Origin of the sequence: Streptomyces sp. NPDC058773 (assembly GCF_042746015.1) — a bacterium.
Classification (GTDB): domain Bacteria; phylum Actinomycetota; class Actinomycetes; order Streptomycetales; family Streptomycetaceae; genus Streptomyces.
In genome coordinates this window covers 1-44,966 of record NZ_JBHYPE010000055.1, presented here as the reverse complement: position 1 = coordinate 44,966, position 44,966 = coordinate 1, and the positions used below count along the sequence as shown (strand labels likewise).

General features: G+C 68.6%; 38 protein-coding genes and 1 pseudogene. 19 read left to right on the top strand and 20 right to left on the bottom strand.

All coding sequences use genetic code 11. The features are described 5' to 3' along the window. Positions 1 to 503 precede the first annotated feature (503 nt). The 7 genes from ACFW5B_RS31225 to ACFW5B_RS31195 form a co-directional block, all read right to left on the bottom strand. On the bottom strand, positions 504 to 974 hold the full coding sequence (locus ACFW5B_RS31225; RefSeq protein WP_386447021.1) for an ATP-binding protein: 471 nt from the start codon (positions 972 to 974) through the stop codon (positions 504 to 506). A gap of 718 nt (positions 975 to 1,692) precedes the next feature. Then, entirely contained in the window at positions 1,693 to 3,528 is a 1,836-nt protein-coding gene (locus ACFW5B_RS31220; RefSeq protein ID WP_386447019.1) for a glycoside hydrolase family 15 protein, read from the bottom strand. A 432-nt stretch (positions 3,529 to 3,960) separates the two neighbouring features. Continuing rightward, positions 3,961 to 5,361: a cell filamentation protein Fic gene (locus ACFW5B_RS31215; RefSeq protein ID WP_386447016.1), complete on the bottom strand. Its 1,401-nt coding sequence runs from the start codon at positions 5,359 to 5,361 to the stop codon at positions 3,961 to 3,963. A gap of 181 nt (positions 5,362 to 5,542) precedes the next feature. Further along, positions 5,543 to 5,863, bottom strand: a complete 321-nt coding sequence (locus ACFW5B_RS31210) for a hypothetical protein (protein ID WP_386447013.1) — start codon at positions 5,861 to 5,863, stop codon at positions 5,543 to 5,545. 179 nt (positions 5,864 to 6,042) lie between these two features. Beyond that, positions 6,043 to 6,600, bottom strand: coding sequence for a telomere-protecting terminal protein Tpg (tpg, locus tag ACFW5B_RS31205; RefSeq protein WP_386447010.1), 558 nt, complete (start codon positions 6,598 to 6,600; stop codon positions 6,043 to 6,045). Positions 6,601 to 6,609: 9 nt separating this feature from the next. Further along, positions 6,610 to 8,931: a telomere-associated protein Tap gene (gene tap / locus ACFW5B_RS31200; protein ID WP_386447007.1), complete on the bottom strand. Its 2,322-nt coding sequence runs from the start codon at positions 8,929 to 8,931 to the stop codon at positions 6,610 to 6,612. Between the two features lie 183 nt (positions 8,932 to 9,114). Then, positions 9,115 to 10,101 carry an ArsR/SmtB family transcription factor gene (locus ACFW5B_RS31195; protein WP_386447005.1) on the bottom strand — a complete coding sequence of 329 codons (987 nt, stop codon included), beginning with the start codon at positions 10,099 to 10,101 and terminating at the stop codon, positions 9,115 to 9,117. Positions 10,102 to 10,261: 160 nt separating this feature from the next. Between ACFW5B_RS31195 and ACFW5B_RS31190 the strand changes: the two genes are divergently transcribed. From ACFW5B_RS31190 to ACFW5B_RS31175, 4 genes are all read left to right on the top strand, one after another. Then, a complete protein-coding gene (locus ACFW5B_RS31190; protein WP_386447002.1) occupies positions 10,262 to 11,581 on the top strand; it encodes an alpha/beta hydrolase in 1,320 nt (439 codons plus the stop codon). 323 nt (positions 11,582 to 11,904) lie between these two features. Beyond that, a complete protein-coding gene (locus ACFW5B_RS31185) occupies positions 11,905 to 12,933 on the top strand; it encodes a trypsin-like serine peptidase (protein ID WP_386446999.1) in 1,029 nt (342 codons plus the stop codon). Between the two features lie 175 nt (positions 12,934 to 13,108). Next, the gene (locus ACFW5B_RS31180; RefSeq protein ID WP_386446997.1) at positions 13,109 to 13,603 is read left to right on the top strand and encodes a potassium channel family protein; all 495 of its coding nucleotides are present in this window, start codon (positions 13,109 to 13,111) and stop codon (positions 13,601 to 13,603) included. 106 nt (positions 13,604 to 13,709) lie between these two features. Continuing rightward, positions 13,710 to 14,045, top strand: a complete 336-nt coding sequence (locus ACFW5B_RS31175; protein WP_386446994.1) for an MmcQ/YjbR family DNA-binding protein — start codon at positions 13,710 to 13,712, stop codon at positions 14,043 to 14,045. A gap of 56 nt (positions 14,046 to 14,101) precedes the next feature. Here ACFW5B_RS31175 and ACFW5B_RS31170 read toward each other — a convergent pair whose 3' ends face one another. Together ACFW5B_RS31170 and hemC are read right to left on the bottom strand one after the other, a co-directional pair. Beyond that, positions 14,102 to 14,260: a hypothetical protein gene (locus tag ACFW5B_RS31170; RefSeq protein ID WP_386446991.1), complete on the bottom strand. Its 159-nt coding sequence runs from the start codon at positions 14,258 to 14,260 to the stop codon at positions 14,102 to 14,104. 912 nt (positions 14,261 to 15,172) lie between these two features. After that, positions 15,173 to 16,108 carry a hydroxymethylbilane synthase gene (gene hemC, locus ACFW5B_RS31165; RefSeq protein WP_386446988.1) on the bottom strand — a complete coding sequence of 312 codons (936 nt, stop codon included), beginning with the start codon at positions 16,106 to 16,108 and terminating at the stop codon, positions 15,173 to 15,175. A gap of 115 nt (positions 16,109 to 16,223) precedes the next feature. Here hemC and ACFW5B_RS31160 point away from each other — a divergent pair, with 115 nt between their 5' ends. Continuing rightward, positions 16,224 to 16,880, top strand: coding sequence for a maleylpyruvate isomerase N-terminal domain-containing protein (locus ACFW5B_RS31160; protein ID WP_386446985.1), 657 nt, complete (start codon positions 16,224 to 16,226; stop codon positions 16,878 to 16,880). A gap of 148 nt (positions 16,881 to 17,028) precedes the next feature. On the opposite strand, the gene ACFW5B_RS31155 is transcribed toward ACFW5B_RS31160, so the two are convergent. Both ACFW5B_RS31155 and ACFW5B_RS31150 read right to left on the bottom strand, forming a co-directional pair. After that, positions 17,029 to 17,727, bottom strand: coding sequence for a class F sortase (locus tag ACFW5B_RS31155; protein ID WP_386446982.1), 699 nt, complete (start codon positions 17,725 to 17,727; stop codon positions 17,029 to 17,031). 123 nt (positions 17,728 to 17,850) lie between these two features. Then, positions 17,851 to 18,195: a hypothetical protein gene (locus ACFW5B_RS31150; protein ID WP_386446979.1), complete on the bottom strand. Its 345-nt coding sequence runs from the start codon at positions 18,193 to 18,195 to the stop codon at positions 17,851 to 17,853. A gap of 63 nt (positions 18,196 to 18,258) precedes the next feature. Between ACFW5B_RS31150 and ACFW5B_RS31145 the strand changes: the two genes are divergently transcribed. Continuing rightward, complete coding sequence (locus ACFW5B_RS31145) at positions 18,259 to 18,621, top strand: hypothetical protein (protein ID WP_386446976.1); 363 nt, start codon at positions 18,259 to 18,261, stop codon at positions 18,619 to 18,621. Positions 18,622 to 19,627: 1,006 nt separating this feature from the next. Here ACFW5B_RS31145 and ACFW5B_RS31140 read toward each other — a convergent pair. Further along, on the bottom strand, positions 19,628 to 20,353 hold the full coding sequence (locus ACFW5B_RS31140; RefSeq protein ID WP_386446973.1) for a Mut7-C RNAse domain-containing protein: 726 nt from the start codon (positions 20,351 to 20,353) through the stop codon (positions 19,628 to 19,630). A gap of 391 nt (positions 20,354 to 20,744) precedes the next feature. Between ACFW5B_RS31140 and ACFW5B_RS31135 the strand changes: the two genes are divergently transcribed. Further along, positions 20,745 to 21,941 (top strand): cytochrome P450, encoded by a 1,197-nt coding sequence (locus ACFW5B_RS31135; protein WP_386446970.1) that lies wholly within the window; start codon positions 20,745 to 20,747, stop codon positions 21,939 to 21,941. A gap of 101 nt (positions 21,942 to 22,042) precedes the next feature. Here ACFW5B_RS31135 and ACFW5B_RS31130 read toward each other — a convergent pair whose 3' ends face one another. After that, positions 22,043 to 22,807 (bottom strand): chitinase, encoded by a 765-nt coding sequence (locus ACFW5B_RS31130; protein ID WP_386446968.1) that lies wholly within the window; start codon positions 22,805 to 22,807, stop codon positions 22,043 to 22,045. Between the two features lie 433 nt (positions 22,808 to 23,240). Here ACFW5B_RS31130 and ACFW5B_RS31125 point away from each other — a divergent pair, with 433 nt between their 5' ends. Further along, the gene (locus tag ACFW5B_RS31125; RefSeq protein ID WP_386446966.1) at positions 23,241 to 23,528 is read left to right on the top strand and encodes a hypothetical protein; all 288 of its coding nucleotides are present in this window, start codon (positions 23,241 to 23,243) and stop codon (positions 23,526 to 23,528) included. A 260-nt stretch (positions 23,529 to 23,788) separates the two neighbouring features. Here the strand turns inward: ACFW5B_RS31125 and ACFW5B_RS31120 are convergent, their stop codons facing one another. Continuing rightward, positions 23,789 to 24,019 carry a DUF6296 family protein gene (locus tag ACFW5B_RS31120; RefSeq protein ID WP_386446963.1) on the bottom strand — a complete coding sequence of 77 codons (231 nt, stop codon included), beginning with the start codon at positions 24,017 to 24,019 and terminating at the stop codon, positions 23,789 to 23,791. A 309-nt stretch (positions 24,020 to 24,328) separates the two neighbouring features. On the opposite strand from ACFW5B_RS31120, the gene ACFW5B_RS31115 reads away from it, so the two are divergent. The 7 genes from ACFW5B_RS31115 (at position 24,329) to ACFW5B_RS31085 (ending at position 29,619) form a co-directional block, all read left to right on the top strand. After that, positions 24,329 to 25,639: a serine hydrolase domain-containing protein gene (locus ACFW5B_RS31115; protein ID WP_386446960.1), complete on the top strand. Its 1,311-nt coding sequence runs from the start codon at positions 24,329 to 24,331 to the stop codon at positions 25,637 to 25,639. Between the two features lie 378 nt (positions 25,640 to 26,017). After that, a complete protein-coding gene (locus ACFW5B_RS31110; RefSeq protein ID WP_386446957.1) occupies positions 26,018 to 26,455 on the top strand; it encodes a VOC family protein in 438 nt (145 codons plus the stop codon). A 282-nt stretch (positions 26,456 to 26,737) separates the two neighbouring features. Further along, the gene (locus ACFW5B_RS31105; RefSeq protein ID WP_386446954.1) at positions 26,738 to 26,902 is read left to right on the top strand and encodes a hypothetical protein; all 165 of its coding nucleotides are present in this window, start codon (positions 26,738 to 26,740) and stop codon (positions 26,900 to 26,902) included. Positions 26,903 to 27,287: 385 nt separating this feature from the next. Continuing rightward, positions 27,288 to 27,824 (top strand): methylated-DNA--[protein]-cysteine S-methyltransferase, encoded by a 537-nt coding sequence (locus tag ACFW5B_RS31100; RefSeq protein WP_386446951.1) that lies wholly within the window; start codon positions 27,288 to 27,290, stop codon positions 27,822 to 27,824. A gap of 24 nt (positions 27,825 to 27,848) precedes the next feature. After that, entirely contained in the window at positions 27,849 to 28,382 is a 534-nt protein-coding gene (locus ACFW5B_RS31095) for a hypothetical protein (protein WP_386446948.1), read from the top strand. A 282-nt stretch (positions 28,383 to 28,664) separates the two neighbouring features. Beyond that, on the top strand, positions 28,665 to 29,357 hold the full coding sequence (locus tag ACFW5B_RS31090) for an alpha-ketoglutarate-dependent dioxygenase AlkB family protein (protein WP_386446945.1): 693 nt from the start codon (positions 28,665 to 28,667) through the stop codon (positions 29,355 to 29,357). A gap of 28 nt (positions 29,358 to 29,385) precedes the next feature. Beyond that, positions 29,386 to 29,619 (top strand): DUF2277 domain-containing protein, encoded by a 234-nt coding sequence (locus ACFW5B_RS31085; protein WP_386446942.1) that lies wholly within the window; start codon positions 29,386 to 29,388, stop codon positions 29,617 to 29,619. A gap of 323 nt (positions 29,620 to 29,942) precedes the next feature. On the opposite strand, the gene ACFW5B_RS31080 is transcribed toward ACFW5B_RS31085, so the two are convergent. Both ACFW5B_RS31080 and ACFW5B_RS31075 read right to left on the bottom strand, forming a co-directional pair. Then, positions 29,943 to 30,560 (bottom strand): flavin reductase family protein, encoded by a 618-nt coding sequence (locus ACFW5B_RS31080; protein WP_386446939.1) that lies wholly within the window; start codon positions 30,558 to 30,560, stop codon positions 29,943 to 29,945. A 63-nt stretch (positions 30,561 to 30,623) separates the two neighbouring features. Continuing rightward, positions 30,624 to 31,049, bottom strand: a complete 426-nt coding sequence (locus tag ACFW5B_RS31075) for a transposase (protein WP_386447023.1) — start codon at positions 31,047 to 31,049, stop codon at positions 30,624 to 30,626. A 4-nt stretch (positions 31,050 to 31,053) separates the two neighbouring features. Between ACFW5B_RS31075 and ACFW5B_RS31070 the strand changes: the two genes are divergently transcribed. From ACFW5B_RS31070 to ACFW5B_RS31055, 4 genes are all read left to right on the top strand, one after another. After that, positions 31,054 to 33,957, top strand: coding sequence for an AAA family ATPase (locus ACFW5B_RS31070; protein WP_386446936.1), 2,904 nt, complete (start codon positions 31,054 to 31,056; stop codon positions 33,955 to 33,957). 3 nt (positions 33,958 to 33,960) lie between these two features. Further along, positions 33,961 to 37,893: a response regulator gene (locus ACFW5B_RS31065; protein ID WP_386446933.1), complete on the top strand. Its 3,933-nt coding sequence runs from the start codon at positions 33,961 to 33,963 to the stop codon at positions 37,891 to 37,893. Continuing rightward, entirely contained in the window at positions 37,883 to 38,458 is a 576-nt protein-coding gene (locus ACFW5B_RS31060; RefSeq protein ID WP_386446930.1) for a two-component system response regulator, read from the top strand. The genes ACFW5B_RS31065 and ACFW5B_RS31060 overlap by 11 nt, the downstream gene beginning before the upstream one ends. 568 nt (positions 38,459 to 39,026) lie before the next feature. Further along, positions 39,027 to 39,599 (top strand): ATP-binding protein, encoded by a 573-nt coding sequence (locus ACFW5B_RS31055; protein WP_386446928.1) that lies wholly within the window; start codon positions 39,027 to 39,029, stop codon positions 39,597 to 39,599. Between the two features lie 134 nt (positions 39,600 to 39,733). Here the strand turns inward: ACFW5B_RS31055 and ACFW5B_RS31050 are convergent, their stop codons facing one another. From ACFW5B_RS31050 to ACFW5B_RS31035, 4 genes and pseudogenes are all read right to left on the bottom strand, one after another. After that, positions 39,734 to 43,183, bottom strand: coding sequence for a response regulator (locus ACFW5B_RS31050; protein WP_386446925.1), 3,450 nt, complete (start codon positions 43,181 to 43,183; stop codon positions 39,734 to 39,736). Beyond that, complete coding sequence (locus ACFW5B_RS31045; RefSeq protein WP_386446922.1) at positions 43,180 to 43,527, bottom strand: hypothetical protein; 348 nt, start codon at positions 43,525 to 43,527, stop codon at positions 43,180 to 43,182. The genes ACFW5B_RS31050 and ACFW5B_RS31045 overlap by 4 nt, the downstream gene beginning before the upstream one ends. 164 nt (positions 43,528 to 43,691) lie before the next feature. Beyond that, positions 43,692 to 44,072: an Hpt domain-containing protein gene (locus ACFW5B_RS31040; RefSeq protein WP_386446919.1), complete on the bottom strand. Its 381-nt coding sequence runs from the start codon at positions 44,070 to 44,072 to the stop codon at positions 43,692 to 43,694. A 638-nt stretch (positions 44,073 to 44,710) separates the two neighbouring features. Further along, a pseudogene (locus tag ACFW5B_RS31035) lies at positions 44,711 to 44,918 on the bottom strand (VOC family protein); the annotation flags it as partial. Positions 44,919 to 44,966 lie beyond the last annotated feature (48 nt).

Genomic DNA, 44,966 nt, shown 5'->3' with positions numbered 1-44,966 from the left:
GGCGGGCCGGTTCTGTTGTTTATAACCCACCGCCCGCGTTTATTGCTGGGGCTGCGCGGCCCCTACAGGTTGGGGGCCCCACTTACCCCCCCGCGCGGTTTGGCCTATAACCCCGCAAACCCGGCCGGGCTGTTGACGGCGCGATGGATGCGGCCGACTACGCCCCCCGCAACAATCGGAACCGGATTCCACCACCAAGTAATTCGGACGGACTCCGGGCGTCGTCCTCACGCATTCCGGGTTTCCTGCCGCTCATGGCGCATCCGCCGACGATGACCGTCGCCCGTATCGATGACGGGAGTTGCGGCTGCCCAATGCGCTCGGCCACCACGTCCCTACGCAACGGGGATGCGGCGGCCGTTCCGGCTCACGGGAAGACTCATCGCGGGGCCGCTCTCCCCGGCGACACGCGTATTGCGTGTATACCCCCGTTGAATTCCATGGGGTCACCACGTAAGCGGCGGTGACAACGGTCACGGAGAAATGGGGCGGACGGTTCGCGCTCAGGCCGTGGCGGTTGCGTCACGGCCTGAGCGGCCGCCCTGCGAGGCGTCCTGGCGGGAGATGACCGCCGTCACGGTTTTGCCTGCCTGCTTGCTGTGGACCTCGACGGATTCCGCGAGGCGGCAGACCATCGACCAGCCGAAGCCGCCGCCCTCTCCGGTCACGTCGGGGGTGCGGGGACGCGGCAGTGCGGAGCTGGAGTCGCCCACGATGACCAGGACCGACTGCGGGTCGGCCGTCAGCTGCAAGGTGCAGACCTGGCCTCCGGCATGACGTACGGCGTTGGTGACCAGTTCGGAGACGACCAGGATCACCGCGTCCCTGGTGTCCTTTTCCAGAGCGGGCTCCAGGCGTTCCAGGAACGTGGCAGCCAGGTGCCGGGCGGGCCCGACCACTTCGGAATAGCAGTTCAGTTGAAGCTCCAGCACCGGCAACGCCGTGACCGTGCGCGGAGCCTCGGCGGTGCTCATGATAAAGCTCACCTCGTATCGCGTCGACTTGCCTTCAGGCCGGAAAGCGTGCCCCCTTCCCGAGGTATCAACCACACATTTCCGAGTTCGGACGAAAATATTTGCCGTTCCGCAACATCGGAATGATCGAACCCCGGCCTGCCCAATGCACCACGGGCAAGCCGACTGCCGCGGAACGGTTCGCCGGGACAGAAGCCGGACGGTGAGCCCGATGACCGGGTCGCCCATCGGGCTCACCGTCCGATTCCGGCACCGAAAACGATCAGTGCAGCAGCACCAGAAGAGGGGGAACCACAGTTGTCATCCTCCGGACATTCGCGTGCCCGTATCTGCCACGAGCAATCGGAAATAACCGCCGGTTTGCCGCACGATCCGATGGGTAAAAGGGGTTGCACCCCTTGCGCCGTACGGCAGGACGAAAGACCGGTCCGCCCTGCAACAGGCTGAAGGACGGCAGCCCCACCGGCCGCACCCCGAGCCCGGGGGTCTCCCCTTCCGCCCCCTGCGCAGCCGCGCCCCGCTCCGCCACCTCACTCCTGTCGGCGCACACCAAAGAGCCGCAAAGCTGCATAGACCGCCACAGACGCCAGGAATGCCACGTAGCACGCCAGGTCCGCGCCATACGGAGTCGCCGCGACCGGGCCGACGAAGAGTGCGGTGTCCGCGGTGTGCGTCCAGAGGACGAGCGGGAAGCCGAGCCCGCCCCGTGCCGGCGGCCTCAGCCCAAGGCCCGGTCGAGGTTGAACGCCGCGCTGATGAGCGCCAGGTGGGTGAAGGCCTGGGGGAAATTTCCGGTCTGTTCGCCGGTGCGGCCGATTTCCTCGGCGTACAGGCCGAGGTGATTTCCGTAGGTCAGCATCTTCTCGAAGGCGAGCCGGGCCTCGTCCACCCGGCCGGCCCGGGACAGCGCCTCGACATACCAGAACGAGCAGATCGAGAAGGTGCCTTCCTCACCGCGCAGGCCGTCCGGGCTGCTGCGGGGGTCATAGCGGTAGACCAGGGAGTCGGACACCAGCTCCTCACCCAGGGCGTCCAGGGTGGAAAGCCATTTCGGGTCCGTCGGGGAGATGAACTTGGCCAGCGGCATCATCAGAACCGAGGCATCGAGCACATCATCGCCCTCGTGCTGAACGAATGCCTGCCGCTTTCCGGACCAGCCACGCTCCATGATCCGCCGGTAGATGGCGTCCCGGGCCGTTCCCCAGCGGATCATGTCCGCCGGCAGCCCCCGGTGAACGGCGATCCGCATCGCCCGTTCCAGCGCCACCCAGCACATCAGTTGCGAGTACAGGAAGTTCTGAGTCTTTCCCCGGGTCTCCCAAATACCTTCGTCCGGCTGGTCCCAGTTGTCACAGACCCAGTCCACGAGCTTGCCGACGGTGTCCCAATGATCGCTGGACAGCGGCTCACCCCATTTGTCGTACAGGTAGAGGGAATCGATGAGCGCCCCGTAGATGTCCAGTTGGAGCTGGTTGACGGCGCCATTGCCGATTCGGACGGGGCTCGATCCCAAGTGGCCCTCCCAGTGGAGGAGTTCCTCCTCGGGCAGTTCACTGCGGCCGTCGATGCCGTACATGATCTGCAGCGGACCGGCGGGGCATTCCGTGAGGCAGACGTTCTGGGACAGGAAGTGCACAAAGGCCTTGGCCTCGTCGGTGAACCCCAGCCTGAGCAACGCATAAATGCAGAACGCGGCGTCCCGCACCCACGCATAGCGATAGTCCCAATTCCGCTCGCTGCCGATCTGTTCGGGCAGGCTGGTCGTGGGAGCGGCCACGATGGCGCCGGTCGGGGCATAGGTGAGGAGCTTGAGGGTCAGGGCGGAGCGGTGCACCATTTCCCGCCAGCGGCCGCGATAACGGGAGTGCGACAACCAGTTACGCCAATACCGCACCGTGGCGCCGAACAGGTCTTCCGCCTCCATCAGCGGACAAGCCCGTGGCTCCACCCCGTTGCCGATCCGGTCGAGGGCGAACACCGCGGAACTGCCCTCGTCCAGCGTGAAGGTGCACCGGGCGTCCGGACCGTCGATCTCCACCGGAACACTGGACGACAACGCCAGCGAAAGCCCCGGGGAGTCGAACACCACCTGGCCCTCGCGGCAGCTCACGGCATGCACACTGCGCCCGTAATCGAAGCGCGGCGCCACCCGCGCGACGAACGGCAGCGATCCACGCACACAGATCACCCGCCGGATCAGCCGGTGCCGGTCCGCCTCACCGGAGTCGTCGACAATCGGCATGAAGTCCTGGACCTCGCCGACACCGTTGTCCGCGAAGAATCGCGTGATCAGGATGTTGGTGTCGGGAAAGTAGAACTGCTTCGTCCGGGCGGGCACATCGGCGGACAGCTCAAAAGCCCCACCGCGATCGGCGTCCAGGAGCGCCCCGAAGACACTGGGGGCGTCGAAGCGTGCGCAGCAATACCAGTCGATGGTGCCGTTCGTACCGACAAGCGCAGCGGTCCGCATATCGCCGATCATTCCGTGTTCGGCAATGGGCGTATAGCGGAGTGCGTCCGCCTTGCTGGGGCGGAGGCTCACACCGGCGGTCATAGGCCCTCCCCGGCATTGGGGAGCAGGTGCAGTGAATTCAGATTACCTCTCGCCCGAAGCGCACGGCGACCGATCGGCTTCGCGACGAAGCGGCGGAGCGGGGGCAGTGGGGGCGGAGGGGGCGATCACGCCAGTCGCCGCCCCCGCTCCCCACCTCATCCCCACAGTGAACCCTGTTTACTCACCGTGACGGAATACCTGGCTACGGGCGGCGACGTTCCCACGCGGAGATCATCGCTGGTACTGCTCCGGCCTGCCGCGGCCGTCACCTCCTCGCGGCTGGCATGGCCCGCTTGGGCGGCGGTCCCCGTGACTGTGCTGGCCGCCGTGGCCCTCGTCACCGAGCGCCGGCGCCGGCTGATCTCCACCGACCAGCACGCCAGTTGAAGCACTTCCCCGCCGACACGATGGCTCAGCCCCGTCGGGCACCGACTATCTACCGGGGAAGCCGACGCCGCGCCGGGTCTCCGCGAGGTGGAGGTCGATGTAGTTGGTGAGGCTCAGTGCGTCCTGAGGGCTGTCGGCCTGGAAGGTGATGCGGCGGAGCAGACCGACGTCTTCGAGCGTGACACCTTCGCGGGCGAGGACGAAGACGAGGGTGAGGAAGGCGGAGCGGGCGTTCCCGTTGTCGAAGGGGTGGAAGAAGCAGACGTCCAGGTAGGCGCGTGCCGCGCGGGCGGACAGGGGAAGCGGCGCCCCGTCGGACTTCTTGCTCTCGGCCAAGCAGGCGTCCAGGCGGGGCCGGATCGCGGGGACGATGCCGTATCGCTCCCGACCGGCCTTGGCGAAGGCGGGCAGGGCGCGCAACGTGGGCAACTGCTGTGCGTTGAGGACGTGTTGCTGCCATGTCTGGAGCAGTGCGAAGTCGAGCGGCGTGCCGCGCGCCGCGTCGGTCCGGAGCAGTTCGAGTGCGGAGAGGAGGCCCTCGGCGCGCGCGGGGTCCAGAGCGCCGTCGAAGGCGCGGATGTCCTCGGCCGCGCCGTCGCGCGTCGGCCTCACCGGGCCCTCCCCGCCGAGGTCGCGAGCCTCATGCCAGGCCACGGTCTCGCGTACGTCGAGCCACCGTGCCAGGTGGTCGACGGGCGTTGCGGGAGGCCGGACTCCGGTCGGCCGCCGGGCGGTCGAGCGCCCCCGGCCGTCCGGCGGAAGCGTCTGCGCGAGGCGCTCGGCGACGTCGTCCATCAGCACGGTTTCTGGGCTGGTCCAGCTGTGGAACCGCCCGCCGATTGCCTCGTCGACCAAGCCCTGCGCGGTGTCCGGTTCGGCTCCCCAGCGGCTGAGGAACCACGTGAGCACCTGCCGGCAGTGCGTGTACCAGCCGCTGCCACAGCCGGTGCGGTCGACGACCTGCTGGATCAGGTTCCGGGCGGCGCGCTCCCACAGAATCCGCTGGCCCTTGATGCCGGAGGGATCCAGGGCGTACGCCTCGAACCGCCCGGCAAGCTCCTCCAGCCACGCCCGCCACTCGCACAGCGCCGCGACGACCCGGTCGAGCGTCTCTTCCGGGGTGGTGATCGAGTCCCCCGGGCAGCACCAACTCCCGACGGGCCCGCCGTCGAAGTCGCCTTCGTCGGGCGCCCAGCGCCAGCCCACGACCCAGCGGCCGTAACACTCCATCAGTGCGTACGACATGGCATCCGCCCAGACCTTGCCCTCGTCCCAGCTCCAGGTGCTGACCATCTGATCGCCGAGGGGGCCATGAGGACGGCGAGGTACGCACCGGGCCGGACCGAGCGAGCGCACGACCCGCGCCGCCGCCGCGCGATCGAAGGGGAAGCGGGCGGGGTCGACGTCTTCCCAGGTCAGGAGGCGAGGCCACAACTCGGATATCACCGCGCAAGCCTGCACACCCACCCTGCGGGCGGGCAAGCGCATTACCACGGGGCCGGGACGAGGAGCCGAGGCCGCCGATCGGCGGCGTTGCTGAGCCGTAGGCCCCGCAGCCGCGCAGCCCGGCGGATAGAAGCTGTGTCAAGCCCGTGCTCCGGGCCATGACGGCGGTCGCTTCAACCGGTCACAGACCGGCGACGTCCCTGACCTTGTTGAATACGGAGCCGAGCCCGTCCACCACGGCGTTCTGCCGCCTCTCGCGCGCCGCCCGGTCCGCCGGGGCCAGCCGCGCGGCGGCCTGCAGGGCGTGGGCGTCCGGGTCGCCGAAGGCAGTCCGCGGGTGCTCTCCCGTTTCCGCGCAGTGGGCCGTGACTTCCTTGACCGCCTGGAGCACGACCGCCCGGTCCACACCCGGCTGCATGACCAGCCGTACCTGGAAACGCGCCATCCACTTTTCGCGGTCCTTCTCCCGCGCCGCTTCCGTCGTCCGGTCCTTCGTCGCCACGTGCTCTCCCGGGTAATCGCAGCCGTTCGTCGTCGAGTTGGACGCCGGCGCATCGAAGTTGGTTGCGAAGCCAGACGCGGAAACCCTGGTGGCAGCAGCCTGTCCCGGTGACAGCTGGAGACGGCTGTTGTGCTTCGGCTGAGTTGCCTGGGGGCTCTACGCGCCAGCCACCGCCGTCGCTAGAAATCCAGCTCGACGTAGTCGATATCGGTGAATTCCACCTGGAGCCCGTCGGCCCGTCGGCCGCGGTCCTTGAAGTAGATCTCCTGCAGGCCCTCGGCGGCGATGTCCTGCAACTGCTGCTCCGTCGCTCCGGTGGCTTGGGCGTCGAAGAGGCGGGCCGCGTAAGCCGGCGGCAGATGCTGGGTGATGAGGCGGATTCGGCCGTCGTCGGTGCTGCCGGGTGCGGCGGTGAAGCCGAAGCGGGCCCGGGTTTCGATGACGATGCCGCCGGTGTCGGCCGCCTTTTTCCTGGCCCGTTCTCGGACCCGCGGCTGCCAGTCTTTGGTGACCTCGGCGATGAGTCGGGCAGCCAGCTCCTTGCGGGGTCGCTTGATCTGCTCTTTCACGTAACGCTCGACCGTACGCTGGGAGATGCCCAGCCGTTGCGCCACCGCTTTGGTGGATCCCTTCTCGTGCTTGACCAGGAAGCGCATCTGCGCGCCGGCGGATTTCGGGATGGGGCGCGTGGCGGTATTCGCCGCGGCCTTGTCGAGGCTGTCGCCGAGGATGCCCATCGCGTTTGCCTACTCTCCGCCGGCGGCGGCGTCGCTGCCCTTGATGTGCCGGGCCGGGTTGATCTGCTGGTCCTCAATCATCAAGGCCACCCACAGGAAGTCCTGAGTACCTTCGTGTTTGACCATTCCCGGGGAGACACCGAGCCGGAATCCGCCCGGCAACGGCTTGCCGTCTTCCGTACGGGGCAGGAAGTCGACCGGGCCGGGACCGTGCGACAGGTAGACGGCGCAATCCGACAGCACGGCGACGGGGAAGACACCGACCGATGCGAACTTCCGCATTTTGCGGTGCATGTTGGTGCGGGCCTTGCCGATCAGCTCCGCCCGGATGTGCGGACTCCAGGTCGGCCGCTCCAGAGCGGGCCATCGCTCACCGTAGGTGTAGCCGATGCCCTGCGGCCGCTCACGGAGCTTGCCGATACCGCCCTTGACTGCGGACTTGATGGCCGACAGTACGGCGGCCTGTCCCGGATCGACATCCTTGTGCTGAGCCATGGCGGCCAGGAACGCGTCGTCCGGCATACCGGCGGTGACACCGAGATCCGCCATGGTGGCCATGTACGCATCGCGCAGCCGGGTGTACCAGGCGTCCAGGTAGGCGCCGTGCTCGTACCGGACGTACGCCTCGATCGGCTGCACGACGGCACCGAGCTCCACCGCGTAGGCGACGGTCGAGGTCGCGTACCAGGCGGGGCCGGTGGGCCGGGTGCCCTTAGGGGTGAAGGGCGACGGGAGCCGCGGGTCGAGGTCGATGTGGGAGAGGTCCACGAGCCAGGAGCCGGGCAGTTTGGGGTCGAACGCCGGGGAGTTGACGTGTGTCGCCGGGCCGGTCCCGACGTTGAGGCGGTTGGCGGCGGCGGCGAAGGCCATATTGACGTCGATCCCGACGCCGTAGGGGTAACCCTGGGCGCACTCGTCGTCGGTGAGCGGCCGGAACCAGTCGTAGGCCTCCTCGTCCAGGGCCTGGTCCGGGGTGCGTTCGTGGTGACGGGGGTGGTGAGCGGCGACGATCGGGTGCTCAGCGGGCGCCTCGGGGGGCGCGGGGTCGACGGACTCGGTCAGGGCGCCGGGGTTCGGTCCGGATACCCATGAGCCGGTCGCCTCGTCCCTTACGGGGCGGGTCGGTGGGCGCAGTGCCGTCATCAGCTCCAGACCGCAAACGGCCGTCGAGCCGCGCGGGGTGATGACCCGGGTCGCGTACGAGCCGAGTACCCGTGCGAGTTCGGCCGGCGGCAGCTGGTCCGACTCCCCCCAGGAGCGCGTGTCCAGCGCACCCCAGGGAAGGATCGCGAACTGCACACACTGCCGTTCCCCGCCCCCCTGCACCGGCCGGTAGACCCGCGGCCAGGGCCCGAAGCCACGGCGGGTGAGCCGCCACTCAGCGCGCAGGAGCTGCCGGACGACCGGGTGGTCCTCGGGCAGCCGCAGACCGCGACGGTCCTCCAACACGGAGGGCAGGCCGAGGCGTTCGGCGGCCTCGGCAGTGATGACGACGAGCGGATCGGCGTCCTTTCCGTGACGGTGGAGGCGGGGCGCGCCAAGCTTCGCCTCGGTCAGCGCCCAGTTGACCAGAGCCGGGAAGGTCTTGGCGGGGCAGTCGAGCACCAGGCCGTCGACGCAGAACGCCGAGCCGTCGCCGTCCAGTACGGCGAGCGGGCCGTGGGCGAACCGGGGGTCGGGGGCGGGGGTCGGGGTTGACGCCGGTCTTTTCGCCTCCACCGGCCGTCTCGACGCGGCCTTCGTTGCGGCCTTCGTTGCGGGTGGCCGTCGAGCCGAGGACGAGGGCGAGGATGAGGATGAGGATGAGGACGGGGTCACCGAAGCGGGTACGGTGCGTCCCGACCGGGCTGGGGCCGGGACGGAGGCGGCCGCGGGGTCGGAAACCGGTGCAGGCACCGGCTCGGCGGCACCCTCAGGTGCCGGACCGGGCACCTGGTGCGGAGCGGGAGCCGCAGCCGGACCGTGCACCTCGTGCGGAGCCGGAGCCGCCTGCGGGTGTGCGGCCGCAGAGCCGGGGCACCCTTCAGACGCAGCAGGCGTCGGCTCACTGCCGTGAGCGCGGGCCCCCTGGGCCGGAAAGCGTTCGGCCAGGCCCTCCAGGAGCCGGATGTAGGCGGCGCGCTTCGGTGACCGCGGCTCGGTCCGGCCCAACTCCCAACTGGTGATGGTCTCGCGCCGTACCGACAGCGCCTTGGCCACCTGGTCCTGGCTCAGCCCGCCGGCCTCCCGCAGCCGCTTGCGCTCGGCCGGCTCCGGCAGCGCGTCCGGCGCGGCCGCCTGCGCGAGCAGCGCATCGACCGACGCGAACAGCTCGTCCGGATCATTGGGCACGGCGAACACCTCCGCCGCCACCCTATCCGAAGCGCACCACGAACCGCTGTCGAAACGCACTCCGGATCGCACTCTACTGCGAGACCGCCACACCTCGGACCGCCCCTTCCGCGAGCGACCGACCTTCGCCCTTCGCCCCTCGCCCCTCGCACCTGCAAGCCGAGGGCGCACAAGCCAGAGCCCTCATCCTCCAGTGCTCCCTGACTGGTCACGCCGCTGCACCAGAAGACTCCCCAGTGCCGTACGCCGGTGCAGGACCGACCGTCCCGCGCGGGTCGTGGTGATCAGGCCCGCGCCGCGCAGTGCGGCCGTGTGGGCGGAAGCGGTGGCGTTGCTGACGTTGAGCCGCCGGGCGAGTTGGCTGGTGGTGTGCTCCGCCGCGAGGTGCAGCAGGGTCTCGAAGCGGGTGCGGCCCAGCACGCCGGCGAGCGCCTCGTTCGTGCCGACCGCCGCGGCCGGCGACAGCGGCAGTCCTGGTCCGGCCGGGTAGGTCACGGCCACGGGGCGGCCCGGCAGGTCGGAGATGAGGGGGTGGCCGGTCCAGTGGAAGGTGGGCAGCAGCAGCACTCCGCGCCCGCGCAGCTGGATGTCGATTTCGTAGGGCGCCTCGCAGCGCCAGACGTCCTCGTGCAGCCGTGCGCCCGGGACGAGTTCGGTGAGCGCGGCGCCGATGCCGTGCTCGGCGACGGCCAGGGCATGGCGGGTGAACTCCGCCTGGTGGAGGTCCTGCACCACGGGCCATACGGGGCGCAGGGCCGTTTCGAAGGCCGCATGCTGGGCGCGGCGGAGTACCTGCCAGGCGGTGTCGTCACCCCTGTGCAGATCACGGAGCCACGGCGGCGCCGGTGACGGCTGCCGGGCGTGGACCCGCTCGATTTCGGAGCGGACCAGATGCGCAGGCGCGGCCCGGACCGCGTCCAGTCCGTCCTTCAGGGTGTCGCTGAAGACATCGAGGAAATGGGGGGCCACCCCGGCGGGGACCAGCTCACCGAGCGGCTGGACGGCGGGTGGCAGGGAGCGGATCAGCCGTCGTCGCCAGCGGCCGAAGAGCAGTTCGTCGTCCGGGTAACACATCTTCATCAGAGCCACGTTCAGCTCCTGAAGCGGCGCCGGCCGGGGGGCGAAGCGGACCCGGGCGAAATCGCCGGCCGTGAAATGAATCCGGATCACTACTCTCCCCACCGCCACATCGCCATCGTTCAGGGCAGGGCCTGAACGATGGTCCGCTCTCCCCGCCGGATGCCAATCTCCAGGTCACGCCCCCGGTATTCACTCAGGGGGCCGCCGAGAAGCACAAGGACCGACCTCACAGAGGCACAAGGGGAGAGCCATGTTCCGAGATGGCGTCAATGGTGGTGCGCGAGCGGGCGGAGCGTCCGCGCCGGACTACGGCCGCGCGGGCGGACCCGGGGGCGAGCCCGAAGTGGGCGTGCACCGTCGGACGTTCACCAAGTCAGCCGCCCTGGCGGCCACGATGCTGCTGACCGGCTGCGGCACGGCGCACGCAGGGTCCGGGGGGCCGCGCAGCGCGAAGGACCTCACCGTACGGTTGCCGGCGCCGACCGGACCGCACCGGATCGGGGTCACCACGCTGTATTTGGTCGATCGATCCCGACGTGACCCATGGGAGCCGCTCCCCGATCGCGAAGTGATGGCAACGGTCTTCTATCCGTCCCGCACCGTCCACGGCTACCCGGTCGCACCGCAGATGACGCAGGGCGCCGCGACGCGTCTGCCGTTCATCGACCCGCTCTTCCATGAGGGGCTTCCTACGAAAGGCGTGAACTGGGCAGCCACCATGACGCATGCGCACACGGGCGCGCCCGCGCAGGCCGTACCGCGACCGGTGCTGCTGTACAGCCCGGGTGGCGGCGACCCGCGCACCCTCGGCACCGGCATCGCCGAAGAACTGGCCAGCCATGGCCACGTGGTCGTGACCATCGACCACCCCGGCGATGGCAGTGAGGTCGAGTTCCCCCACGCGCGAGCAGGGCGGAAGAAGGTCCGCGAAACGGTCTTCCGAGGAAACCCCCGCACGGACCCGAAGATGTTCCGCACGGTGATCGGCACCCGGATCGCGGACATCCGCTTCGTGCTGAACCAGCTGGAAGCGCTGGCAGCCGGACGGAACCCGGACGCGGACGGTCGCCCGTTGCCGGAGCACCTCGGTCGTGCCCTGAATCTGCGGCAGGTGGGCATCTACGGCCACTCGGCCGGCGGCACCACCGCGGCCGAGGCGATGTACGAGGACCGGCGCATCCACGCCGCGGTCAACCTTGAGGGCTTTCTGGACCACCCGCCGGAGTCCCCCGGCCAGGAAGGGAAGCTCTTCCCGATCGCCCAATACGGCACGAACCGGCCGCTGCTCCTGCTGGGAACCGATGGCTTCCCCTACCGGAAGGAGCTGGAGCGTTCCTGGTCGGCAATGCTCGCCCGCTCCCCCGGCCACACCAGCCGCCGGCAGTGCGACCACGCCGCGCACGGCGTGTTCACCGGCTACGCCGCCATCGCGCCCCAGTTGCAGGCCGCCGGCCTGATGACCGCCGCCAACCGGATCAAGCTGGTCGGCGCGATCGAGCCGACAGTGTCCGTTCCCCTGGTCCGCAGTCATGTGCACGCGTTCTTCGCCCGGCACCTGCCCGCGGACTGACCGGCGCGGGCGGGGGCCGGTCAGCGGGGCCCGGCGCCCGTCGTTCCCTTGATCCCTCGCCCCTCGCTCCTCGTCCCGCCGTCCCGCCGACCGGCCCATCGCGGCGAACCGGTCCATCGCGGCGAACCGGACCGACGGGACGGGCGGCCGGGGCAGACAGACGGGCAGACGGGCAGACGGGCAGACGGGCAGACGGGCAGACGAAGGCATGTCACAGCCTCCGCCCGCTCTCTCGCCATCCGCTCCCCGCCCGTAGGACCATGGCACGCTCGCCTCGCGCATGTCTCTCCTTCCGTACGCCGGCCCCCGGGAGGACCTGGCTCATGAGCAGACCGATCGCCGTATGCCGCCGCTTCGCCCCACTGCTCACCACACTGCTGCTCGGCCTGTCGCTCACCCTCGCCCCGTCACCACCGGCGCACGCCGCACCCGCCCCGAACCCCCACGGACACGGCCACGGGCAGGGACACGGCTCCGGCCATGGAGCCGGTCACGGGCACCGTTCACGCCTCGCCGCCGCGTCGGCCGACGCGTACTGGACGCCGCGGCGGATGCGGGCGGCGCGACCGGCCACCGTGAGAAAGAGCGCGACGGCCCGGCGCCCGGCGACGGCCGACACCCCGCCGAGCCACCCCTTCGACGGCCTCCCCCAGGTGGGGACGTTCTTCTGGACGGACGGCGGCAGCACGGGCCGGTTCTGCGGCGGCACGGTCGTCCGCAGCCCGCACCGCGACCTGGTGGTCAGCGCCGCCCACTGTCTGCGCTCCCCCGACCCGAAGCGGCATCTCTCCTTCGTGCCGCAATATCACGACGGACTGAAACCGCACGGGATCTACCCCGTCGAGCGCCTCTACCTCGACCAGCGGTACTACGACCTCGGCACGGCTGCCGGCGCCCGCTGGGACTATGCGGTCGTGCGGCTCGGGGCGCGGGCGGACGGTGCCGAGGTGGAGGCGGTGACCGGCGGATTCCACCTCGTGCCGTACCCGGGCTATGAGCACCGCAACGTACGGCTCATCGGCTACCCCGGCAACAAGGACAGCACCCACCCCAAGCCCCTCGACTGCACCTCCGCCACCCACCGCTACACCAGCACCGATCCGGCCGCGCCCGGCGATTTCCTGGAGATCGCCTGCGCGGGCTATATCGGCGGCACCTCCGGCGGCCCGTTCCTGGTGCGGGACTTCACCGGTTACGCCCTGATCGGCGTCATCGGCGGCTACCACACGGGCGGCGACTTCCCGGACGTCTCCTACAGCTCGTACTTCACGATCGACACCCTGGCCCTCTATCTGCACGCCGTGCGTGGCGATCCGCCCGCAACACCACACCCGAGCAATTCCTCACGCTGAGCACTCACGGCGAAGAACGGCGGCTCCGGATCAACGAAATAACCGCCAGAATTCACCACCACACCACGCCCCGACCACCGCCGACATATCCAGGCACGGTCTTACCTCCTGTTAATGTCGGCGATGGCGGAAGGCCGGTTTCCCACCAGGCCACAGTGGAAGGTGACGCCCGTTGGTGCCGTCGTTTCTCTTGTCCGTACTGAATCGCTTCTTCCATAACGAGGCATGGCGCCGACTGCACGCACAAGCGGCGCTCTGGGTCACCGTGGTCATGACCGCGGTACTTCTCGCGGGCGCCGCGCTGGTCGTGGTCGCCGAATCCGGTGCGCCGCACGCCAATATCACGTCATATCCGAAGGCGTTGTGGTGGTCGATCGAGACGGCGACCACCGTCGGATACGGGGATTTCTATCCCGTCACCCTGTGGGGCCGCATCATCGCTTCTCTGCTGATGCTCAGCGCCATTACGGCATTCGGCGTCATCACAGCGGCCCTCGCCACGTGGTTCGTCGGAAAGGCGGAGCAGGACATGGCCCGCCTGGGCAAAGCCGTGGGCACCCATGCGCGCGAGGACGCGGAGGCGCTGCGTTCCGAGCTGCATACGCTCCACGAGCGCTTCGATCACGTCGAGAATCTGATCCGGGACAAAGGGACACACTCGACGTCCTGAGCGGGCCGGGCGCGCGAGCTGCCGCACCGGGAAGTCCGGCGCACAGAGACGAGACAGCCCGGGAAACCCTGTTCGTACGCTTTACCGCACGTCTAAGGTAGTGACCGTGATCGATTCCACCGACGTCCGACGTATCGCCCTCTCACTGCCCGAGACAGTGGAGAAGGAAGCCTGGGAGATGCCCACCTTCCGGGTCGCCGGAAAGATGTTCATCACGATCCCCGACGATGAAACGTCATTCGCCGTGCGATGCCCCATTCATGAACGCAAGGAGCTGATCGCAGCGGAACCGGAGAAGTTCTGGGTACCGCCGCACGAGGCGAGCTCGCATTGGGTGAGGGTACGACTGGCCGCGCTCGAGGACCTGACCGAACTACGGGACATCCTGGTGGATTCCTGGAAGCAGGCGGCACCACCGCGACTGGTGGACGCACTCCCATAAAGTCGAGCGAGAAGCGCGCCCTCCGGCGAACACTCCTCCTCGAGCGAGCGCGGCTTTCAGGCGCGCCGGTGCAGATCGCTCCAGTCCAGCGCCTGGGACGCCGTCCGCTGCGAACGCTCGGCGGCCTCGCGGGCCTCGGCGAGAATGTCCCCGTGCTCCTCGACAAGCTCTTCGTAGATCGGCGTAGGACTGGAGGGGTGTGTGGAAGTCGTCATGTCTGGTCCCGTTCCCTTGTAAATCTGTGTGCTGCGGCTTGGTAGGTTCTGGCCGCCCTGGGAAGAAGGGAGCACCACGGTGGAAATCGTGGTGCGCAAAGGGAGGTTGTCCCCACACGTGTGCCGCCGCCCGTGCGGCGCTGGACATCGTGTCATGTGCGCGGCGAGCACGCAAAAGATCATCCCAGCCCCTGAGACCACCGGCCCCGCCACGCAGGCACGCTGCCCGCCCCCGCCCCAACGCTCCCACCGGGCAACGACAGCCCCTTCACCATCCGGCTCCACGTGACACCGAACCGCCTGTCGCGCCCCTGCCACCCGGCCCGCCCACCCCTCTCACCACGCCACCAAATACCGTGCCGACCAAGCCACTTGGGAATCGACTTGCCGCAGTCCCGGCCGACCGCAATCCTGAGCCGATGCCAGGACAGCGGAAGAGAAAGCGGCAACAGCAGGAGCACCAACGACAGTCCGCCGCACGATCCGCTGCTGATGACGCCGGCCACTGGAAGATCCTCGTCGAGGCCCAGGACCCGTCAGTGTTCCGGGCCCAGATACGCCACCTCCGAGCCGGGCCCGAGCAGATCGACTGGTCCAGGACCCGCCTGGACACACTCTGCGGCCGCCTGATCAAACCGACCACCTACCGGCTGAGCGTGTTCGTACCCGATGTGACCTGCTTCCCGGAGAGACCGGCCGACCGGGGCCTCCAGGGGGCACCAGCAGGAAGCGACAATTCATGAGCGCAAAACGAAGCCCCGCTGCCCGGGGCGGTGTCAGGCGGCGACAATGCATCCGATGGCGGGCGATGAACCCGAACCTGACGGGCCCATCAGCCCCCCAATCACCGCCCCTTCCGGAGCTGCCGTCCCCGGAGCCACCGCCTCGACGGGGACCGGGACGCCGAGAAACTCAGTGCACGATGCCGTCGATCAGTTCGCGGGCGCCTTGGCGCAGCAGGGCGACGGCTACCGACGTGCCGAGCGTTTCCGGGGTGAGCGGGCCGGCCCATTCGTGCGCGTTGAGGACCGTCTTGCCGTCCGGGGTGAACACACAGGCACGCAGCGACAGTTCGCCGCGGCGGTCCGTCTTGGCGTAGCCGGCGATCGGACTGTTGCAGTGGCCCTGCAGGACGTGCAGCAGCATGCGTTCGGCGGTGGTCTCCTGGAACGTCTGGGGGTGCCCCAGGCCGCTGACGGCGTCGATGGTGTCGGTGTCGTCCTCGCGGCACTGGAGGGCCAGCACGCCCGCGCCGATGGGCGGGCACATCTCGTCCACGGACAGGATCTGGGTGATCACGTCCGTACGGCCGATGCGTTCGAGGCCGGAGACGGCCAGCAGCAGTGCGTCCGCCTCGCCGGCCGCGAGCTTCTCCATCCGGCGGTTGGCGTTGCCGCGCATCGGTACGCACTCCAGATGCGGATGGGAGGCGGCGAGCTGGGCGATCCGGCGGACCGACGAGGTACCGATCCGGGTGCCCGCGGGAAGTTCGTCGAGCGTGAGCCCGCCGGGGTGGATCAGCGCGTCCCGGACGTCATCGCGCTCCAGGAAGGCGGCGAAGGTCGTGCCGGCCGGCAGCGGTCGGTCGCCGGGGATGTCCTTGACGCAGTGCACCGCGAGGTCCGCCTCACCGGCCAGGAGGGCGGCGTCGACCTCCTTGGTGAACGCTCCCTTCCCCTCGACCTGGGAGAGGGCGCCCATCCAGCGGTCGCCGGTGGTCTTGACCGGGACGACCTCCGTGGCGATACCGGGGTGCAACGCACCGAGTTCGGTGCGGACGCGCTCCACCTGGGCCAGCGCCATGGGCGAGTCGCGGGAGACGATACGGATCAGTTCTGGGGCGGACATGGGCCCACGATAGACCGTCAGATCCCGGTACCGGACAACCCGCAGGCCCCGGCGCCGCCGCTCCTCCGCTCGTGCGCGGTACGGTCCCACCATGTCCTTGTCAACGTCCCGATCGATGCCCCGAACCACCGAAGCCACGCCCCCGCCGTCCGCCGTCACCGCGGACGATCTGGACCGTACCGTGCAGCTCGCCGTGTCCGTACTGCGCCAGGCGCCGTCGACGGCATGGGACGGCAGGGCCGGTGCGCTGGAGTGGGACTGCTGGGAGACCGTCGAGCACCTCAGTGACGATCTCTTCTCCTACGCCGTCCAACTGGGCCCGAGGAGACCTCCGTTGGAGGGCAACGTGCCCTTCGTGTGGGAGAGCCGACGGGCCGGCGGGCCCGCGAACGCCGTGCACGCCGACCGTGCGGCGGGGCCTGCGGGGCTGCTGCAGGCGCTGGAGGCGAGCGGCGCGCTGCTGGTCGCCATGGTCCGTACGACGCCGCCGAAGGTGCGCGCGCACCATGTGTTCGGGGTGTCGGACCCGGAGGGCTTCGCCGCGATGGGCGCCGTGGAGACCCTGGTGCACACGCATGACCTGGCGGAAGGCCTCGGGCTCGCCTGGAACCCACCCGCCGACGTGTGCGCCCGGGTGCTCGCCCGGCTGTTCCCGGACGTCCCGGAGACCGCCGACCCCTGGCGCGCCCTCCTGTGGGCCACCGGACGCGCCGACCTGCCGGACCGCCCGCGGCGCACCACATGGCGCTGGGACGGGAGCGTGCGGGACTGACCAAGGGGGTGTCCGCACCGTCCCGTCGCGACCCAGGCGGGACGTTGCGGACACCCTCTGGAGCGACGGAGCCCAGGCCGGGCGGTGGAGCGCCGGCCTGGGCTCGTCCGGCATGCCGGGTGGTCTTCGCGGTGTGAAGGGAGCCCGCTCAGGCGTTTCTGAACGAGGCGAGGTGGGCGAACACCACGATGTTGTCGACGTAGTCCTTGACCTTCCGGTCGTAGGCGCCACCACAGGTGATCACGCGGAGCTGCGCGGTGGGGGCGTCGGCGTAGACCCGTTCGTTGGGGAATCTCGCCTTGTTGAAGGTCTCGACGGAGTCGACCTTGAAGGTGGCGACGATGCCGTCTTCGCGGGTGATGTTGATCGTGTTGCCGGGCTTGAGCGATTCGAGTTGCAGGAATACCGCCGGTCCGGTCTTGGTGTCCACGTGGCCGGCGATGATCGCCGATCCGCGCTCGCCCGGCGCCGCGCCGTCCTTGTACCAGCCGACGAGGTTCTTGTCCCCTGCGGGCGGCGCGTTGAGCTGCCCGGTCGGTCCCAGGGTCAAGGGCGTGAAGGGCGCATCGACGGCGATCTGCGGAATCGTCACCCGCTTCGGTGCGGAACGGGGCAGAGCCAGGTCCGGGACCGCCGGGGAGGCGGAGCTTCCCGGTGCGGCGGACTGGGCCGCCGCGGAATGGGACGGCGGCTTGGCGTCCGCCGAGGTGTCCACGGAGTTGTAGACGAGGAGTGAGCCCAGCAGAAAAGCTCCCGCAGACCACAGCAGACCGCGGCCAACGGGGCGGGACGCGGGAGCGGTCCGGGAGGGATTCGAATTCGGCTGGGGCGACTGCGGCGCGGTCATGTCAGGGTGCCTTTCATGAGCGAGGCGAGGCGTGAGGGGGACATCGGTAACGCAATCGCCGCGGCCACCGTCCACGTGGAACGGTGGCCGCGACAGCGCATCGGTCTCCGTGCGGGTGCCCTATCAGGCAGCCGCGTTACCCGAGGCGTTGCGACGACGCAGCATGTACGCACCGGCGCCGAGGCCACCGAGCATCAGCACGGAGCCGGCAGCCATCCCGCCGCCGGTCGCCAGGCCGCCACCGCCGGTGTGGATACCGCCGCGAGGCCTGCGGTGGTCGCCGTAGCCACCGTGACCGCCGTCGCGGTCGTGGTCGCCGTAGCCGCCGCGGCCGTGGTCACGGTCGCCGCCACGGCCGTGGTCACGGTCACCGCCGCGACCGTGGTCACGGTCACCGCGGCCGCGCCTGTCGTGGTCGTCGCCGTAGCCGCTGCCCTGGTCCCAGTCGCGGAGCACGGTCTTGGCCATGGCGCCGCCACCGGTGTGCATACCACCGCTCGGCCTGCGGTTGTCACGGCAGTGGTCACGTCCGTGGCCACGGCCGTCACGACCGTCGCGGCCGTCGCGACCGAAGTCACGCCCGCCGTCACGGTCCCGGCCGTTGCCCCGACCGTCGCGGCCATCGCGGCCATCGCGGCCGTCACGACCGTCGCGGCCATCGCGGCCGCCACGGCCACCGCGGCCATCGCGGCCGTCACGGCCATCGCGGCAGTTGTCACGCCGGCGGTCACGGTCACGGTCACGGTCCCGACCGCGGTCGCGGTCACGGTCGCGGTCGCCGTTCGTGGCCTGGGAGTGGTTGCTGGAGGAAGCGCTGTCCGACGCAAAGTCCTCCGTGATCATGGCGTTCGCAGCCGGAGCAGAGATGGCAAGCACCGCCGTGACGGCGGCTGAGGCGAACAGGGTGCGAGCAGTGCGCATGGGGACATGTTCCTTTCGGCGCAACTGCGAAGGCTGACTCTTTGTCGGCTCATCGGATCGCAGTGGCGACGTGATCACCGTCGGCCGGATTGCGGCCGCGCACCACCTGAGAATGTCGCATTCGAGGTACGCCGTGGGCTCTTCGGGTGGCGGAAGGCGGCGGATTCACCCATTGGACGGCGCGCGTCGTCGGCGTGTCGCGTAACGAGTGGGCTAGAGACGCTCCGGCCCCCTCCGAAACGGGCAATTCAGCAGGCCACGAGCGCTGCGAGCAGGGTCCTTCCGCGACACGCCGAGGGTTCCTGACGGACCGAACGCTCCGCCGCGAGGAACACCCCCATGGCATTCCACGCACCGGGCTGCCGATCGGATGCCAGGCCACGGCGGGCTCGGTGAGCTCGGCGGGAACGGCGGGAACGGCGGGAACGGCGGGCTCGGCGGGCTCGGCGGGAATGGTGCAGGAAATCAATCCGCCCGGTAGCCAAGGGGAATCGGCGGCTGGACAGTCGGCCAACTATTGCCATACACAGGGCAATTCTGGCTGCTGTCGATGAAGTCCCGTAGTGAACTATCGATTGATGGCCCAAGTGTGCGCATGAGGGAATCCGTGCACCCAGGGGGAATTGGGACGCTGCCGTCCCGATCGCCGCGGCTCCCCGTCCTCACGAGGGGGGTGCGGGCGGCTGCGTCACCCATGAGCGGCGCCCGACCCGGAATCGGACGGGAGCGCCGGCCCCGCGCCCCGGACAGCCGACCTCGCCGTCAGCCTCGCTCGTCGCCCTGTCTCGGGCGCTCGCCGGTCATTCGCGGCTCCCCGCCCCATCGCCCGGCCTCCCGCCCTGGCCGAAGAGCCGTCCCGTGCACACCAATGGCGAGGGGTCCTTCACCCGGACTGACGCATTCTTACGCCCGAGGGGGCCGGCCGGCAGGCGTTCCACGATGTTTCATGTGAAACATCGCGGAGTGCCTGCCCCGTCGTTCAGCCGGCGCTCTCCCGGAGCGCCTTTTCGACGATTGCCTCCAGCCGGGCATGGTGGGCACCCCGCCAGTAGACGCGGCCGCATGCCGTGCATTGCGCGAAGACGTCGTACGTACGCTGCGTGCCGTGCTCGAGGTGCTCGCGGACGGAGTCCTTGTCGGCGTCCATGAGCCGGCCGTTGCAAGCCGTGCAGCGCGTCCACGGGGCGAGTGTGGGGGCGAATCGCTCCAGTACGTCCCGGAGTTGGTCATCGGGCCGGTCGCTGTAGATGAACGCCCCCGCCCAGATCTCCCGCCGTCTCAGCAGCCCGCGGTCCCGGGAAAGCAGCACCCGCTGTTCCTGCGCCGAGAGCGCCGCCAGCGCCGCGTCGCCGGGGTCCTCGTTCGTGTACGCCGCGTCCACGCCGAGCAGCCGCAGCCTGCGCGCCAGTGTGCCGAGGTGTACGTCGAGCAGGAACCGCAGCGGCGCGTCGGGAAGCCGCTGCGGGCGCTCGACGGCGTGCACCTCGATGCTCTCGCCCGCCTGCGGGACATGGGAGACCGGGACCTCGGCGCCGTCCACGACAAGCCTGCCGACCTCGGTGAGCGGGACACCGAGCGACTCGACGACATGGCCGAGCGTGGACGACCCATCGGTCACCACGGGCACACCGGCGGTGCTGTGCGCCGAACCGACGAAGAGGTGCAGGGCAGGGGCGAAGCTGAGGTGGATCTCGGGTCCGTTCACGCCGGACAGCATGCCATCGGGGGAACCGCGCCAGCCAGCGGATTCCTGCCGGTCAGAGGCCCGGGACGAGGACGAGCAGCCGGGCCGCGGCGGCCCCGGTGGAGGTGCTTGCGACGGTTCGATCGCGCCGACGACGCCGCCGGTCACGTACGGACCGTAGTGGTCCGGGCCCCTGGATTGTTCATGATGGAGCAGGCCCCGCTCACCCGCCGCCCCTGGCCTCACCGGTCTCAGCTGGACGACAGAACGACAGCCGGAGCACTACGGACGGAGGACATGGATCACTGCGCCTCCTCCGTTGGGCCGATGTTGACGCCGGAATCCCCTGCGTACGGTCTGACCGGTGCCGGGAATCGTGCATCATCGGGGATCATCAGAAGGGGCGGCACGCATGGCAGAGATTGTCGATCTGGGGGCCTACGGCGAGGACTTCACCAGGGATCCTTACCGGTACTACGCCAAGCTGCGCGCCCAGGGGCCCGTCCACCGGGTGCGCCTCCCCTACGGCCAGGAAGGATGGCTGGTCGTCGGGCACCAAGCGGTCCGTGCCGCGCTCACCGACCCTCGCCTGAGCAAGGACTGGCGCGAGGCCGGGCTGCAGAGCGACGAGAGCGCGGATTCGGCCTTGTGGACGAACATGCTGGACACGGACCCGCCCCAGCACACCCGGCTGCGGAAGCTGGTGGCCAAGGAGTTCACGGCCCGCCGCGTCGAAGCACTACGGCCACGGGTACAGGAGATCACCGACGAGCTGCTGGACACGATGCTCGCCGCCCCGGAGGGCCGTGCCGACCTGGTGGAGGCTTTCGCCTTCCCGCTGCCCATGACCGTCATCTGCGAACTGCTCGGCGTCCCGGCGATGGACCGGGACGCCTTCCGCTCCTGGTCGAACGAGATCGTCGCGCCGACCAGTGAGGAGGCCGCGCAAGCGGCAGTCGTGGCGATGTCCGGCTACCTCGTCGACCTCATCGAAACCATGCGCAACGCGCCGGGAGACGGTCTGCTCAGCGCCCTGATCCGCACCAGCGACGAGGACGGCGACCAGCTCTCCCGTGACGAGCTGGTCGGCACGGCGTTCCTGCTACTGGTCGCGGGCCACGAAACGACCGTCAGCCTCCTGTCCAACGGCGTACGCGCCCTGCTCCAGCATCCGGCCCAACTGGCTGCCCTGCGCGCCGATTTCTCCCTCCTCGACAACGCCGTGGAGGAGATGCTCCGCTACGACGGCCCGGTGGCGACGGCCACCTGGCGCTTCACCGCGAAGCCGGTCGAGATCGGCGGCACCCGGATTCCCGCCGGCCAGACGGTAGCGATCGCCCTGGCTTCCGCCTCCCGGGACCAGGAACAGTTCGCCGCTGCCGATGACTTCGACATCACCCGCGACGCTCGCGGACACACCGCCTTCGGCCACGGCATCCACTTCTGCCTCGGCGCCCCGCTGGCCCGTCTGGAGGCCCGTATCGCCCTGCGGTCCCTCTTGGAACGCTGCCCCGACCTCGCCATGGACGCCGATTTCGACGACCTCACCTGGCGCGCCGGGATGCTCATGCGGGGGACGGAACAGCTGCCGGTGCGCTGGAAGGGGTAGGGCGTCCGTCCGGCGGACCGTGGGCGGCTCCTTGGCCGGACGGGACCGGCCGAGGAGGCGCCCACCGCCGCCGGTCGTGGTGGGGCCGCCCCCACATTGCGTCAGCAGCTCAGGTTGCCACCGGGTGTGGTGCCCAGGATCTGCACGAAGCCCTGGTAACTGTTGATCCGGCTCTGCACCTGGCCGGGGTTGCCGCCGTTGCACTCCAGGGAGCCGTTGATGCTGCGGATGGTCTCGCCGAAGCCCGCACCGCTGACCATCGCCTGGTGCGGGGTCATGGTGCCCGGCCCGGTCTGTGTGTTCCAGTACCAGAGGGCGGTCTTCCAGGCCACGGCAGCATCCCGCTCCACCAGGTAGGGGTTGTTCAGAAGATCGATGCCGAGCGCATCGCCCGCCGCCTTGTAGTTGAAGTTCCAGCTGAGCTGTATCGGCCCGCGGCCGTAGTAGGCCGCCTGGCCGGCAGGGCACCCGTACGGCTGACTGGCGTCGCAGTAGTGGGGATAGTTCGCGGTGTTCTGCTCAACCACATACACCAGGCCGCCGGTCTCATGGCTGACGTTCGCGAGGAAGGCCGCGGCCTCCTGACGTTTCACGGTGTCGCTCCCGGTGTTCGCGAACTCCGGGTAGGCGCTGAGCGCCGCGGTCAGCCCGCTGTACGTGTAGAACGCATTCCGGTTCGGGAACATCTGGTTGAACTGCGCCTCGCTGACGACGAATTCCTCGGCCGGTACGTCGACGCCGTCCGAGGCCGCGACGCAGTGGGAACCGCAGCCCGTCGTGGCGGCCGCGGACGTCATCGGCACAACGAGGGCTACGCCCACGGCAACGGTCGCGGCACTCAGCAGCGCGGCAATACGTGACCTCATGACGGTGACTCCTTCTCGCGGCCGGCCTTCGGGCACGGAGCGGCCGCTGTGTGGGGGGATCGCCTTGGCGGAGCGCCAGTTGAGGCCAGTCGCAGTGCGGCAGCGCGGCCGGGGTCGACCAACTGGCGTGGAGACACGTGACGTTGGAGCACAGGAATGGCCAGGACAGCGACGGAACTGCGGTCTAGACCAGCGTCAGGTTATGGCGCCGTCCGCGGCATGTCCATACCAATGGAGTGATCTATTAGGGGTGGGCGCAAGCAGGCACACCGGCACCTTCGAAAGAGCCACCCCGCGAAACTCCCGTTGGAGAAATGGCGACAGTCAACTGCGGCCACTCAAGCCATTTTTGTGGCGAACCGAGGTTTGAACTAACTACAGGTACCCTGACGTGGTGTCGCGTACCGAGTTAGAACGACTGGCCAGGATCCGGATGCAGGTCACCGGTGAGACGCTCGAACGCGCCATGGCGGTACTCGAAGGCCATACCGCCCAGCCCGCCCCGCAGCCCGAGACCGCCGAGCAGCCCAACGCCGCCGAAGTCAGCTGCCTCAGGATCAGCGGGCCCGGCCCCGAGACTGAGACCGGCGGGGCTACCGGAGCCGAGGCGACTGGCGCGACCGATACAGCCGGGGAAAGCAGCAACGCGGACACCGAGAAGGCGTCGGACCCCGGCGCCCCGCGAACGCCTCGGCAGCGCGGCCATCTACGCGGCCTCTGAAATCCACGCGGCGTGGAAATCCGCCCTGAGATCACGACTCACGCTTCTCCGGACTTCACGCATCGCGCTTCTGCGCGCTTCACACGCATCCGTAACGACCGAAACGCAGAGGGTGGCCGAGGGCAATCGAAGGAGCCTCCGGCAGGCCGTTACCTCAAGCGTCGCCACTCGACCCCACGGATGAAAACACAGCGCGAGCGGTGACCCACAGAACGTGTTCGCGCAGGCGCAGCACCCTCTGCCGGCTGGGCTCCTGAAGCTCACGGGGTGAGGGGTCGTGCCAGCAGCGGCGTACGGAGCATCTGGTGCCCCCCGCTGGCCAGCATGCGGACCTCGCCCCGGTCGCTGATCTCCGCGCGTACGATCCCCGACTCGTCCTCGTAGACCGGATACCCGCCGGCTCCCGCCCGCTCGGTGCGATGGACGATCACTACGTCGTCCTCCACCGCAGGAGCTTGAAATACCAGCTCATAGCTTTCCGGGTAATCCATCAGGGCCTCCCGATACAACTGGGCAGGTACCTCGGGCGCTCCCCGCCGCCGCTCTCTCTCAGCGCGCCGCTGCACCTCGGCAATTCCATCCTCACGCACTCCCGCCCACGGCGCCTGAGGAGGGCACGAATGCGAGGCCCTGGCCAGATGAGCCCTTGCGTAGAACCGCCCTCGGGAAACCTGACATTTGTCATCTGGGCTTGTGATCAAGGTCGTTCCAAGGGTTGACGACCGGCCGCTTGCCCCACCGCGAGAATCGGGCCAGCAAAGATCGACCGCCGACGAAGACCCTGAACTGACGGAGAATCCATGCCCGTTGCCTTACCCCCTCGCCGGCGCCTGCGGCTGGCGGGGACGGCCACCGCCGCCCTACTCGCACTGACGATTCCCACCACGGCCTCGGCTGCCGCTGCAACGACCAGGCCCGCAGGCAATGCCGCCGAGGCAGCCGCCAGCCGGTCCGGCCTTGACCGAGAGGCTCTGGAGGCGACACTCAAGGCGTTCCATGACGCTGGGATGTACGGCGCTTACTCTGCGGTGCGAAAGGGCGCCGCAGGGTGGCAGGGCGCCTCGGGCGTCGCCGACATCGACACCGAGCGCCCCACCACGCCGCAGATGAGGCACCGCATCGGCAGCATCACCAAGACCTTCACCGCGGTCGGCGTCCTCCGGGAGGTCGGCAAGGGGCGCATCGCACTCGACGCTCCGATAGGCCGCTACCTTCCCGACCTGGCCCCTGGGGCACGCGGCCGGGCCATCACCGTCCGGATGCTGCTGAACCACACCAGCGGCATCGGCGACTACTCCGAGGCGATCTTCGCGACAGAGGACAGCGTCGAAGGCAACCGCTCCCACCAATTCGATCCCCAGGAATTGGCCCGGCTGGGGCTGAAGGCGAAGCCGCTGGGCAAACCGGGTCGCGCTCACCACTACTCCAACACCAACTTCGTGCTTGCGGGGCTCCTGCTGCAGAAGGTCACCGGCAAGTCGCCGCAGGCGTACATCACCGAGCACGTCATCCGGAAGGCGGGGCTCCGGCACACCCATTTCCCGCGATCGGCCCACCTCACCGGACCGCACGCCAAGATGTACGAAGCTGCGTACGGCAGGTTCACACCGCCACGGGATTTCAGCGTCTACAACATGTCCTGGGCCGGCACGGCGGGGTCACTCGTATCGACCATGGCGGATCTGAACCGCTTCTACCGTGCGCTGCTGGGCGGTGAACTGCTCGCCCCCGCTCAGCTACGGCAGATGAAGACCACGGTGCCTACTGAGAACAACACGCTGCGCTATGGCCTGGGACTGTTCCAGAAGCGCCTGCCGTGCGGAGAGTTCTGGGGACACAACGGCCTCGTGCTGGGGGCGATGACCTGGTCCCTGTCCAGCCCGGACGGCCGGCGGCAAATGTCCCTCGGTTTCAATTTGACGCGCTATCAGAAGCTCGATGGGAACGGCATCCCCCAGACCAGCCCTGTAGACACCGCCATGGACGCGCACGTCGCGCAGGCGCTGTGCGGGAGAGATGACGGCCGGCTCCCGGACCAGCCCGACACGCATCCGCCGCACCCCCTCCTCGCCGGTCCGCAGGAGCGCCCCCTTCCGGTACGTCACCAATAGGGCCGCTCCGCCACTCGGATATGTGCTCCGCTCCCGTGCGCTGTCACGGGAGCGGAGCGGGTCCGAGAAGCGCCAGCAGCTCGGATAGTTACGGAAGCCACGGTAGGGGGCACCACTGACAACGCGGGTCGGCGTTACGCGACGGTGCGGTCAGCGGTCGACCGTCGGGAGCTCCGCGGGCCCAGCGCAATGAGGGCATTGCGGCTGCCCCACAGGGCATTCCCTGAGGTGGCGGCGGTGCCGTGGTCCCTCCGGGCCGGCTTCAACGGGGGCTTGAGACGTCACCCGATCGGGAGGCCGGGATAGCACCCAGCAAGGCCGCAGCCTGATCTTGATCCATCCTCGGCCGGCCTTGGCGCTGTGGGCGATGAAGTGCGAATGACGGGAAAGGCAGGAGTAGCCGCAGTGCTGGGAGGGGTGAGAGCGGTGGGACCGACGATGACTGGACGGCCGCGGATTTCGCTGGCGACGGTGGTCTTGGACTGCCCGGATGCGCATGTGCTTGCGGACTTCTGCCGGCAGCTGCTCGGCTGGGAGGTGAAGGCCGGCGAACCGGACTGGGTGCTGCTTGCCTGTCCGGACGGCGGCACCGGGCTCTCGTTCCAGTCCGAGCCCGGATATCAGACCCCCGTGTGGCCGGAACGGCCCGAGGAGCAGCAGAAGATGCTCCACCTCGATCTCCGGGTCGATGATCTTGACGAGGCCGAGGCCTACGCGATCGCGGCGGGAGCGAGGCGCGCCACGTTCCCATCAGAGGACGATGTCCGGGTGTTCCTTGATCCGGCTGGGCACCCCTTCTGCTTCTTCCTCCATTGAGAGGCGGCGGCATCGACGCATGGGCTTCTCCTCGGTACGGGCGTGGGCGTGCCCTCGGGACTGGCCGCGGGGCGACCGCGGAGCGTGTGGGAATGGACACATGCAGCCAACGCGGGTCCCGTCAATGGCCTACGGTCTTTGCTGGTCAGAAAGTTGAGGGGCCGTCGAAGCGGCGACCGGGGCAACAGGTACGGGCCATGGGCCTATGCGCGCGGGGCTGCGTTGTCAGTGTCTGCCCCTAGCATTGCTCATATGTCCCCAACTCCCTCTGCCCATACTGGTGTGCCCGTCCCTGCTTCCGAGGCGAACGAATCGATCCGGCGCTTTGTACGCGCCCGGCGCGGCCTCGCGTGGTCGGCTCAGGACATGGCGGAGTATGCGGTGTTGCTGGAGATATGGACGATGGCGGTGCGCTCGGAGGTCACGGAGGTCGTCGAGGCGGCGTAGCCCCCATGGCTCTGCGCCTGCGCGTGCCTGCCCCTGTTGCGGCGAATGAGCAAGCCCCAACGCGGTTTTAGTGCTGTGTTAGTTGTTTGGCGGCGTGCGCGATCAAGTTCATGCATGCACCGCCCACCGAAGCCGTGCGAAGGCCTCGCCCCAAGGCAATCGCTTAAAGGCGAGGCCTGCCAACAGCAACGAGCTGCCCCTGCCACTGCATCCTCACATCCGGTCGGTCGAGGGTGCTTGGTCAGGGGTTGGCGTCACCTCTGCGTGGCAGATCGGGCGGGCTGCCGCAAGCGGCCAACCGTGACGTCCGATTTCCGCCAGCCGATGCGGCCTCGGCCCCGCAAACTCAAAGAGCGAAAGCAGCGGACACGAACGAGGACGCGCCATGATCTCCCCCGAGACGACCACTGTCACCACCCTCTACACAACCCTCGACAGCCCTCTGGGTGAGCTGCTGCTCGTAGGTGAGGCATCAGCCACCGCCCCCGGCGGTACCGCCCTTGCCTCCCTGACCATGCCGCAGCAGCAGAGCGTCGGCGTGCAGCCACATTGGCAGCACGCCCCTGACTCCTTCGCCGAGGCCGTCCAGCAGCTCCGCGCCTACTTCGCCGGTGAGCTCACCCGCTTTGAGCTGGAGTTCCGCACCGACGGCACGGACTTCCAGGAGCGTGTCCGGCAAGCGCTGGAAGCGATTCCGTACGGCACCACGACCTCCTACGGCCGACTGGCCGAAGTACTCGGAGTGCCGCGGCGCGACGTACGGGCTCTGGGGGCCGCGATCGGCTCGAACCCTCTGCTGATCCTGCGCCCGTGCCATCGCGTGATCGGCGCGGATGGGACGATGCGCGGCTATGCGGCGGGCGTCGAAGCCAAGATTGCGCTGCTCACGCATGAGGGCTCCCTCCAGCCCACCCTCATCTGAGCCCGCCGCGAGTACCCCGTTCCCATGACCTCGCCCCTCATTTCCCCGGCCGAGCTGGCTGCCTACGACGTCCTGCCCTCCCCCGCCCCGCACTCCGAGAAGGAGCTTGCCGCCCTCCTCGGCCTGTTGACCTCGCCCCGCGCACGTACCGCGACGGTGGTCGTCGGGCACAGTCGGGACGCTGCCTCGCGTTCGTCCGCGGCCGCCTTCGTCGAGGCGTGGCACGGGATGGGCCGGCAGCCCGTCCTCACCCTGGTCGACTGGCCGGAATCCGCCGCGTCCTGGCTACGGGCGGCCCGCCGCTTCACCGCAGAGGAACCGGATGCCTGGGTGGTGGCCGCCGCGCCTCGCGGCTGGGCCCAGATGAGCCGCCGACTGCGCCACAGCACCGACTGGGACCCCGCCCGCACCTTCGGCTTTGCGGCCCTGGGCGACTCCCGCATCCCCGCTTTGGCCGGCCCGGCGACGCTGCAGGGCATGCGCGGTGCCACGGCGGACGGCGGCACCTGGGCCATCGACCGTGGCTGGGTCACCCAGCCGGCAGCTACCGGCCCGTAGGCCGTCGGTCCATCCCCCGTGGCACGCTGTAGGCAGCTAGCGATGAGGCAGGAACAGATGAGTACGCCACTTCCCGGGTTCGAGAACTTCGGGGGCTTCGAGGGCTTCGAGGGCTCCTCAGACTTCGAGCGCCACGGGGAGCCTGCGGGCGCCGAAGGATATGGCCGACCGGGTGGCTCCGGCCGGCCGGGAGGGTCCGGAGAGCCCGGAGAGTCGGACGGCTCTGGCGGAGTCAGCGAATCCAGTGGATCAGATGGCTCGGGAGTGTCCGGAGGGTTCGGCGTGGCCGGAGGCCGCGGCTCCCCCGCGAACGGCCAGAGCCATGCCCGTACGCGCGGCCGACAGGAAGTCGCTCCCGGCGCCGTCCACGTTCCCGGCTGGCTGACCTTGGCCCAGCAGCGGGAACTGGTCACCGCGTGCCGTGGCTGGGCGCGCGGCCCGGCTCCGATCCGGCACACCAAGCTCCCGCGCGGCGGAGTGATGTCCGTCCAGACGGTGTGCATCGGCTGGCACTGGCAGCCGTACGCGTACACCCGCACCGCCGACGACGTAAATGGCGCCCGAGTGGCCGAATTCCCCCACTGGATGGTCGAGTTGGGCCGCCGCGCGCTGGTCGAGGCGTATCAGGACTCCACTGCGGGCGACGGCTACACACCCGACACCGCACTGATCAACTTCTACGACGACCAGGCAAAGCTCGGTATGCACCAGGACAAGGAAGAGCGCTCCGGCGCGCCGGTCGTCTCCCTCAGCATCGGTGACACCTGCGTTTTCCGGTTCGGCAACACCGCGACGCGGACCAAGCCGTACACCGATATCGAGCTGGCCTCCGGTGACCTCTTCGTCTTTGGCGGGCCGTCCCGCTTCGCCTACCACGGCGTTCCTAAGGTCCGGCCGGGCACCGGCGACCCGGCGTCCGGTCTGGCCGGCGGCCGCCTCAACATCACGATGCGGGTGACGGGACTCGACGGCTGACCGCGGCGCCGCGAGGCACACTGGACCCATGTGCCGCAGCATCAAGACGCTCCGTCCGCCCACCACCCCCGAGGTCACCGACGAGGACATCCGGGCCGCGGCCCTGCAGTACGTCCGCAAGGTCTCCGGATTCCGCGCCCCGGCCGCCCACAACCGCCAGGTGTTCGACCATGCCGTGGACGCCGTGGCGGCCGCGACCCAAGAACTTCTCGACAGCCTGCAGATCCGCGGCTCCGCCGCCCGCCGGCCCACGCCCTCCTGAGCAAACAGCGATCGCACCCCGCAACGCGCCGTCACCCTGCTCGCACTCACCATTCGAGCAGCGCCTGAACCGGTAGGTGATCGCTCGGAAACCGACCGTGCGCACAGTGCGTACGGATCGTGGCGCGCGGCGTGCTCTCCCTCAGCGACGTGAGAATCAACCGACGCGGTCCTCGTCCGTCCGGCACCAGGGGCCGGTGTGCGTCAAACGAACCGTTCCCCATGCGGGCGCGGCGCCTGGTGACGCAGCAAGATCCACATCACGAGGCGCCGCCCACCCCAGGAATCCGGCCGGACATCCGGCCCCGATTCCCGCCTGCTTCCCTACCGGTCGCCGGCCGGCCCGCGCCAATCCGCATGCCGGATACGGGAGAGCTCCCGTACGTCCCCGACCGTCCCCCATTCATCCTTCCCCAGGCGTGACAGGGGCTTCATCCTGGAGATATCGGGGTGCCCGTCGACCAGGACGTCCTGCGACACCACCGCATGCACCACGCGCCCGAACACCACGGTGGAATCTCCAATCCCCAGCGTGCTGTGCACCTCGCACTCCAGCGCCACCGGCGAGGCCGCCACCCGCTGCGGCTTGACCCGCAGACTCGCCTCGGAAACGACCCCGGCCGCCTCGAACTCGCTCACCCCGTGCGGGAAATCCGTACCCGTGTCATTGATCTGCTCGAAGAGCCCCTCCGGCGCGAGGTTCACCACGAACTGTCCGGTTGCCTCGACATTGCGCAGAGTGTCCTTGCGCCCGACAGAAGTGAACTGCACAACGGGCGGCGCCACGCTGGCGATCGTGAAGAAGGAGTGCGGGGCGAGGTTGTGCGTTCCGTCCGCCGAGACCGTGGACACCCAGGCGATCGGCCGCGGCACCACGGTGGCGGTCAACAGCCGGTAGAACTCGTTGCGGGACAGGGCAGCGGGATCGAAGTCAGTGCGCATGGTGATCAGTATCCACACCGGTGCCCGCGGCTCTTTCAGCGGATCCATGGCACCACCACACCACTAGGACCTCGTTTTCTTTGGTGAGGCGATGCCGCCCGAAGGTGGCTGTCCGCCTCGAAGGCAAGGAGCCGTGGGTCGCGCCTGGGCGTTGGGTGAGCATGGTGATGCTCGCGAGCCTGATGGCCGGGCCCACCTCCGCAGCCGGTTGTAGACGCCCCTCCAGTTGCCGTATTTCTCCGGCAGGTGGACCCACTGTGTTCCGGTCTGGAACTTGAAGGCGATCGCGTCGATCACCTCCCGGTGATCACGCCAGCGTCCACCCCGCTTCGGCGTCCGGTCCGGAAGCCACGGCTCAATTCGAGCCCACTGCACATCTGTTAACGGCACACCCGGACCAACGGCCGACTGATCCAAACGAAACTGCCCAGCCGCCGAAGCAGCCGATCGCCGGCCGCACCGGCTCCACAGGAACTCCGGAGCGGGCATCCCCATGGCCCTGTCGCGCATACTGGAATGTATGCCGCACACGGCCGCACTGTACGAGCGAAGCGGCGAGCTCAAGGTGTTGCGGGCGGCGATGGATGCGACCCGTGACGGCCATGGAGAAGCCGTGATGATCGAGGGTGCGCCCGGAATCGGAAAAACCAGTCTGCTGTCCGAAGCCAAGCGGATCGCTGTTTCCGCCGGTTTTCAGGTGGCCGGCGCGCGAGGATCAGAACTCGAGAGCGACTTCCCCTTCGGAGTGGTGCGGCAGCTCTTCGAACCGCTCCTTGCACGGGCTACGACAGAAAATCGGCAGCGCATTCTGTCCGGCACCGCAGGTCAGGCGGCGATCGTACTGAAGAGAGTGGATCCCGAGCGCTCCCCTGGCGGGGATTTCGCCATGCTTCACGGGTTGTACTGGCTGACCGCAGACATCTGCGATGAGCAGCCCCTCATGATTGCGGTCGACGACCTGCACTGGGCGGACAGCGATTCGCTGAAATTTCTCAATTATCTGATGCCGCGCCTTGAGGACATCTCGGCCTGCGTGGTGGGAACCCTCAGACCATTCGAAGCAAATTCCCATTCGCATACCATCGACCAGATAGTCACCGCAGCGCCCTCGGTGCTCGTTTCTCCGTCCAGGTTGAGTGCCGAGGCATCGGCCTCGCTCGTCATCAGTGAATTCGCGAAATCAGGGTCACCCGAACCGGAGGACGACGAATTCCTCTCCGCCTGCTGGTCCGCGACCGGCGGGAATCCCCTCCTGCTCAAGGAGCTCACCGAGACGCTCGTCGCCGAGCACGTCGAACCCACCGCCGCGCACATCCCGCAGGTCTACGCCCTGGGCCCGCGGGCGATCGCCCGGCGGGTGGCGATGTGGATGCGGCGCCTCCCCCACAGCTGTGGGCCGCTGACCTGCGCCATCGCGGTGCTCGGGGACGGTGCGGACCTCAGCTGTGCGGCGGAGCTGGCGGGGCTTGACCACGACGAGGCACTTCAGGCGGCGAAGAGCCTGGAACACGCCCAGATTCTCCACACCGTCGTACCGTCGGACGTGCTGAACCCCCGGTGGGGGTTTGTACATCCGCTCGTGCGGGCCGCCGTGTACGAGGAGATCACACCGGCCGATTGCCACCGCGCACACCGGACCGCCGCGCACCTGCTCCGGGACTCCAAGGCCGAGATCGAGAAGGTCGCCCTGCACCTGCTGCGCACCGTGCCCGCCGGGGACGCGGAGACCGTGACCCTGCTGTGGTCGGCGGCGCGTAGCGCCCTGGCCCGCGGATCCCCGGAGACCGCGGCGAAGTATCTGCGCCGCGCCCTGGCCGAGCCTCCGCCGGCCGGTGACCGGCTCGACCTTCTCCTCGCCCTCGGCAGCGCCGTGCGGCGGGTGGACAGCGCGGCAGCCGTTCCGTATCTCACGGAGGCACACGAGCTGGCCGGGCCGTCCCGGCAGCGCGTCGACATCGCACTCGCCCTCGGTGACGCGCTGCTCGCGCTGCGGCGCGCCGAAGAAGCCCTGGCGATCTGGCAACAGGCCCTGGCCGATACGACACCGCGGGACACCGAACTGCTCTACCAGCTGAACGCCTGCATCCTTTCGATCCCGCTCTACGAACCCGGCCGGGCGGATCTGCGTAAGGACATCCTCGGCCGCGTTGCGGCACTGCGCTCCCCCAAACCGAGCGAGAGCATGGGCGGCCGGTACCTGGACTGCGTCATCGCCGGGCACGACGCGGTCATCGGCGACCCGCGGGCGGTCGTCCGGGCGCAGCGCGCGCTCCACGACGCGCCGGCCGGGCCGTCCGAAGGACAGCTGTCGCTGTCCTTCGGCTGGCTGGCGCTGATCAGCGCCGACCGCAGGGAGGTCCTGGGCAGTCTGGACGCCGCGGTCGAGCAGGCGCACTGGCAGGGGTCGGTCAACGACCTGACCGGGGCCCTGGTCTACCGCGCGATGGCGTGGCTGTACCAGGGCAATCTCGACGAGGCCGCCGCGGACGCCTCGGACGCGAGGCACGCCGTCGACGCGTCCTCGCTGGATCTGCACCGGCTGGTCCTCGGACCCGTCCAGGCCGAGGTGCAGATCGAGCAGGGTGCGCTGTCGCGTGCGCAGGCCACACTGGAGTGGACCGGGGTTCCCGATCCCGCGCCGCTGACCGGGCTGATGTACTACGTGCTCTACAGCCGCGCCCACCTCCTGCGCCTTCAGGGCCACACGGCGGAGGCGCTCAACACCGCGCTGGCTGCGGGCGCGTCGTTCAGCGCGGCCGGCGGGGACAACCCCGCCATCGTCCCCTGGCGGTCGGAGGCCGCCCTGTGCCTGCATCTGCTCGGCCGGGACGCGGAGGCCAGGAGCATGGCCGACGCCGAGCTCAGACTGGCCCGTTACTGGAGCGCGCCCCGGGCTCTCGGCCGCGCGCTGCGCATCGCCGGCACGCTGAGCGAGGGCGACGCGGACATCGGTCTCCTGCGCCAGGCGGTCACCCGGCTGGAGGGCTCCCCGGCCCGCCTGGAGTACGCCAAGGCGCTGGCGGACTACGGGGCGGCGCTGCGCCGGCACGGCGTACGGAGCCAGGCGCGGACCTTGCTCGGCGACGCCCTGGACATCGCCGAGGCCCGTGGCGCGGCGCCCCTCGTCCAGCAGGTCCAGGACGAGCTGCATGTGGCGGGAATTCGACCGCGGCGCCATGCGGTCACCGGTTTCCGGTCGCTGACACCGAGTGAGCAACGGGTCTACGACCTCGCCGTTGCCGGGCACACCAACCGGGAGATCGCGCAGCAGCTGTTCGTCACGGCCAAGACCGTGGAGGTCCACCTTTCCAGCGTCTACCGGAAGCTCGGTGTCACCAGCCGACGCCAGCTCGGTGGGCTGTCGGAGCAGACCCACGCGGCGGACGAACCGGAGTAACTCATGTCCGCCGTGCCCGATGCGAAGCCGCCCCCAGCCCCGGACGGACCGCAGGGCGGAGCGCGCAGCAGCCGCAGAATGCGCTTCGCGCCCCGCATCTGGCACAAACTGCTGGCCCTCTGTCTCGCCCTCATGATCCCCCTCGGGGTGGCCACGTTCTCCCTGGTCGACCAGCAGAACAGCAAGATCGGCTTTACTCGGACCGAGCTGAGCGGCGTCCAGTACCTGCGTCCCCTGAGCGCATTGGTCCAGGACGTCTCCGACCGCCGTGCGCTGCTGCACCGCGAGACCACCGGAGAGTCCGTACCGAGGAGCCGCATCGCGGCAGCCGACCGTGCCGTCAACGCGGACTTCACGGCGCTCCTGCAGGTCGACCGACGGCTGAGGGAGCCGCTGCGCACGACCGTTCCCGGCCTCTCCGCCAAGGGGAAGAGCCGGCTGGCGCCCGCGGCTCTGCGCCACGACTGGGCGCAGCTGGCGTCTGCACCCTCCGACGTCCGCGCCGACGTGCCGCGGTACACCCGGCTCATCGGGAACCTGCTGGCGCTCGGTTCCTACGTCGGCGACACCTCGAAGCTGATTCTCGACCCCGACCTCGACACGTACTACACGATGGCCGGCCTCCTGCTCCGCGAGCCGCAGATGATGAACCAGCTGTACCAGATGGCGGAGCGGGGAGACGCGGTACTGGCCCAGGGCGACCGGTCCACCGGCAATCGGGTACGCATCGCCTACGACGCCACGGTGCTCAACCAGAATCTCCTCCAGCTCAACAGCGATCTGAACCGGGCGTTCGGGGCCACGTCCCACACCGGGCTCCGCCCCGCGATCCAGCCCCTGCTGACCAAGGCCACCTCATCGGTCCGCGAGGTGACCGGCACCGTGAACCGGCAGTTCACGAACAGCAACGGGACCGCGCTCCCGCGGGCCGCCTGGTGGGCCCGGACCGCCGGCGCCATCCGGGCGAACTCGCACCTGTGGAAAGCCCTGTTCAACCAGGAAGACCACATGCTCAACGCCCGCCTGGACAGCCTCCACGACCGCAACCTGCGGGTCCTGGCCGGCATCGCCGCCGTCCTCGCCGTGATCATCGTGGTGGCCGCGCTGCTCTCCCGGCGCATCGCCGGCAACGTGGCCGCCGTGGTGCACGCCGCGCGGGCACTGGCCGCGGGTGACCTCACACGCCGCGCGACGGTACGGAGCGGCGATGAGATCGGCGCGATGGCCACCGCCTTCAACGTCATGGCCGGGAGGCTCCAGGAGAGCTACTCCGCCGTCGAGGAGGAGGTCCGCCAGCGCACCGCGGAGCTGAACCAGAAGACCGAGTCGCTCAGCCTGCTCCAGCACGTGGCTGCCGCCGCCAACGAGGCGGACAGCTGGGAGGACGCGGTGCAGAGGACCCTGGACCTGGTGTGCCGGCACATGGGGTGGCCGGTCGGCCACGTCCACCTCGTCGAGTCCCCGCCCAGGCCGGACTCGCGCACCGGCCGACCCGCTCCGGAGCCGGAGTTCACCACGTCGCCCATCCGGCACGTCGAGGAACAGAACCTGCGGGTGCCGCTGCACGACATCGCCACAGCGGCCGGGCTGTACGAGCCGAAGGGCCTGCCCGCCACGGTGCGCGCCACCGGCCGCCCCGCCTGGATACGTGACATCGCCGTGGGGTCCGCCGGGCCTGACACGATGCCCGGCGACGCCGAGAGTGCCGGGGTGACCGGCAGGATCGCCGTCCCGGTCGTCATCGGGAAGGACGTCGCGGCGGTCCTCGACTTCCTGACTCCGGAGGCCATGGAGCCGAACGACGCCTTGCTGCGGCTGCTGCTCAACATCAGCACCCAGCTCGGACGGGTGCTGGAACGGTCCCGCGCTGCCGCGGAGCTCCAGGCGTCCAAGGAGGCGGCAGAGGTCGCCACCCAGGCAAAGAGCGCGTTCCTCGCGACCATGAGCCATGAGATCCGCACGCCGATGAACGCGGTGATCGGCATGACCGAAATTCTGCAGGACACCCCGCTCAATGCCGAGCAGGTCGAATTTGCTCAGGTCATCCAGAACAGCGGTAACAGCCTGCTCACCATCATCAACGACATCCTCGACTTCTCCAAGTTCGAGGCCGGAAAATTCGACCTCCGGCTTGAGCCGCTACAGCTTCGGCAGTGCGTGGAATCAGCCTTCGACTTCGTCGCTCCGATGGCCGCGGAGAAGTCGGACCTCGACTTGGCGTACATCATCGATCCGGAGTTGCCGGAAGAAATCATCGGAGATATCGACCGGCTGCGCCAGATCCTCATCAATCTGCTCAACAACGCCGTCAAATTCACCGAAACCGGCGAAGTCGTCCTCAGGGTCGCATGGGCCGACGCAGAAGCGGGCTCCTTTCCGGAGCCGCCGGAAACGCTCCACCCGGCCGCTCCCGAGGACGCGCACGGCATCGTCCGCCTCCACTTCTCCGTGTGCGACACCGGCATCGGAATGGCCGCGGACCGCCTGGGCCAGCTGTTCCAGCCGTTCGAGCAGCTCGACACGTCCACCACCCGGCGCTTCGGCGGGACCGGACTCGGACTCGCCATCAGCAAGCGGCTGGCCGAGCTGATGGGAGGCACGATGTGGGTCGAGAGCGAACTGGGCGTGGGGTCGACCTTCCACTTCACGGTGGAAACGCGAGAAGTTCCCGAAGCGATGCGTTCCAGCCGGGTGGTCTCCCGTATCGAGCTCCGAGGAAAACACCTGCTGGTCGTGGACGACAAATCCACGAACCGGATGATTCTCACGCGCCAGGCGGGCGCCTGGGGGATGGTGGTGCGCGCCACCGGATCGCCGCGAGAGGCCCTCGAATGGGTCCGGCAAGGCGATCCGTTCGACATCGGAATTCTGGATATGCAGATGCCGGACATGGACGGCGTCATGCTCGCGGAAGAAATCCGCAGCTACCGGAGCATGGCAGAGCTGCCGTTGTACCTGCTGACTTCTGTTGGCCGCCCCATGGCGACCCGAGAGAGTCTGGCGGAGTTCTCCGGATACCACACCAAACCCATCCGGGCGGCCGAACTCTACACGGACCTGTGCCGCACGCTGCTCGGCGTCACGGTGCCCGCCGAATCGTCCCGTACGGCACAGCGGGCGGAGGCGAAGGAGCGCCGCCCCGCCGCCCTGCGCATCCTCCTGGCCGAGGACAACCTGGTGAACCAGCAGCTGATCGTGCGGATGGTCCGGAAGCTCGGTCACTCGGTGGATACCGTCGGCAACGGAGCCGAAGCGCTGGAGTCACTGCACCACACGCGCTACGACGTGGTCCTCATGGACGTACAGATGCCGGTGTTGGACGGCTTGGACGCCTCCCGGCGGATCCACCAGGCCCTGTCCGCCGCGGATCGGCCGTACATCATCGCCCTCACCGCCAATGCGATGAGCGAGGACCGCGACGCCTGCCTCGCCGCCGGGATGGACGATTACCTCAGAAAGCCCCTGCGCGGCGTCGACCTCGCCGAGGCACTCGACCGTGTGCCCCTCGGTCCGCCCGCGCGGAGTCCGGAGACGGCGCAGCCCGAGCCGGAGGCCGGTGCCGGCACCGAGGCGTCGGCCCTGCCCGTCCTCGACCAACCCACCTTCGCACGCCTGGTCGGCTCCTTCGGCAAGGAATTCGTCAGCCGGCTCATCGATGCCTTCCTGGAGGACTCCCCCCAACTGATCGGAAGCCTTCGCCGCAGCCTGGACCAGGGGGACGGAAGCGAACTCCGCAGAGCGGCCCACACGCTCAAGTCCCACGCGAACACCTTTGGATTCCCACGTCTCGTCCGGCCGTGCCAGGACGCGGAGGACATCGGCGCCAGCGGGAATCCCAGCGAAGCAGCATCGCTGGTGACCCGCATCGAAGGGGAGTACCGCGCTGCGAGAGACAGGCTGGTCGCCCAGAGAGCGGAGCTTGGCCATGACCGATAGCAACGCCGTGACGGACAGAACCGAAAGGAAAGGGCGCATCTTGGTCGTGGACGACGATCGCACGAACCGCATGATGCTCACCTATCGCCTGGAAATGGCCGGGCTGGAGACCGCGACATCCGAGAACGGGCTTGAGGCTCTCCAGATGCTGCGGGAGAGCGACTTCGATGTGGTGCTGCTCGACATCCTCATGCCGGGGATGGACGGCTACGCAACGCTTGAACTGATGAAGCACGATCAGCAGCTCAGCCGCACGCCCGTGATCATGATGTCGGCCGTCGGCGAACTGGACAGTGTCATTCGCTGCCTCGAAATGGGCGCCGAGGACTATCTGCCGAAGCCCCTGGACCACCTCCTGCTGACCTCCAGGGTCAAGAACATCCTGCTGAAGATCCGGCTCGAACAGGTGGAAAAGGCGCTCGCCGAGCTCACCGAGGCCGTGCGGGCCATGGCCGGCGGTGCGCTCCCGGCCGGGGCCCTGGACCAGGTCGCCGAGCAAACCGACCCGGTCGGCCGTCTGGCACGACAGCTTCAGCAACTCGCGGCCGTGACGTCGGAGCGGTAGGCGCACGACGCCCCGGGAGCGGCCGCCACGCTGAGTGACCCCTGCTCGCCTGACGCAACCCACGCCAGAGCAGGGCGGTACACCGGCCGCAGGCCCGTCCCCCGCCTCCTCGCACCACCCCGTCTCCCCGGCCGCCCACCGCCCCGCACCCGGCGCCCCGTTTAGGGGGTCGTACTAGGGGGTTCCCCTAACGACTGCGCCAGGGCGCCGGGTACACGGTGAAGACATACGTCAGCTCCCCGACACAGCCGACGGCACGGAAAGAGGTGGGATGGCCGTGAGGACCCGAGTCCCTTTCGCACACCACGGTCCGCTCGGGTGCCCCACCGGAGCCCGCGTGGCTTCCTGACCCCGCAAGCCGGCCTCGGTCCCGGAGAGAAGCGAGGGCAGACAGATGTTCCCGGAACCGGAATCGTCTCCTGGCACGGCCCGACAGCCCACGGCGGGCACAAGCCTGGCGCCGTACGGCCTCTCCTGGTCCAGGCCGCACGCAAGTGCTCCCGTATGGCGTCCCCCGCCCCTGCAGCCTCCTGCTGCGGCGGATTCCGCCCGGCCGGACCGCGTCGCCATGCGTACCGTCATTCGCACCCGCTGTGTCGCCGTACGTGAGGGCGTCCTGTTTCCGCTGTGCCGTCTGTTGTGGCGGCAGGCGGCGACCGCCGCCGCGCGGGTCGCTCAGCTGGCCCGGTACCTGAGGAGGACACGCGGCAAAGTGATCTCGCAGCCGCTCGAATCGCATGTGCGCGCCGTGCCCCATGCCCGGCGGATCATCCGGACCGAGCTGGCCCGATGGGGGCTGACCGAGCATGTCGAGATCGCCGAGCTCCTGGTGAGTGAACTGGTCACCAACGCCCTCCAGCACGCCTGGGGCCCCATCCAACTGCGGATGTCCCACTCCCTCGTTAACCGGACGCTGCGCTGCGACATCGCCGACGGCTGCCCCGCCGCTCCGCCCGCTGACCGTCCACCGGCCCGGGCCGACGAGGACCACGGCCGAGGGCTGCACCTGGTCGACCAGCTCTCGAACCGCTGGGGCGCACGGCACACCGCCGCGGGGAAGACCGTCTGGTTCGAACTGCGTACCCCCGGCAGCAGGGCCCGGCCACGACGACATCCGCAACCGGGATGCGACCCGCCCTGACGAGCCGTCAGGCAGCGCACCACCGGTCCAGCGACGTTGCGGATAACCGCGGATGACGGACAGGTCGCCTACCGGCTCCACCGGCGGTTTCAGGGAACACGGCCGGCCCCGGCCTCCGGTTCGACGCCCCGGCGTCACCTTGACGAGCCGAAGTCACCACGAGGGCGCTCGCCCCGGCGCGCACAGCGGGCGAGGGCTTTGCCCAGCTCCTTGAGATTGATGGGCTTGGTGAGGTAGTCATCCATCCCCGCTTCGATGCAAGGGCCCCGGTCGCCCTCCATCGCGTTGGCGGTGACTGCGACGATGTAGGGGCGACCCTCTCCCGGCCAACGCGAGCGGATGCGCTGGGTCGCCTCCAGGCCATCCATCTCCGGCATCTGCACGTCCATGAGGATCACGTCGTAGGGTTGACGTTCGAGCGCCGCCAATGCCTCCAGACCAGTGCTCGCGACATCGGCTCGGTATCCGAGTTTGTCCAGCAGCAGTATTGCCAGCCGCTGATTGACCGCGTGGTCTTCTGCGACGAGGATCCGCAAAGTGCCCTGGGGCACGCCCCGCTGCGTTCCCGACCCTCGCTCCACGGCAGAAACAGCACCGGCCAACTGCCCTGTGAACACACTGATGATGGTGTCGAAGAGCTGGGACGGCCTGATCGGCTTGGTCAGGTAGGCGGCTATCTGGGAGTCAGGGAGGTCGTTGCGCTGCTGACCGAGCGAAGTCAGCATGATGAGCGGGATGGAGTGATGCTGCTGGGTGGCCTGGATGGTTTCGGTGAGGGTGGGGCCATTCCTCTCCGGCATCTTTGTGTCAAGGATTCCGAGGTCGAAGTGGGCTCCGGCCGAAAGCCACTCGACCGCTTCGGTCGGTGACTCGGTGGTGATCGGCTGCATGCCCCACGCCGCCATCTGTGTCATCAGGATCTGACGGTTGACCGCACTTCCGTCGATGACCAGCACCCGTTTTCCCGCCAGCTCCGGCCTTACCTCTGGCACAGGGCCGCGCCGCCGGACGTCTGCGGTCCCACCCTCGACGGTGAAGCGGAACGTCGAGCCCTCACCTTGCCGACTGGACACGAAGATCGTTCCGCCCATGAGTTCGCATAGGCGCTTTGAGATGGCCAGGCCAAGACCGGTGCCACCGTAGCGGCGGGTCGTTGAGACATCGACCTGACTGAACAGATCGAACAATCCTTCGATTCGATCGGGCGGGATGCCGATTCCGGTATCCCGCACAGCAAAGTGCCATCGGCACCGTGGGGACACGGCCGACCCGTCGCCGGCATCCGCCAGAGGCTCAGCGTCGACCGTCACTACTATCTCGCCTCGTTCGGTGAATTTCACCGCGTTGCTCAGCAGATTGAGCAGCACCTGCCGGAGGCGGGTGACGTCACCCACCATGCCCTCGGGTGCGTCCGGGTCGACCAGGCAGGCCAACTCGATGTTCTTCGCGGCCGCCTCGGCGGCAACGAGTTCGAGCGTGGCCTCAACGCACTCGCCGACATGGAACGGCTGGTGCTCAAGCTTGAGTTTACTGGCCTCGATCTTCGAGAAGTCGAGGATGTCATTGATCAGCGCGAGCAGGGCCTCTGCGCTCTCACGGACGACGCCGGCAAAGTCGCGCTGCTCGTGGTCGAGCTCCGTGTCGAGCAACAACCCGGTCATGCCGATGATCGTGTTCATCGGGGTGCGGATCTCATGGCTCATTGTCGCCAGGAATGCACTCTTGGCGTTGTTGGCGCTCTCGGCTGCCTCCTTCGCCTGCTGCAGCGCCTCCTCGGCACGTCGCCGGGCCGTGACGTCGGAGAAGGTGACAACCGCCCCGCGGAACTCCCCCTTCTCGCTGATCGGATAGGAGGTGCAAGCCACAGGAAAGAGGGTTCCATCGCGCCGTCTGAACATCTCCCCCTCGGTCTGGCGCCCACGACCGGTCCGATACGCCGCACAGATCGGACATTTCTCGATCGAGCAGGGAAGACCGTTGCGGTGGGTGTGGCTGCACAGCTCGTGCATGTGCTTGCCGACCAGGGAGTCGGGCTCGTATCCCAGCATTTCGGCTGCGGCCTTGTTGACGAACGTGGACTTTCCTTGGAGATCGGTAGCGTAGATACCTTCGGCGGTCGATTCCAGCAACAAATTGACGTTGCGTGCCGCAGTCTCTGCACGCACACGGTCCACGACCCGGCCCAGCTGCGTGCCTATGTTTCCCATCAGGTCGAGCAATGCCCCGTCGGGCTCGGCCGACTGGAACGAGAAGAACTCCAGCACGGCGACGACTTCGTCGCCCACCAGCACGGGGAATCCCATGGCGGCATGCACACCGATGTCGTCCGCATGTCCGACACGGGAGAATTCGGGGTCCTTGGTCACATCAACGATCCATGCAGCCTTGCCGCTGGCAAATACGCGTCCGGGCAGCCCCTCTCCCGGGGTCAGCGGGCTGGCTTCCCTCACCTGCCGGAATGCTCGAAGCTCAGCGGAGTCAGCGGAGTGCCAGACCCGCGAGGGCACCAGCTTGGCGCTCTCGGCTCGTGCCGTATCAGGGGCGAGCCAGTATGCGTGGCCCACCTGCCAGCCGGTGTAGCCACAGACAAGGTCGAGGACAACCTGCGTCGCCTCAGTCAGGTCAGCGGCCTCGTTGGCGGTGACCGCGACACGTTGAAGCAGTTCGAGTTCTCCGGTTCGGAGCCGCACCCGCTCAGCCATGCCGTTGAAGCGCGTGGCGAGTGAGCTGATCTCGCTCATGCCCCCGACCGGCGCACGCACGCGCAAGTCGCCCTCGGCGATGCGCGCGGTAGCGTGGTCGAGCATGCCGACCGGACGGATGATCGCTCGCCGCGCCACAACCGCGACGACCCCCATACCGCACAGCATCACCAGTGCGACGCCGACCGCTGCCGACGAGTATGCCGTCGCCCGGTCGACTTCCTGCGCGGTTTCCCGCTGTGTACGCACGTCTACCAGATCGAACACGCGCCCTATCGGTTGCATGATCCGGGCCTTGGCGTGATGGTAATCCGCACCGTAGAGCAGCGCGGCGGCCCTGTCCCGGCCGGTAGCCGCCCTCGGCGTTCCAGCGGTCCTGTCGATCTCAGCGAAGGCTGTCTCTTCGAGTCGTGCCAGAGCGTCGGAGCGCGACCGGGCAGTCTTGAGCAGGCTCAACTCTTGACCGGTGAACCCTGCCCGCGCGGCGAGCGTATCGAAGCTGACGGCCGGCCCGGAGGAAGTGGGCGGCCGTCCGGTGTCGGTGATCACGTCCCAGTAGACACGGTCGTACTGCTCGGGGCGCGGGGCTCTGCCGTCGCGGATTGCCAGGATCTCGGCGAAGTAGTCCCGGTAACGTGACTCCCCGGTGACCGTGTACGTCCTTGCCATGCGGGTCAGATCATCGGAGGTCTGGCGCAGTTCGTCGGCCAGGCGCAGCGATTCCGAGCGCCGACTCTCGGCCCGTGCAGCGTCCTGCATGCTTTGCACAGCAATTACGCTCAGGGTAAGCACAACGGCAAGCAATAGGGCATTGACCACAACAAAAACACGCACGAGCATTCGGAGCGACACACTCACCCGCCGCCGCACAGAACGCTTCATCGCCACCACTCCTTCGACAGGACACCCTGGCGTCGCTCGTCGATCTCGGTGTGCAGCTGGGCGTCTCTCGTCGATGTCGGCGTGCAGCCGGCTCTCACACCCTCATGAGCCAGGTGCAGTTTGCCGATTCCCAGCGTATCCAACCAGTGACCGGGATAGCGGGTCGGCGAGCTGGACAGGCAGGCTGTGGGCGCCGGTGCGAAGCGTAAAGAGCTGTCCCGTAATCCCTGGCGGGCGCACGACGAATGGCTGGAACAGCCTGAGGTGTCGCCGAGGTGGGAAATCCGTTCCATCAGTCCGGGCTCAGTCAGGAGCAGACCGGCCGTGGTGTAGTAGGTGTCCAAGTCCGGGTCGCGAATGATCTTGGATGTCTCTGCAATACGTTTTCGATCAGAGCACTCAGCGGGCGCAGGCACTGCGTCCCCGCCCCCGCGGGTGCGGCCCAGGTTCGTCCGGGCCCTCGCCGGTCACCGCAGCGTGGCGGCTCTTCATCGCCCCCCTCCCGCGATCAGTTCTCCCGTGGCCGGCTGCTGGGCGCCCTCACGGGGACAAGCTCCTGTCGAAGGTCTGCCAGAGCCTGTCGAGCGGGGCGGTAGGCGGCTTCGGTGTCCTTTGCGGCCGACTTCGTGCCCTCGGACAGTTCGCCGTGTGCGGAGAGTTTCTCCAGCCCCTGGCACAACGACCCCAGCTGCTCGAGCCCGAAAGTCTTGCTGAATGATTTCAGCGTGTGCGCGGCACGGTGTACCTGTTCCGGCTCGTTGTCCTGAATCCCCTGATGGATCTCGTCGATCAGTTGGGGAGAGTCTTCCAAGAACGTGTTGACGAGCTCTATGACGAACGGAGCTTCGAGCGAGTCCACCAGCTCCTGCACGACCTGCGGATTCAGCACGGGTGTACTTGGCATGCTTTCGTCCTCCGATCAGACTGCCGCCCTGGTAGTGGCAGGACACCCTTGGGACCAGCACCTGGCAGTCACGGCATTTCCCGAGCTTGATCGGTTCACTTCGGGCGGCCCCTTCTGGTTATGCATACGGGGAATCACTGAGCACGGACGCCGGGCTACGGCTTGTGTATCGCCGGTTCGGGTGCCCTCGGGCCTGAACCGCACGTGGAAGGCTCGGCCACGGTGACCGCTTCGGCTCACGCCTGATGACAGCTCGGGCGCTGGTGCGCAGCCGTTGATTGCGGTCGGGGATGGAGCGGAGCAGCTCGGGGTGAAATACGCCGTTCTTGCCCTCGTGGCCCGCATCCAAGGCGGCCCCGCAAAACGTCAGCCGCGTCTTGCGCATCGTCGGTCTCACTCACCGCGGCCAGAAAGTAGGCCTTCCAGGGGCGCGCCCCATTCGCGGGCCAGTCGCAATTCCCTCAGCGCTAGCGGCTGGGCCTTCTCTTCCCGGTCCAGCCGATGCAAGCATAGCGCGGCCTCGGACTGCCAGGGCAGGACTGCGGGATGCTGCCCACTGGCCGCCAGGAAGGCCTCAATGAAGCCCGGCACAAAGGTCGCAACAAAGCCGAGGTGGAACTACTGGGGAACATTTGGTCGGGCCAGCGTGGAGCTCGGTAGTCGTCGGCCCGTTCAAATCCGGTGAAGAGTCCGTCCTCACGGCGGAGACCGGCGAAATCAGCGTCTGTTTCCGGGTGGGATTCGGGGCCGGACGCGTGCTGACAGAACGCCGCCAGACAGCGGATCAGGGCAGTCGAGTGTTATCGCGGTCAACTTCATCTGCAGGGGCATGGCACCTCCGGACCGATCGGCGGACTCTCACGATGCACACTCCAGGGA

What these genes read in the sequence shown, in the direction of transcription:
- ACFW5B_RS31225 (WP_386447021.1), bottom strand. Translation starts at nt 974, where the DNA reads ATGAGCACCGCCGAGGCTCCGCGCACGGTCACGGCGTTGCCGGTGCTG.
- ACFW5B_RS31220 (WP_386447019.1), bottom strand. Translation starts at nt 3,528, where the DNA reads ATGACCGCCGGTGTGAGCCTCCGCCCCAGCAAGGCGGACGCACTCCGC.
- tpg (WP_386447010.1), bottom strand. Translation starts at nt 6,600, where the DNA reads ATGGGCATCCTCGGCGACAGCCTCGACAAGGCCGCGGCGAATACCGCC.
- ACFW5B_RS31190 (WP_386447002.1), top strand. Translation starts at nt 10,262, where the DNA reads ATGTTCCGAGATGGCGTCAATGGTGGTGCGCGAGCGGGCGGAGCGTCC.
- ACFW5B_RS31185 (WP_386446999.1), top strand. Translation starts at nt 11,905, where the DNA reads ATGAGCAGACCGATCGCCGTATGCCGCCGCTTCGCCCCACTGCTCACC.
- ACFW5B_RS31170 (WP_386446991.1), bottom strand. Translation starts at nt 14,260, where the DNA reads ATGACGACTTCCACACACCCCTCCAGTCCTACGCCGATCTACGAAGAG.
- hemC (WP_386446988.1), bottom strand. Translation starts at nt 16,108, where the DNA reads ATGTCCGCCCCAGAACTGATCCGTATCGTCTCCCGCGACTCGCCCATG.
- ACFW5B_RS31160 (WP_386446985.1), top strand. Translation starts at nt 16,224, where the DNA reads ATGCCCCGAACCACCGAAGCCACGCCCCCGCCGTCCGCCGTCACCGCG.
- ACFW5B_RS31155 (WP_386446982.1), bottom strand. Translation starts at nt 17,727, where the DNA reads ATGACCGCGCCGCAGTCGCCCCAGCCGAATTCGAATCCCTCCCGGACC.
- ACFW5B_RS31150 (WP_386446979.1), bottom strand. Translation starts at nt 18,195, where the DNA reads ATGGCCAAGACCGTGCTCCGCGACTGGGACCAGGGCAGCGGCTACGGC.
- ACFW5B_RS31135 (WP_386446970.1), top strand. Translation starts at nt 20,745, where the DNA reads ATGGCAGAGATTGTCGATCTGGGGGCCTACGGCGAGGACTTCACCAGG.
- ACFW5B_RS31130 (WP_386446968.1), bottom strand. Translation starts at nt 22,807, where the DNA reads ATGAGGTCACGTATTGCCGCGCTGCTGAGTGCCGCGACCGTTGCCGTG.
- ACFW5B_RS31125 (WP_386446966.1), top strand. Translation starts at nt 23,241, where the DNA reads ATGCAGGTCACCGGTGAGACGCTCGAACGCGCCATGGCGGTACTCGAA.
- ACFW5B_RS31120 (WP_386446963.1), bottom strand. Translation starts at nt 24,019, where the DNA reads ATGGATTACCCGGAAAGCTATGAGCTGGTATTTCAAGCTCCTGCGGTG.
- ACFW5B_RS31115 (WP_386446960.1), top strand. Translation starts at nt 24,329, where the DNA reads ATGCCCGTTGCCTTACCCCCTCGCCGGCGCCTGCGGCTGGCGGGGACG.
- ACFW5B_RS31110 (WP_386446957.1), top strand. Translation starts at nt 26,018, where the DNA reads ATGACGGGAAAGGCAGGAGTAGCCGCAGTGCTGGGAGGGGTGAGAGCG.
- ACFW5B_RS31100 (WP_386446951.1), top strand. Translation starts at nt 27,288, where the DNA reads ATGATCTCCCCCGAGACGACCACTGTCACCACCCTCTACACAACCCTC.
- ACFW5B_RS31095 (WP_386446948.1), top strand. Translation starts at nt 27,849, where the DNA reads ATGACCTCGCCCCTCATTTCCCCGGCCGAGCTGGCTGCCTACGACGTC.
- ACFW5B_RS31085 (WP_386446942.1), top strand. Translation starts at nt 29,386, where the DNA reads ATGTGCCGCAGCATCAAGACGCTCCGTCCGCCCACCACCCCCGAGGTC.
- ACFW5B_RS31080 (WP_386446939.1), bottom strand. Translation starts at nt 30,560, where the DNA reads ATGCGCACTGACTTCGATCCCGCTGCCCTGTCCCGCAACGAGTTCTAC.
- ACFW5B_RS31075 (WP_386447023.1), bottom strand. Translation starts at nt 31,049, where the DNA reads ATGCCCGCTCCGGAGTTCCTGTGGAGCCGGTGCGGCCGGCGATCGGCT.
- ACFW5B_RS31070 (WP_386446936.1), top strand. Translation starts at nt 31,054, where the DNA reads ATGGCCCTGTCGCGCATACTGGAATGTATGCCGCACACGGCCGCACTG.
- ACFW5B_RS31065 (WP_386446933.1), top strand. Translation starts at nt 33,961, where the DNA reads ATGTCCGCCGTGCCCGATGCGAAGCCGCCCCCAGCCCCGGACGGACCG.
- ACFW5B_RS31060 (WP_386446930.1), top strand. Translation starts at nt 37,883, where the DNA reads ATGACCGATAGCAACGCCGTGACGGACAGAACCGAAAGGAAAGGGCGC.
- ACFW5B_RS31055 (WP_386446928.1), top strand. Translation starts at nt 39,027, where the DNA reads ATGCGTACCGTCATTCGCACCCGCTGTGTCGCCGTACGTGAGGGCGTC.
- ACFW5B_RS31050 (WP_386446925.1), bottom strand. Translation starts at nt 43,183, where the DNA reads ATGAAGCGTTCTGTGCGGCGGCGGGTGAGTGTGTCGCTCCGAATGCTC.